The following is a 57,671-nucleotide window of genomic DNA, read 5'->3' as shown; positions in this document are numbered from 1 at the left end:
GGCGCTGACGGAATGCGGCCGGATACAGTGGACCCACAATTGATGCCGACATACGCCAAACTTATCGAAAAAGGAACTCTGTTCACTGAATTTTATGCTGCATATCCCCCACATACCCGCGTCAGTATGACCACTTTCACAACGGGAGTCTACCCTGGGCGGCACGGAGTCATAAACAACCTAATGTATATCCCTGGCTTTCATAAGGACGGGTTGCTGCAGACAGGAAACGATCAGCATCTTCTTGAATATGGCAGTCTTATGGGAGAGCCGTTTATTCTATGTCCTACTTTAGGCGACAGGCTGGATGCCAGGGGCAGCCGACTGTCGGTAGCCGGATCAGGGTCGCCGGGTGCTTCGCTTCTGTGGAATTTGAACCACCCAGCATTAGTGATTAATCCTTCTTCCGATTATGGCGAACCCGCGATTGCTGCTCTGCAACAGCTGCTTGGCGAAGTGCCAGCCGAATCCGGCGGTGTGAAAGAACAGCGTGCTCAGTGGGCCACTCGCGCCCTTATTGATGTACATCTGCCGAATCCGGATAACAAGGTGATGGTGCTGTGGCTGGCCGAGCCTGATACGGCCCTACATAATTATGGAATCGGCTCGCCGGAAGCCTGTGAAGCGCTGCAGGTAGTAGACCGCTGTGTTGCGGAGGTAATGGAAGCCATAGACCGTTTGGGGTTAGTAGAGCAGCTTGATATATTGCTGATGAGCGATCACGGACATTCGAGCATTAATGCTATTGGATCACTGGAAATGCATCTACAGCGGGCTGTTCACGAACTCGGACTAACTTCTGGGTTTATCGTAACGAGCAATAATATTTATGGGGACATGGATACAACTGTGCAACAAGCCGATGCGGCTCAGTTGGCGAAGTGGTTGATGCAGCAAGAGTGGTGCGACGCTATATTCACCAGCTCCTCAGAGCTTATGAACCTTCCCGGTGTCATGAGCATGGAGACTCTAACCGGCCCCATTCGGCACAAACGAGTCCCTTTGCTTACCATCAGCCCCAAATGGTCTGATGATGTCAACGAATTTGGGGTTCCTGGCATGGTTAGCACACTGACCAACAAGTCGTCCAGCAAGAAATCCACGCACGGATCGACCTCTCCGTTCGACCTGCACGCTTTCTGTCTCGGTTACGGTCCGAGCTTTAGAGAAGGCTGCATATCAGATATCCCCAGCGGGATTGTCGATATAGCGCCTACAATTTGCCATCTTGTCGGCATTCCGGAGGAAACGGGTTTTGATGGCAGGGTTCTTCTCGAGGGATTGAAGGGATCAAAGGATTTTCCGGTTGAAGGTAAGCGTTTGATTAACGAGCTTTCCCAGAGTCATTTGGACGGAAATTAATAAGGAGGGGTCACTATGTTCTTAAACCTAGCACACCGGGGAGCTTCACATTATGCTCCTGAAAATACGCTTGCAGCCTTCTATAAGGGTATTGAGATGGGGGCGAACGGGCTCGAAACGGACTTGAAAATATCGAAGGACGGCGTCGTCTTCCTTCATCACGATAAGGATCTCGCTCGGACGACGAACGGTACGGGGGCTCCAGCGGACTATACTTGGAGTGAATTGCAGGAGTTGGACGCTGGCAGCTGGTTTTCTCAGCTTTACAGGGGGGAGAGACTAATTTCGCTAGAACAATTTCTACATCTGTTCGGCCGCAAACCGCTTTTTCTTGTCTTAGAGCTTAAGGATCGCAACATTGAAGAACAAGTGCTGGAGCAGATTACAAGATTTAGGATCAAAGAGCGGGTAACGATCACCTCGTCCATCTATGACAATCTCCAAGCTGTCCGAGCCAAGGATGCTTCGATAAAACTAGGTCAAATTGTTAAAAAAATTGATGAAGAAGCCATCGCCTTGCTGAGGGAAATCGGCGCTCAGCAAATTTGTCCGAAAGTCCAGCAAATGACGGTGGAAAACGTGCAATTGGCCCAATCACATGGCTTAGAAGTAAGAGCTTGTGGAATTAAAGATTCTGAAGAGCTCATGCATTTCGCTTTGAACTGTGGCGTGATGGGGATGACGATTAATAATCCCGATGTTTTGTACGAGGCACTTTTGACTAGAACGGAAGGCTGACTACATGGAATGCGAAAGAATACGTAAGCGATTGCAAAAGGATATAAGGCTCGGTGATGGAGGCTATACGGCGAAATGAATCCCCAAATAATCGTTGGAACATGGAAATTAATGTCCTTTGTTTTTAGGACAGCAAATGAACGAAAGCTGTATCCTCTTGGGGAAAATCCAATAGGATACATTTTTTACACATTGGATGGCCATGTGTCTGTGGTACTATCTCAATCCGGACGGAAACCTTTTAAACAAGGCGATTTACACGGTACCCCAGATGAAATGAGTTATGCTTTTCAAACTTCGTTAGCCTATGCCGGATGGTATAATATTGATAGAGAAGCGGTTTACCATCATGTCGAGGTGTCCAATTTCCCCAACTGGACCGGAATAACCCAAACCAGATATTATCGGATTGAAGCAAACCGGCTCATGTTAACTTCTCCATCTATCTTTTATCAAGGGCACAACGGAATTCTAGATCTGGTTTTGGAGAGGGTATTATGATAAATGTAAGAGTTTAAAGGGGCGATTTGAATGACATGGCTCGGACTTGTTCGTCACGGGAGTACGGATTGGAATTTGGAGAAAAGAGTGCAGGGGCAGACCGATATTCCTCTTAACGCCGAGGGGAGAGCGCAAGGGCGGCTTTTGGCGGACCGTCTAAACAATGAGAAATGGGACGTAATTTATTCCAGCGATTTGTCACGTGCAGCGGAAACTGCCAATATCGTGGCTACTGCTTTAGGCGGTGTTCCTGTGATTCTCGACGAGCGGCTGCGCGAAGTGAATTACGGGCAAAAAGAGGGAACTACGGAAGAGGAACGATTGTCGAGATGGGGTCCTGACTGGAAGGACCGCGATCTCCTGGGTAGGGAGGATCCAATTGTGTTGCGAGCTCGTGGAATGTCATTTGTGCATGACATGATGCAGAGACATTCAAACGATCGTGTTTTGGTCTTCAGTCATAAGGGATGGATCAAATCACTGTTGCAGCACCTGGTACCGCACGAGCAGATGAATTGCTCATTGCATAACACATCCGTTACCAGTTTAAAGTTTGTAGGTGATCAATGGATTTGTGAATTATTTAACTGTGCTAAGCATCTTAATGAAAACGATTGAAACCAGGTTTTATCTATTGCTGCAGGGCGTTCTTTTGATTTTGCAATCGGGGACCGCTTGGAGTTTATTCCCAATCATTGGTACACGAACCTCGATGGTTGGTGCTCTGGAAGATATAAGCCTGCTTCGATGAGAAAGCCGCTCAAAAACAATTGACACCCATGCAGTCAGTGGATTATATTGGAAACATCTAGATGAAGTGTGATCACATATCACAGAAAGAGGGCAAATGAAGCAGGAAATAATCGAGATTTCGGCCGTGAACAAGGAAGTGTACGACCGACTTCGCAAACAAATCACGCAAGCTATGATCGTCCCCGGCGAGCGGATCTCACTTCGTCAGATCGCCACCGCCTTCGGCGTCAGTACGATGCCAGTCCGGGAGGCGTTGAGACAGCTGCAGGCTGAAGGATTTATTCGCTATGAGAATCGCAGCGTAGTGGTGAGGCAGCTGACATTGGCTGAAGTGGAGGAGGTATTCGAAATCCGGATATCACTAGAAACATTAGCTACCGAGAGGGCGCTTCCGAAGATCAACCAGAGCGATATTGAGCAATTAATGTCTATTCTGGTGCGGATGGATGCAGCAGACATCAATCACGCTGAATGGCTGCTGCTTAATCGGCAGTTCCATCTTCAGTTCTACACATGCTCCGACTCGCCCCATCTGATTCAACTGATCCGCAATGTTTGGGATACTGTCGAGCCTTATATGAACATTTATACCTCCTCCGTCAGCTCGCTGCACCAAGCTATGGCCGAGCACCATGAACTTCTCGGTTACATCCAAGAGCGAAAGCTGAAAGAGCTGTTACAGTTGACCCTCAAGCATCTGCAATACACTTTTAATGTCATTAAGAGTGGATTGGAGAAATAGCACCGGAACTTCTAGAAGAGCGGGGTGGCCAATTGGATGAAGAAAGAAATCGATATTAATTGCGATTTGGGTGAAAGTTATGGCGTTTACCGTTACGGGGCGGATAACGAACTGTTTCCGCACGTCAGCTCGGTCAATATCGCCTGCGGCTTCCATGCGGGCGATCCTCATATTATGAAGAAAACCGTCGAGATGGCAGCGATCTACGGTGTCCGTATCGGCGCGCATGTGGGCTTGCCTGACCGGATCGGCTTCGGCAGACGCATCATGCAGGTCTCGTCGGCGGAAATGTACGACTACATCATGTACCAGTTGGGTGCGCTGGATGCTTTCCTTCGGCCCGTCGGGTTAGCGATGTCACATCTCAAGCTGCATGGAGCGTTGTATATGATGGCTGCCGAACGTGCTGATTTGGCACAAGCAACGGTTGAAGCTGTAAACGCTTTCAATCCCGCATTGGACATTTACACGCTCCCTGGCACTAGCTTAGCCCGCTTGGCTCAGGAAGCAAAACTGAGCGTTGTTCAAGAGTTATTCGCCGACAGGCCGTACGGACCCGAGGGAGTAATAATGTTCGGGTGGTCGCTGAAGGACATTGGAACACCGGATGAAGCTGCGGAACGAGTGATGCGCATGCTTGGCAATCCCGATGACGGAAGCCTACCTACGACGCGGCCCGATACTGTCTGTGTGCACAGTGATACTCCCGGTGCAGTCTCCATCGTACAGAGTGTAAGAGACGCGCTACTGAACGGCGGATGGACGATTGGCCGATCCCGCCAACCGGCGGAGTGCGAGATAACGACGGCCTGTATAACGCGAGAAGGCGGTGAAGCATGAGGTTCAAGGACAAGATGATAGTCGTAACGGGAAGCGGCAGAGGCATCGGAGCGGAAATCGCGAAAGGCTTTGCGCGCGAGGGTGGACGGATGGTGCTGGTTAGCCGCACCGCCGAGCAGTTGGCGGAGCAGGCCCAGCACATACGCGACACATACGGTGTGCCAGCGTTGGAGGTTAAGGCTGACGTCGCGGACCTGGAGCAGGTAGAACGGATGACACAGCGGGTGATCGAGGAATTCGGTGCGGTCGATGTGCTGATCAACTGCGCGGGCATGGCTATGGTGGCCCCGTCGTTCGAGCTGACCGAGGAGCAGTGGCATACTTGCTTAAAGGTCAACCTCGATTCCGCGTTCTTTTGCTCTCAGCGCATCGGCAGACAGATGATGGAAAGTGGACGGGGCGGCAAGATTGTCAACATTACGTCCATTGCTGCTCATGCTGGCCTGCCTGAGCGTGCCGCCTATGGAGCAAGTAAGGGCGGAGTGATGCAGCTGACGCAGACGCTTGCGGTGGAGTGGGGCAAGCACAACATTCAAGTGAACGCGATAACGCCCGGATTCATTTGGACTGAAAGCCTGCAGACCTTAATCGATCGGGGCGTTCATAAGCCCGAGCGAATGACTGTCCGCATACCAGCTGGCAGACTTGGACGAGCGCAGGACATTGTCGGACCTGCTTTATTCTTATCGTCTGCGGATGCGGATTATGTGACAGGCACCGTGCTGAAGGTTGACGGAGGCTGGCTGGCAAACGGATATGTTTAATGAGGCTAAGGATTGCGATAACCGAATTAAATAGAGAAAGGATGAGGAAAACAATGACAACTAATGTTATTCCGAAGGAAATGTTTCAAGTGGATCGGCTGCAAGTGAATTTATACAATGATCGCCAGCTTCTAGGCCGAGCGGCCGGACTCGCAGTTGCCGCCAAGATGAGAGAGCTGCAGGAGCATCAGGACACGATCCGCATGCTGTTCGGCGCTGCGCCGTCGGCAAACGAATTTCTCGCCACTTTGCGTGGGGAAGAAGGCTTGCGCTGGGACAAGGTTGTCGCGTTCCATATGGACGAATACATCGGCTTGCCTGCGAATGCACCCGAAACGTTCGGGGAATTTCTTCGCGATGGGCTCTTCGACCATGTGAAGCCGGGAGTTGTCCACTTCATAGACTCGTCTAAGCCGCCGGAAGATGAGTGCAAGCGCTATGGAAGCCTCATCGCTGAGGCGGTGTTCGATATCGTATGTCTCGGAATGGGCGAGAACGGCCATATTGCCTTCAATGACCCACCGGTAGCCGATTTCAATGATCCGGAGGTCGTGAAGGTCGTGGAACTCGACTCGGTCTGTCGGCAGCAGCAAGTGAACGATAAATGCTTCCCAGACTTAACCTCCGTCCCTACACATGCGATTACGATTACGATTCCGCCGATGATGAGCGGAAAATATCTGTACAGCGTTGTTCCGGGACCCACCAAGACGAAGGCGGTCAAGCAGGCATTGAACGACCCGATCTCGACGGAATGTCCGGCATCGATTATCCGAACCCACGCCAATTGCACGCTGTATGTCGATGTCCTGTCCTGCCCGCCGGAGAATCGCCCATGACGACGAAACAGGTAGTGGATGGAATCTATACGATTACTCAACAACCCATTCGCGTCACCTTTCAAGGCGAGAGAATCGAATCAGTGGAGCCGCTAATGCTTGATGAAGTCGACTCGCAGCGGCAGCTGCCGTGGATCGGCGCCGGTCTGATCGATTTGCAGCTGAACGGCTACGCTGGAATCGATTTTAATGCCAATACGCTTCATGCGGCTGACACAGAAGCACTTACTAAACGAATGATTGAGCGGGGCATGACCTCCTTCTTCCCCACCGTCTATACGAATACGGTGGAATCCATCGAACAGTCGTTTCGAGCCATTGTCCAGGTATGTGAAGAAAGCCCATTATTCAACAGCTGTGTGCCGGGCTTCCATCTGGAGGGGCCATTCATTTCACCGCTAGAAGGCTACCGTGGAGCCCATCCGGAACGCAACGTGCGTCCGCCGGACTGGGATCTGTTCCAACGCTGGCAGGCGGCTGCCAAAGGGAAAATCGCCATTCTCACCCTATCTCCGGAGTGGGAAGAGGCGGCTGAGCTCACTCGCCGATGCGTCGCTAGCGGCGTGCAGGTGGCCATTGGCCATACCGCTGCGGATGCGGATCAAATCTGCCGAGTCGTGGATGCCGGCGCCAGTATGTCTACGCACTTGGGCAACGCGCTGCCGCAGCAGCTGCCCCGGCACCCCAATAGTCTCTGGGAGCAGATGGCAGAGGAACGGCTACCGGCGACTGTCATACCAGATGGCTTCCACCTCCCGCCGGCGGTGCTTCGCGTCATTATGAAGCTGAAGGGCAACAAGACGATCGCCGTCAGCGATGCGCTGCATATCGGAGGGCTTGCTCCCGGAACTTATGACACCTACTTCGGCCAGGTGCTGCTTACCGAGGACGGCCGGCTCTGCAACGCTGCCAATCCCCGTTACATGGCCGGAGCAGGCAAGCTGCTTGACGAATGCATTAAGTTTCTGCTTCGCGCCGATTTATGCGATCTGCCTACGGCCTGGAGCATGGGCTCCGATCGTCCCGCAGCGATGATGGGGATGGCCGAGAGGGCCGCGCTCTCTCCGGGAGCGCCTGCTGATCTGGTTGTGTTCGATCATTCGATCGATGGAGGCATTCACGTACGACAAGCTTACAAGCGTGGCCAGGCTTTTAAATAAAAGGGAGCGTGATGTGAAGATGACTACGGGAACAAAAGCTACGATAGAGCTAACGGACAAGCGCCAGCTTTTTATAGACGACTATTTGGTTGAGCGCATGTCGGGAGTCGAGCGGAAAATTCATGCCGTTAATAAAGATCCCAACAATCCCGTTATGAATCCAGAGCTTCCTTGGGAGGGACATCAGGTGCTGTTGTTCGGCACTGTGTTGAGAGACGATGAAGAAGGCATTTGGAAAATGTGGTACTTCACATACGATCACTTTCGTTACATGGCCGGCATAATCCCGGAAATCAGCCATATCTGCTACGCCGTCTCGTATGACGGAGTGAAATGGAAGAAGCCTCGTCTGGGCGTCGTCGATTATCGCGGTTCTATGGAGAACAATATCGTGCTTACCGGAGAAACGAACGAAGCGCTTCAATATGCGGCGCACCTCGACAACTGTACCGTGGTTAAGGACCCGCACGACCCCGATCCGTCTCGCCGATACAAGATGATGATCCGTCGCCAGACCTGGGACGTCTCCAAGAAGGTGGAGAAGCCATTGACCGCGAAGGGCGACGTTCTGTCCGGGAAGCTTCCTTACTCCGGCATTTATGAAGGAGAGCGGCCGATTGGCAATTATGTCCTGTTCTCAGCCGACGGCATCCGCTGGAGAGAGCACAAGGAGCCGGTCATGGTCAAGCCAATCGGTGATACGCTCGCTATTATGTACGATACGAACCGACGCAAGCATGTGGCGTATGTCAAGCAGATGGTGGATGGTAAGCGTGCCCGCTTCCTGTGCGAGAGCGACGATTTCATCCACTGGTCGGACCCGCAGCCGATGTTGGCCGCTGACGAGCACGATCCGGAGGATCTGGAGCTGTATCACAACTCGGGCTTCTTATATGAGGATATGTATCTTGGGTTCATGACTGTATGGCACCGGGAATTCGGCAATTATCTCGATGTGCAGCTGATCTCGAGCCGCGATGGCATTCACTGGAACCGGGTGGGCGACCGTTCCCCGATCGTCGAGGTCGGCCGGATGGAGATCGATTGGGACTGCACGAGCCAGAACGTCGGAAGCAATGCTCCAATCCGCGTAGGGGATGAGCTTCGTGTGTACTATTGCGGGCGCTCATCCAAGCATCTTCACGCCCAGCACGGACGCGAGCCGAACAAGGGCGCGATTGGGATCGGCCGGCTTCGTCTTGACGGCTTCGTCTCCCTCGATGCCGGCGAAGCCGGAGGGGAAGTGCTGACCCGTCCGCTAGCCTGCAGTGGCTCTGGAGAGGATCGGCGGCTTGTGATCAATGCCGACGCTTCTGGAGGCGGCTCCGTCACGGTTGAGCTAGTTGACGAAGCGGGGCAAGTAATGCCGGGGTATACCGCAGAGCTTTGCTTGCCGCTTACGAGCGATGCCATCCGTCATGAGGTGAGCTGGTCCGGGCGGACTGATCTGTCGGCAATTGCCGGTAAGCTGTTCCGGATCCGATTCCAACTTCGGAATGCTGTGTTGTACTCGTTCCAGATCGGCTGGCTATAGGCAGAGGCAGGAGCGATTGATTCTGCAGGTAAGGTGCTTGCCAAATTGGAGCACTCACTATAGGAGGGAAATGCAATGACTACGACCCAGCAGTGGTTGCAAGATGAAGTAGAATTCTATCAAGCTCACATCCTCGATACCATTCTACCCTACTGGAAAAAGCAGATCGACACCGAATACGGAGGTGTTCTGAACTGTATTGATAATACCGGAACCAAGCTGGTTTCGACGAATAAATACATTTGGTCGCAGGGGCGGTTCCTGTGGCTCTGGTCGAGAGTTGCCCGGCTCTGCGCACAAGGCATTTTACCGGAAAATCCCGAGCCTTATCTGGAGCATGCGCAGAAAACCAGAAAGTTCCTCGAAGCGAACGTGTTCTTGCCGGACGGGGAGTGCTGCTATGTGCTGTCCCGTACGGGGGAACCGTTGGAGGATAAGCCTGGACGTGGCTACGCATCAAGCATCTTCGCCGATTGCTTCGTGATTCTAGGGTTCACGGAGCTGGCCCGCGCTACGCGGGACAGTGCGCTTCTGGAGCGGGCGCTGCAGCTCACTTCGCATGTCGGACAGAGGCTGCAGCAGGTGTTTGTCCCTACTGTGCCAATTGATGTGCCGCTAGGCTACCGGCCGCAGACGTTCCCCATGATTATGCTGAACGTCAAACAGGAGCTGGCTGATGCGCTAGAGGAGTTGGGAGACCCGCGTTATGTGGCTGTTCGCGAGGAGGCCGTTAGGGAAATGCGCGAGTTGATGGACATGTTCCTGGATGAGGCATATGTCCTGCACGAGCTGTTGCCAGTCTCTGACAATGCTTCGCCCGACACGCTAATCGGCCGACATCGCTGTCCGGGCCACACGATCGAGGCTATGTGGTTCGTGATGACGGAGGCGGCCAAAATCGGAGACGGAGCGATAATTGAAAAGGCGGCAATCGCGATGAAGAAGGCGGTCGAGCTGGGCTGGGACCCCGAATACGGAGGTCTATACCGCTATGTTGACCGAGACGGTGGAGCTCCAGCGGGAAGCTTGGTCGGTGGTGCTTTGGAGGAAGTTATCTCACGCACTTGGGATACGAAGATTTGGTGGCCGCATTCGGAGTCGATATACGGTTTTCTGTTTGCATATACCCTGACAGGGGATGAGGAGCTGCGGGAGCTGTACGAGCAATTCAAGGCCTATACGTTCGCTACATTCCCGAATCCGGACCATCAGACGGGGGAATGGATTCAAATTCATGCACGCAATGGAGAGCAGCTGAACGCTTTCGTGGGGCTTCCGGTCAAGGATCCGTATCACATCATGCGGAATTTGTTGCTTATGCTGGAGCTGAAGCTGCCGACCGTTCGGCCGGGTGCTTAAGAATGGAGGAGTACCAATGGAGCAAGCAGCACCAAGTGTTACCATACGCGACGTTAAAACGATTCTAACTGCACCTGACGGCATCAATCTGGTTGTGGTCAAGGTGGAGACGTCAGAGCCCGGCTTGTACGGACTCGGCTGCGCCACCTTCACGCAGCGATATTTGGCCGTGGCGGAGGCGATTGAGCAGTACTTGAAGCCGTTCCTGATCGGCAAGGATGCCGAACGGATCGAGGATATCTGGCAGACGGCCTCGGTCAGCGCTTATTGGCGCAACGGCCCGGTGCTGAACAATGCGTTATCGGGCATCGACATGGCATTGTGGGACATTAAGGGCAAGCTGGCAAACATGCCGCTCTATCAGCTGCTTGGGGGCAAATGCCGAGAGGCTGCTGCGGCGTACCGGCATGCGGACGGTCGGGACGAGGCCGAGGTGGAAGAGAACGTGCAGCGCTTTCTCGAGGAGGGTTATCGTTATATCCGCTGCCAGATGGGGTTGTACGGGGGCACGGGGCATACGATCGTATCACCTAAGCACTCGCTGCCTGGGGCTTATTACGATCCTCAAGCCTACGCTCGCAGCATCCCTAGGCTGTTCGAACGCATTCGCAGCAAGTTCGGCGATACGCTGGAGCTGCTGCATGACGTTCACGAGCGGCTGGCACCGATCGATGCCGTCCGGCTGGCTAAGCAGCTTGAGCCGTACCGCCTGTTCTTCCTGGAGGACCCGTTGCCCCCAGAGCAGCTTGGTTGGATGAGCACGCTGCGCCAGCAATGCGCGACGCCGATTGCGATCGGGGAGCTGTTCGGGCATCCCGGTGAATGGACACCGCTCATTGCGAACCGGCTGATCGACTTTATTCGCGTGCATGTGAGCAATATCGGCGGCATTACGCCGGCGGTGAAGCTCGCCCGCCTGTGCGAGGCGTTCGGTGTTCGCACGGCATGGCATGGCCCGGGCGATGTCAGTCCGGTCGGCCACGCTGCCAATGTGCATCTGGACGTGGCCTGTCCGAACTTCGGCGTTCAGGAGTGGCATAATATTATTTCGCCGCGCCTGGAGGAAGTGTTCTCCGGTATTCCGCAAGTTGTGAACGGCTACATCTACCCGAGCGAACGGCCGGGTCTAGGCATCGACATCGACGAGCAGCTGGCGGCGCGCTTTCCCTGTCGCAACGATCTCCCAGAGTGGACGCTCGCACGGCTGCCGGATGGAACGCCAGCCAAACCATAGAAGGGAGCTTGTCTAAAACGATGAGAATGGAAACCTGCCTATTCAAGCAAGTGGAAGAAACGAAGCTATATGTGGATTTCTATATCCCGGAGACAGCCGGACCGTATCCCATGCTCGTCTGGATTCACGGCGGCGCCCTGATCATGGGCAGCCGGATGGGAGTCAGACCGGAACAGCTCGAGCGTTATACGAACGCTGGATATATGGTTGCATCAATTGATTATAGGCTCGGGCCGGAAGCGCAGCTGGATGCGATTATTCAGGACGTTAAGGATTCGTACGCCTGGCTGGTGCGCGAAGCGCCCGGTCTCTATGGCGCCGATCCTAAGCGGACAGCACTTGTTGGCCATTCAGCGGGCGGCTACTTGGCACTCAGCGTCGGTGACCAGCTCGATCCTGCACCGCGCGCGATCCTATCGTTTTATGGCTATGGCGACATCACGGGTGAATGGTATACGAAGCCCGATCCGTTTTATAGTACAACTAGACCTCTAGTCAGTAAGGAAGAAGCATTCGCTGGCATAGGTAGGGAAGTGCATACTGTCGTGACGGACGATCCAGGTCGACGCTCGTTCTACTTGTACTGCCGCCAACAGGGCCACTGGCCCCAAGCAATGACCGGCTTCGATCCTCAGTTGGAGGCGGAAAAGTTGAAGCCTTATTGCCCGATCGTTCGTCTTCGGGGAAATTATCCTCCAGTCTTGTTGTTGCATGGCGATGCGGATACCGATGTGCCTGTAGAGCAATCGCAGTTGTTCGCAGCGGCGCTGAAGCAAGCTGATGTAAGATACGAACTGATCGTGTTACCCGGAGCTCTGCATACATTTGACAAGAAAATGAGTCCGGAAGAGCTTGAGCCTATTTTTCAACGGGTCATGAGCTTCTTGGAGCAATCGCTATAGATTGGAGGTTGTCAGGATGATGGATTTAACGAAGGCCGTCGTGTTCTGTCCGAGCGCAAGTTCAGCATTGGAGAGCCGTGCGGTCGCCATATTGGTTGAAGAAATACAGAAGCGCACTGGCGTCGAGCTCGAACAATCAAGTGTATGGCCGGATGGAACCGGCCGCCCGGTGATTGCCGTAGGCAAGTTCACTGAGCTCGAACCTCACCTGTTGCGCAGCAACGAAACGCCTCCACAGGGGACACTTGGAGACGAAGGCTACAAGCTATGGAGCATCGCCGACTCCGAGGCAGCCATGCTGCAGGTGTGGATCGCCGGCGCGGATGAGCGTGGCGTTCTGTACGGCGTCGGCCGATTGCTGCGATTGCTGACGATGAATCTCGACAGCATCGTGTTGGATACTGCGCTCAGTCTGTCGGAGACGCCGAGATTCCCGCTGCGGGGCACGCAGCTTGCCTATCGGCCCAAGAACCATTCTTACGATGCGTGGACAGTGGCCCAATTCGATCAATACATCCGGGAGCTGGCGCTGTTCGGAGCGAACAGCATTGAGATCCTGCCTCCGCGGACCGATGATGATCTGCTCAGTCCGGTCATGCAGGAAGATCCTATGACCATGATGGTCCGGATAGGTGAAATCATAGATTCGTACGGCATGGATACATGGATTTGGTATCCGAATGTTGGCGAGGACTACTCCGATCCGGATACAGTAAGGGAAGAGTTGGCGGAGCGGGAAGACGTATTCGCCAGGCTACCTAATATCAAGGCTGTCCTGATTCCCGGCGGTGACCCAGGATATATGGAGGTCGATACGCTCTTTGTCTGGTGCAGTCGAGTAGCTGAAGTGCTGCGCAAGCATCACCCCGAAGCCACACTGTGGATTTCCCCGCAGGTTATGGACAGCGGTGTAGCCAAGCGTTGGCTGGATGAATTCTACGCCCAAGTACGGATGGAACCGGAGTGGCTGGGCGGAATCGTATTCGGCGCTTGGGTGCGCACGCCCCTGAATGAGCTGCGGCGCCTCGTGCCGGAACGCTACCCGATCCGCCGCTATGAGGACATCTGCCACAATTACCGCTGCCAATACCCGGTTCATTATTGGGATCAGGCATTCGCTTTGACCTACACGCGCGAGAGCATCAATCCGCGTCCGGCTGCGTTCAAGCATATTCATAACTTAAGATTGAGCGAATCGATAGGCAACATCACCTACTCCGAAGGGATCGGCGACGATGTGAACAAATTCGTCTTCCTAGACCAGGACTGGAATCCGGATATACCTGTGATTCACACACTCAGAGATTACGGGCGTCTGTTCGCCGGGCCGGACTACACGGAGCAGGTGGCGCAAGGCATGCTGGCACTGGAGCGAAATTGGGAAGGGCCGCTGCTGACGAACGGCCAAGTGGAGACGACATTCAAACAATGGCGCGCCATCGAAGAGAAGGCGGAGGGCGAAGGCTTGCTCGCCGGCAACTATCGGCTGCAGATGGGGCTGCTGCGGGCGTACTATGACGTCTATCAGCGCCGAAGACTGGTGTATGAGATGGAGCTGGAGCGGCAAGCGGTCGAATGTCTCGAGCAAGCGGGCCGGACAGGGTCAGGAGAGGCACTGGACGCAGCGGAGCGTATCCTTAAGCGGACAATCGAGCAACGCATTGCCGTGGACATCAGGCAGCGGTGCGAGGAATTGGCAGACTCGCTGTTCCACCTCATCGGAGCCCAGACTTCTTTGGAGAAGCATCACGCAATCCAGTGGGAGCGCGGGGCATTCATGAGCACGATCGACACCGCGTTGAACGATGCCGAATATTATCTGGAGCAGATCGGCTCCATTCGACGGCTGCCCGCAGAGGTGGAGCGGCTCCAGGCGATTTCCGCCTTGCTGAACCGCACCGATCCTGGTCCTGGGGGCTTCTACGATAGCTTTGTTTCGAATAGTCAATCGCTCAAACTAGTTAATTTCGGTACGGGATGGCTGGAGGATCCCGGTCATTTGGCAACGCCACGCACCCATTTCGAGCCGTCGCTGCTGCATATGGACGATAGTCGGAAGAAAGCGCTTGGCGGCATTCCAAGGGCATGGCTCGGGAGCATCTCCGCCTTGTATCAGGTTCCGTTGACGATCACATACGACGGCATCGATCCACAGGCGAGCTACTCCATTCGGGTAACGTATACGAGCCGCGCTATCGCTTCCTTCACCGTCAGGCTGCGAGTGAACGAACGCTTCGTCGTTCACGAAGGACTTGATGTGCAAGCCGTACGCACGGTAGAGGCTCCTATTCCGAAGGAGGCTGTACAAGAAGGTAGGTTCGTGTTCTCGTTCGATAATTTGGACGGAGATAGAGGTCAGGATATTGCGGAAATCTGGATCATCCGAAACAAATAGATGCACGCAAAAACCGGTTGACATGGGTGGGATGCGTGGTAGAATTAGGCTAACAAGTAATACTAGTATGACATGTATACAAGTATGATGAGGTGAGCGCTTGAAGCTGGAAATTCACGAACGGAACATAAAGATGTCATCCAGAGATTACGTATACGAAACCTTGCGGACTAACATCATCAGCTTGAAGCTGCCGCCCGGCTCGAGCATCGCAGAGAATGACGTGTCGGAGTTGCTACAGGTCAGCCGGACCCCGATTCGGGAGGCGTTCGTGAAGCTGTCGGAGGAAGAATTAATTGAGATCTATCCGCAGCGCGGTTCCTTCGTCTCGCGCATCGATCTGCAGCAAATCGCAGAAGCGAGGTTCGTCAGGGAGACGATGGAGGTCGAGATGGTTAAGCTGGCCTGCGACATTTTCACAGAAGACGATCTGGAAGACATACATGCCATTATAATCAAACAGACAACGTACAACAACCGGAAAAATTACGACAAGCTAATCGAGCTCGACGAAGAATTTCACCGAACTTTATTCGAGAAATGCGGCAAGCTTCGCACCTGGCTGCTCGTCCAACAGATGCAGACGCACTACAAACGGCTTCGCCAGCTCCTGCTATCGGTCAATCTGCGCTGGGATCTCATAATCGAGCAGCATCAAAGCATCTACGAGCTTATCCGGGCGAAGGATAAGGAACTGCTGGAGCAGGCAATCCGCAACCATTTGAAGTTGTTCGTGCTAGTTAGGAGCGAGGAATTGAAGGAGAAGTATCCCGGTTACTTAAAATGATGACCTAAGATAAGCGGAGGTGCCAGGTATGCAGCTTCAAGATAAATATGTTCGAATTCATAGACAAGGCTGGCTTCCGATCATGGTTGGCGACCGCTTAAACGCGCTGGATCTGGCGGATGCATGCGTCAAGGCTGGAGTAAGCGCAATTGAGATCACTTGTAGGCGGAGAGGGGTTCTGGAAGAGATTCGCTTAATCAAATTGCGATACCCCAAGCTGCTGGTATTGACGGGCAGTGTGGTGGAGGAGCCGAAGCTGCTCAAGTACCTCAGGCAGCAGCGCGACGACTATCCTACGATGGAGGAGCTTGCGGCTTGCGGCGTCGATGGATTCGTAGCCCAGTTCTGCTTCAGCAACGAAGCGCTGCTTCGCTACTCGAACACCCATATCATGATCCCGGGGGTAGAGTCGATTAAGGAGGCAACGGAGGCAATCCGATATGGAGCGCACTTCGTTAAATTTTGTGCGGTCAGCCCGGAACGGATCGGTCAGATCAACAGTGAAGCGACATTCAAGCTGCTTCCGGTGTTCTATACAGGAGGCGCGTCAACAGAGCGGATTCAGGCTTACGTTAAAGCCGGGGCTGCGCTGCTAGGCGGCGGATGGGATTTAATGCTGGGCGACCGATATGAGGCGCAGCAAGAGAAGGCGGAGCCGGAAGTGTTGCTCGCGAGTGTCAAAGCCTATCTGGATGCGTTTCAAGCCGCGCGAATGTCCACCGTTCCCGACTATGGGCAGCAACTGCTGGCGGATTCTGAAGTCTATTTGAAAGGTCTGCGGCATTATCATCCCTTTACAACTCTTGACTCGAAAATTTCAGTAGTGAAGACAAGGTGATCATTTATGCACAGAGGAGAGAACGCTATGACCAGCACGAAACGGTATCCTGCGACAATCATCGCTACAGCGTGCATCCCTTGGGATGAACAAAATCAGTTTGACGAACCGCGGTTTCGCCGCCAAGTCCGACACTTGATCGAGAACGGCATGACACATATTTACTTGTTCGGTACAGCTGGAGAAGGCTTCGCTGTCAACGAAGAGCAGTATGAAGCGATTGTCCGGGCCTTCGGTGAAGAGATGAGCGGGCCGGAGTTGTACCCTATGGTAGGTGTAATCAGCCTCTCTATGCAGCTGCTGCAAGCGCGTCTTGCAACCGCTTACGAGATGGGGATCCGCGATTTCCAATTCGCTCTGCCCAGCTGGAGCCCGCTCACCGACGATGAGACTTTATCCTTTGTACAAGAGCTGTGCGAGCCTTATCCGGATTGCAGGTTCATGCACTACAACACGCCAAAATCGAACAAAGTCGTAAGCCCGGCTTTGTACGTCAAACTAGCGGAGCTTGTGCCCAATCTAGTGGCTTCCAAATTTCCATCTCATGATTTGGCGACGATCCACGATATCGTCGAGACGCCGTCACCGATCCAGTTTTTCCTAGGCGAATTCGGTTATGCGTACGCGTCCATGTTGGGCGAGTGCGGGCTGCTCGTATCCTCCGGCGCAACGAACCTGGCCAATGTTCGACTTATTCATGAAGCCGGCCAAGCCCAAAATATACAAGCCGTGATGCCAATGATAAGTGAGCTTCGCGCTATGGATAAGAAGCTACACGCACTGGCGGGACCAGGATATATCAACGGAGCGTTTGACAAAGCCCGCTACTGCATCACCGATCCAGAGTTTCCTACGCGGATGCTGTCTCCCTATAAAGGATTATCCAGGGAAACGATTGAGAAATTCGGCAGCTTCGTGCGTCAGACTTATCCTCAATGGATGGAAGGCGGGATGCAATAATGGCCCATCCCGTTGTTCTGCCCAGTGAAGTGAAGACAAGCCGTAAGATGTCCTTACTTACCCGATTGAGACGGGAAAAGTCGCTCCTCCTGATGATTATGCCTGCTGTTATCGGATTCTTACTGTTTTCATACTTTCCCATCTACGGCGTCATTATTGCTTTCCAAGACTATGATCCGGTCTTTGGTTTCTTCGATAGCGATTGGGTGGGCTTCAAGCACTTTATCAACTTCTTCAATGATCCTTACTTTGGACGGATTATCCGCAATACCATTCTGCTCAGTTTCTACAAGCTGCTGTGGGCGTTCGCCTTTCCGATCGTCTTTGCCTTGTTCCTGAACGAGCTGCGATCCCGCATTGTGAAGCGGACGATCCAGAGCATCTCGTACTTGCCTCACTTCTTGTCGATGGTCGTGGTGGTCGGATTGATTCAAACGCTGTTCGGCTCGAACGGACCGATCAATGCCCTTATCCACTGGCTCGGCGGCACAAACATCAACTTCTTGGTCGATCCGTCCTGGTTCCGTCCGTTGTACATCTCTTCGGCCGTTTGGCAGCAGACGGGATGGGACTCGATCATCTACTTGGCGGCGATGTCCAGCATAAGCTCCGATCTGTATGAAGCAGTCGATATGGATGGGGCGAACCGGTTTCAGAAAATGTGGCACATAACGCTGCCGGGAATCCGGCCAACCATTATCATCTTGCTAATATTTGCCGTGGGTCATCTGGTCGGGGTGGAATTCGAGAAGGTGTACTTACTGTACAGTCCGGCGACGTACTCGACAGCTGACGTTCTGCAGACTTATGTATACCGGCGAGGCATTGTCGGGGGAGATTTCAGCTATGCGGCAGCTATTGGGTTATTCAATTCCGTGATTGCGCTCATTCTGATTGTGACGACTAACTACTTGAGTAAGCGTCTATCTAGCACCAGCTTGTGGTAAATTCATGCAGGGAGTGAACCTAGTGAAGCAGCAAGTAAGCAACGGCTCCAAATTGTTCAATGCGGTTAACGTGACCGTTATGGTTCTGTTCGCCTGTTCGATTCTATACCCGTTCCTTAATATGATCGCGATCTCATTCAGCATGCCCTCGCATGTTGCGCTTGGCGAGATTACGCTGTTCCCCAAGGATGCTCGCTTGAACGCCTATCAAGCGTTGTTGCATTCCAACGATGTGATTCGATCCTACGGCAACACGATTCTGTATTGTGCATTGACGGTCGTTATGACCTTGCTCATCTCATCTATGGCGGCTTACACGTTGTCAGTACATACCTTCTCCTTCAAGAAGCTGTTCGTCATTCTGTTCGTCATCCCTATGTTCGTAAGTGGCGGCCTTATCCCGATGTTCTTGGTGATCAAGTGGCTGAACCTGTACAACACATACTGGGCGTTCGTGCTGCCAGCCTGCTTCTCCGCCTGGTATATCATTCTGCTCCGCACGATGATGGAGACGCTGCCCGATGGATTACGCGAATCGGCTCATATTGACGGGGCTGGCGAGTTCCGAATCTATGCGCAGATTGTAATGCCGTTAATAAAACCTATGCTTGCTACGGTCGGCTTGTTCAGTATGGTTGGCATGTGGAACAGCTTCTTCGCTCCGTTAATTTTTTTGCAGGATCCTAAGCTTTACCCATTGCAAATTATTCTTAGACGCTTGTTGACAGGGGGAGAAGGAGGCAACGCGGTTATTAATGCCGGCGGCGCGATGGCGGAAGAGTTTAAAGAAGCCGGGTTTCTAGAGACGCTTAAAAATGCTGCCATGGTCATTACGATCGGACCTATCGTGCTGATTTACCCTTTTGTCCAGAAATACTTTATTCAAGGCATGCTCGTAGGTTCCGTCAAAGGCTAAACATGAATTTCAGGTTGCCCGAGATTACCGGATCCCGGCTCGCAGCAAGAATCTACAACCTAGATGGACATTCCTTGGGTCCGGCTACTCCTGCACATAGCAAAACAAAAAAATGGGAGGTTGGTTGAAAATGAAAGCTCGAAAGGTAGGCGTACTCATTACAGCACTCGCTATGTTCAGTGGTTTGCTGGCAGGCTGCAGCAGTGGTTCCGAAGAGCCGACGAAATTGCCCGAAGCCACGAAGGGAGCTACAACAGCTCCAAGTTCAAGCCCTTTAGGGCCTCCAGCTGAATTGAAGATGTTGTTTGCTGATACGGGAGTCAACAAGCTCGATGATCAGTTGCACGTCATCAAAGAGACGGCCGCAGCCGCCAATGTACATATTACGCCGATTCCAGTGCCGTCCGCACAGTTCGCCGAGAAAATCAACCTCACCATCGCAAGCGGCGACATGCCTGATATTCTTAGCATTCCGAATGTCGCCAACATCGTCTCGAAGCAATACGGCGCCAAATTGTTCGTAGCCTTGGATCAATATTTCGACAAATTACCTAATTTGAAAAAATATATCGATAAATATCCTGAAATTCGCAAAATCAGTTATGCGACTGACGGCCATCTGTATCATTTTCCAAGCATTAATCAGGAAGTGCTGCTTGGCAACGTACCGCAAGGGCGGACGGACTTGCTGCTCAAGAACGGGATCGATCCTATGGGGTTGAAAACAGTAGATGATTATTACCGCGCGATGGAAGCGCTTAAGAAAGAGCTTGGCGTGCCTCCGATTGTTTTCCGTGGCGGCGTTAAGAACATGAACAGCGTCATGCCTCCAGTGTTCGGAACGTCAGGCGGCATGTGGTACAACTACAACGACAAGAAGTGGAGCTTTGGACCGCTTGAGGAGAACTACAAGTCCATGGTGGAATTCATGGCGAAGGCTTACAAGGGCGGTCTCGTTCATCCGGATTTTGCCACCCAGGACGGCGAAGTAGCTTACAACCTGATCGCAAGCGGCAAGGCTGGTTTCTTCCCGTCAACCATGACACTTGGCCTGACGAACATCGAAGTCGACTTCGCTAAGCTGAAGGTGGCCGATACCGCGCGCTGGAGACCTTGGTCTTTGCCTGTGGTGAACGGCAAACAGTCAAAGGTTGTGCTGAAGAGCGCGATCGACAGCAACTCAACGGTTAAGGTCATAAACAAGAATAGCAAAAATTTGGACGCTGCACTCCGTTATATCGACTACTTGTACACCGACGAAGGCGCTAGCGTAATAAACAACGGTAAGGAAGGCGTTACTTGGGAGAAGTTTAACGGTGAGTTCCGCTGGAAAGTCAAGCTGTACGGCAACAACGATCAGCTTCCGGACGAAGAGAAGAACAAGTACACCACTTACGGGATTCAGAACAACCGATACCCGTCCTTGTTCCCGCCGACGAACACGAAGCCTGAATTCGACAAGCAGATTAAGGCCGATGAGAAGAAGTACTACGACGCCGGGTTCGTAGAGAAGGCTGCCCCTGTGCTTGTGTTCACGCCAGATGAGAACAAGACACTGGCAGCAGTCTTGACACCACTGCAGACGTTCGTCGACGAGAATGTGATCTCTTTCATTTTGGGCCGCAAGCCGATGACCGAATGGAACGCCTTTGCTGATCAAGCGAAGAAGATGGGCATAGAGCAAATCAACAGCATCTATGACGCAGCCATGAAGCGTTACGATGAGGCCAAATAATACGGACGAAAGGAAGAGACACCACATTGGACTTACTGCATCCTGTTCCAGATGGCGTATGGCCTACAATGGTCACCCCCTTTACTACCGATAATGAAATCGATTATAACGGACTTGCAAGTATGATTGATTGGTATATTGCGAACGGCGTTAACGGTTTGTTCGCCGTGTGCCAATCGAGCGAGATGTTCGCGCTGTCGCTGGAGGAGAGGGTGGAGCTGGCACGCTTTGTGAAGGCGTATGCGGCTGGCCGGGTCCCCGTCATTGCCTCGGGGCATATATCGGACAGCATGGAGGAGCAAATAGAGGAGATCCAGCGGATCTCCTCCACCGGGGTTCATGCGTTCGTGTTGGTCAGCAATCGGCTGGCAGCCGAGCATGAAGACGACGAGGTGTGGCGCAGGAATGCGGAAGTGCTGCTCAGCCGTGTTCCGGATGTGGCCTTCGGCGTGTACGAGTGTCCCTATCCGTACAAGCGGCTGCTGTCGCCAGAGCTGTTGAAGTGGTGCGCTGACACTGGGCGCTTCTACTTCCTGAAGGACACGTGCTGCAATGTCGATCAGCTGCGCGTGAAGATCGAAGTCGTCCGTGGAACACGGCTGAAGGTCTTCAATGCGAACGCGACGACGCTGCTCGAATCGCTGCAACTTGGAGCAGCCGGATTCAGCGGCGTCATGGCTAACTTTCATCCCGATCTGTACGCCAAGCTGTTCGGCATCTATGAGAAGGACCCGGGGCAGGCAAATGCGTTGCAAAGCTTCCTTGGCTCAGCCTCGCTGATTGAGTTGCAGTATTATCCTGTGAACGCTAAGTATCATCTCAGCCTGGAGGGCATTCCGCTTTCGATTCACAGCAGGGTGAAGGAGGCAGGCCTACTCAAGCCCAATCACCGGTTGGAGGTTCAGCAACTGGAGGAGATGGCGGGCATGGTTAGAAAGTGGATTGTGTAATGGATTTTAGGCACTTACCGACTTGATATCGGTGAGTGCTTTTTTTTCTATGGAACAATTTCGCTCTTAGAGACGATGCCAACAGTTTCCGTTAAAGACGAATAGCGGAATAAATGAAAAAAGAAGCTGATCGGGCAACCGGACACACCCGTAGATCAGCTTCTTTTTTATTACTGATAGAAATCGATTTTGGTTTGCTGCATGCTGCCGACAGCTTCCTTCTCTGCACGAATACTTCTCGCTGTTCCGGAAGGAACGTCAATTTCAATCACAATAAGCGAATCGGCATCTACACCATAGGCTCCCTCAGCCAGGATCCCATCAGGACCTACCGCCAAGGAACAGCCGATACATTTCCAACCGTCCCAGTCGCCTCCCCGAACCCAACCGACATTACTCACTCCGACTACAGTCATGTTATGCGACTCGGCAAGCGTGGTGTAGGAGCTTCTCCATGAATCCCCGTAAGGCTCCTTGGCGTTGTCATGCTCAGGAGGGACCGCCCATGAGGAAGGCGATAGCAGCAGCTGCGCCCCCATTCGCGCCAAAGCGTTACCGAGCTCGAGCGAGTTCGGGTAATTGTCCGCACAAATGTTAATGCCCACTCGACCAAACGGCGTTTCCGTAACCGACAGCGAATTCCCGAGCGAATACAAATGATGCGCCATCGAAAGTTCGTTGATTTTCCGATGCTTCGCCAGAAGCGTTCCATCCGGACCGATAAATACGGCCGCATTGTACTGCCGATCGCCCGATTTCTCCGTCAGCCCCGCGACTACATAAATGTTGAATTGCTTTGCCGCATGAGCGAGCTCGTCGCTGGGCTTGCCTGGTATAGGCTGCGCAAATTGAGGAACGCCAGGATATGTCCAGCCCAAATCCAGACATTCGGGAAGTACAATGACGGTGCAGCCTTGCTCGGCCGCCTGCTGAATCATCTTCTTCGCCCTCGACAAATTGCTGTCCGGCTGCCCGAAGTCTACATGCATCTGTCCCATCGCCAACTTGAGTGTCTTGCCGTTCATCTAGTACCTCCTGTACCCGTTGTGGACTCGCCAGGGCTCTACTTACTATGTTTTAGTTCTATGCGGCGTGTCCTTCTTCCTGCTCTAGGGCTTCTTTTGACGAACCTCCCAAGTTGTACAAATCGATAAGACGGCTCCTGCTACATCGGATGATACGCCTGTTGGTTGGGTGAATCAGGATCTTACTGTTAACCTTTCTGCTGCCATTGGCACAGACAAAGATGGGAATGGTAGTTATAACGATTTTCCAATTTTTAAATATAAAATTATTACAAAAACAATTTATAAAATTACATTTTAATAAAAATTGATGAGCGTATAATTCTGTACATGAGATCGCTTTACAAGGTTTTTGCTCACATTATTTCGTAGGAGGTTATTTTGTTAAATTATGTAGGAGAGGGACGATACAAATGAAAGCGGTTGTAGAAAACTATAGAGAGAATATCAAAATAAAGAAAAAGAAAAGTATCCTATATAGCTTAAAAAGAGATGCGCTCTTATATCTACTCTTACTGTTGCCAATAGCCCACCAGGTTCTGTCATATACGCGTTCAAGCAATCTATTGCGCGCCCTGCATCCAAATCGGAGAACCCGAGTGCGATAAATCCTGAATCCCATGTATAGAGGGAATCCCACCAGCGCCCTGGCGTACTGTGGCGAATATACCTGCGTTTGGTGTAGACAGGGTAGACTGTATTGGTTAGCAGCGTAGCTCGCATAAGCTGCTGGCTAAACGCATAGGTGTCACCGGTCGCATAGGAGGGAGGCGGATTTATCTTCGCACGTTCAGCTTCATAAATTGCTTCGCATTTGTCGTAGTCTAGCGAAACCGCTGCGAGGGAGGCAAGAACTTCTTCGTACGTCCCCGAGCAGACCATGCCATGAAGGATCTTCGATGAAGCGGGTAGGACATGAATGGGACGCATGAACACGTTAGTAAAGTGACCCTTTCCATTACCCTGCAAGACGGCACCAACGTGATTATGCACCGTATGACGGGCATATCGATCCAGTTCGTCGTTTTTGTATTGTCGTATCTCTACATCGGGGTAATTCCACAAAAGGCCGTAATGATACGGGCAATCTTTATATCGGAGGATCAGGCTGCCAGGAACAGGCCCCTCCAGTAATTCAGGTTCGATGTGCCAGCGCCGGTCGACAAAGACAACCTCCTCGCAAGCGTCGTGCTCGAGCAGGGTAAAGCCGTCCAGCACCAAGGGGCCGGAGCCGCAAGCATATAAGGAGAGCGTGAAGTCTCCTGCTGCAAGCGTCCCGATCGGTAGACGGACAACGCTCAGAGAGTTGGAAGTCTCTACATCGAATCGGTATGTCTGATGTCCAATGTGAAGCTCTAGCTCCCCGCTTTTCTCCGTTTGATAGCGCAGCATAAATACGCCGTTCTTCAAAGGCTTCTCGACGTTTATCTCATAACGCAGCAAGTCCCCTTGGTCGGCACCGAAGTTGCATCCTATTGCAGACCCCCCCGTAAAATGCTGGCCTCGAATTTCACCCCTAAGAAAACCGTCATAGACCAAGCCGTCCGACGGTCGTGGGCGTGCGAAATTCAATTCGCTATAATCTAGCGCATCAAACCACACAGCGCCCTCGGGCAGCTGCGCATCCGCACATACCTGTACGTCGCCGTGCCCGAGAAGGCGAGGCGGCTGAAGCGAAGCCATCCAGTGCAGGACCAAGTTTTGCGGATGCTCGGATTGGTTCACGAAGGATACTCGAATCAGACGGCACTGATCGGCGATACGGCTGAAGGAAATATCGGTATAGACGCGATCTTTCCATTCAAGCTCATGGCGGTGGGAGAAGAAGCTGTAATCCGCCGTTGCCTCCCATGGAAGATAGCCAGATTCCCACCGCACGCTGGGAATATCCATTTTTCCCCTGTAGAAGCCAGGCATTAAACTAAGATCAAAACGCAATCCTCGCGCTTGATCGCTGATATGGGAGATACCCATGTATTGTTTGGTATAAGGTCCCCAAGCGGGCAGTCTAAGATCATGGTCACCCCGGAGTGTCTCGATCTCAAGCATGTTGCATCGCTCCTTCGAAATGTAGTCTCTCTTCTCTTTATTTTAAAAGACTACCTACCGAAATACCTCTTGATATAAGGTTTATTTATCTTGAAAACGGACATTCATGATATGATGGGAATAACAATGACGTGCAGGAGGATCCCCCGTGCCAGTGAATCTGACCGCTTACGATAAAGAACATGTAGATTATGCAGATCCCAATTTCCGGATGAAAATATGGACCCTCCATCATCCAAGCCAACCATCCGTTCAATATGGTCCCTGGCACTATCATGAAGAGGTGGAGTTGATCGCTGTGCTGCAAGGTACCCTGACGATGGAAACAACACATCTCAGCTATCATCTGCAAGCTGGTCATGTGGTGATGTTGGGCGCAAGTGAACTGCACAGATCCCATAAACATGGGCATGACGATCTGCTGTATATCGTCTGCCATGTGGATATGGCAGCTTTTATGGATCCATCCTTGCTTCCGTATCTCGCCGCATTTACCGGCCGCTCGGCCAATTTAACACAGTTCAATGAAACGCTGCGCAAATATCCGGCAAGCATACAGGTCATTCACCAACTTATCCATGAGATGCTGCTCGATATGACGAGACAACAGCGGGGCTACGAACTCTCTATAAATGCTAGCTTGAAAAAGCTCATGTACACGTTAATTCAGATTGATGATGCCCACATCATCAAACCGATGGATCCACAGCTAGCGGAGAAATTGCGTCCTGCACTTGTCTATATCGAACAACAGTTGGACATTTCTTTCCAAATTGCGGATATAAGCAACAAGCTGAACTATAATAGCAGCTATTTTGCCAAGCTGTTCAAAAAAGGAATGGGTATGACGTTTACGTCCTACGTCCAGATGCGCCGAATGAAACGAGCAGAGCAGCTCTTGCTAACAGAGGCGTGGTCTGTAACTGAAATTAGCGGCAAAGTAGGGTTTACCAGTCCAGCCCAGTTTTATCAATTATTCAAAAGGCATTTCGGCTGCTCGCCGAGGGAGTTTGTTGAGAAACGGACCCTCCCTAAACGTTAAAGGGCGTCAAGTAACTTAATTCAAAATAAAATATGAAACCGTCCAGAACATTGTCTGGACGGTTTTTGACGCTGCCATCGATGAACTTTACCGAAAATCAATTTTATGATCTAAATCTTTATTATGTCACCCTATTTATTCAATTCCCAGATAGGTAGAATTAAACTAAATGGTACTCTAAGCCTTGACCGCACCGAGCGTGAGCCCTTTAACGAAATACTTTTGCAACAGGGGATATAACAAAATAATCGGGCCGATGGAAAGAATACACGTAGCCATTCTGGCGCTTTCTCCCGGCAGCATGCCGATCGCGTTTGCAAGCGATTTGGATGCGGATTCGTTGCCCATCAAATAAGCGAGGTTGGACATGAGCGCTTGCAGTAAATATTGAAGATTGTATAGCTTGCTGTTCTCGACGAACAACGCGCAGGTGAACCAGTCGTTCCAATAGCTGACGGAGGAGAATAAGCCGATCGTCGCAAGCACGGGAGTGGAAAGCGGAAGCACGATCTGGAAAAACGTTCTGAATTCGCCTGAGCCGTCGATTCTTGCCGATTCGATAACGGAGCTAGGCACCTCTTTGAAAAAATTACGCATAATGAGAATGTTCACCGGATTGACGAGCAGCACGAGAATCATGATCAGCAGCGTATCCTTTAAGTGAAGATATCGGGTAACCAAGATGTAATATGGAGACAGGCCTCCATTGAACAATATAGTAAAGAACACGATGAATGAAATTTTATTTCGGTATCTCAGTTCTGGTCTCGATAGGGCATAAGCCATTAAGGAGGTTATTAGTAAATGAGAGAACGCTCCAACAAGGGTGACGAATATCGTTACCTTATAAGATTCAGAATCGTAGAGGTGCCGGAGATGACATACTCGTAAGCGAATGTGCTGAATACTTTTGGGATTAAGTGATAGCCGTCCGCTATAAGCGATTTTTCGTCCGTCAAAGACATAGAAAGGACTAACAGGACAGGAATGATACACATGATGAGAACATGTATCAGTTTGTATCCTGTTATCGAAAGGAGCTTGTGATTCCAAAGCAATACAGGGGCAGCAGGGTATGGATTGATTTCGAAGGGGTTATGTGCTACGCGAAGGTGTACTTGAATTCACAACTACTTGGCGAGCATAAAGGAGGATATACGCCATTTTCCTTTGACTTAACGGATTTGGTAAACTTCGAGAGGTCTAATACGCTAGTCGTTATGGTGGATTCAACGGAAAGAAAAGATATTCCCCCGTTCGGAAATGTTGTAGATTATCTGACCTATGGAGGCATATACCGGGAAGTCAGCTTGCGAATCGTGGACAACGTTTTTATTGACAATGTCAGATTAGAAGCTATTCATGTATTATCTGCAGAAAAGAAGCTAACAGCTGACGTCTTTTTAATGAATACCACAGGAATATGTACATCTGCATCCATATCGATGAAACTGAAGGATAACGGCTTGGTTATCCGTGAATTGATAGAAAATATTATCTTAAGTGATTCCGTGGAAAATTCCGCACAATTGGTGCTGGAGATAGATGAACTTATTGAATTATGGGATTTAGAAATTCCTAAGCTTTATCAAGTCGAAATCGAATTGCAGTGCGGCGAGCTTCATGATGTGTATGAACAGAGCTTTGGCTTCAGAGAGGCAATTTTCAAAATTGATGGATTTTATCTGAACGGGAAGAAACTGAAATTAAGAGGATTAAACAGGCATCAATCGTATCCGTACGTCGGTTATGCCATGCCCAAGAGAGTTCAGATGAAAGATGCCGACATCCTGAAGCATGAGCTGGGGCTAAATATTGTCAGAACTTCGCATTATCCGCAGTCCAAACATTTTCTTAATCGATGTGATGAAATCGGATTGTTGGTTATGGAAGAGATACCGGGATGGCAATATATTGGAGATGAAGAGTGGAAGGAAGTTTCCAAAAACAATGTCACGGAAATGATCAAAAGGGATTGGAATCATCCCTCCATTATTTTGTGGGGGGTGCGAATCAATGAATCGCAGGATGACCATGACTTTTATCAGGCAACTAATAGGTTGGCTCGGCGCACCGATCCGTCAAGGCAGACTGGCGGTGTCAGGTGTTTGAATAACAGCGAGCTGCTTGAAGATGTGTATACGATGAACGATTTTATTCATGAAGGCGGTGAAGTTGTATTACGAGATCAGAGAGAGATCACAGGTCGTGCAGAATATGTTCCCTACTTGGTTGCCGAATACAATGGGCATATGTATCCGACCAAACGATTCGACAGTGAAGAAAGACAGATGGAGCATAGCTTAAGGCATTTACGAGTCATAAATGCAGCAGCAATGGATAATTATAACAGCGGCGCGATAGGATGGTGTGCCTTCGACTATAATACGCACAAAGATTTTGGCTCGGGAGACCATATTTGTCACCATGGCGTTATGGACATGTTCAGAATACCAAAATTCGCAGCCTACGCTTACAAGAGTCAAATCGAGCCGCAAAAGGAAGTTGTACTGGAGCCTGTGACTGTTTTTGCTAGGGGGGAAAGGTGTATCGGAGGGGTAACGCCGCTCGTAGTTATGACAAATTGTGACTATGTTGATTTCCTATACGGCGGTGATATCGTAGGGAGGTACTATCCTGCGAAAGACCTTTATCCAGGCTTAGATCACCCTCCGGTGATGATTCATGAGATGCAAGGAGAATGGGGGATGGCGTGGATGAGCGGAGAGCTCATCGGTTATCTCGATGGAAAGGAAGCAGCGCGCAGGACGTTTAGCGAAGCGCCAGTAGCTTCCAAGCTTTTCGCCTTGGCGGACGATACGGCTCTTTCTGCCGGAGATATGGATGCAACAAGAATCGTATTCAAGATGGTCGATCAGGAAAATAATTTGATTCCGTATATCAATGAAACTGTAAAAGTACGATTAACCGGGGACGGGGAGATTATTGGCCCGGATGAAGTCAGCCTGATCGGCGGTTGTATAGCGATATGGGTAAAAACCAAGGGCATTCAAGGTGAAATTACAATTGCTGCATCTTGCTCCCGATTTTGTTCGGATGAGATTGTAATTAAAGTAGAATAAAGATCTGCGTAAATCGTAGCCTATACGGTCAGTAAATGCCGGATAACCGAAAGCCGTTTGCTTATATCGGCTCGCTTCAGCTAGTTAACAGGAGTTTGATTGATGCGCAGCCGCTTGTAATCCAAGCCCAGGAAGGGCAGATATGGAAAAGAGTAGGTTTCACTGGTATTGTCATCGAGTATCCCTAATTTTCACTTGCAAACAAAACATACAATAAAAAAACAGCAAAGGTTCTGCTTGGAGGCAGAACCTTTGCTGTTTTTTGGGGCTAAATAGAAGAAGGGATTTACGTTGTTTCGTGTTTACAACCTCAAAAAATCCGACAATACGGGCGAAGATTTGGAAGATTTGATCTCCATCGGGACGATCGGATTGATCAAAGCCATCGAATCCTTCTCGCCGAAAATAATTCCATTATGTAAATAATAGAACCTAGGTAATTGCATTTTCTTTCTTTATGGATCGCAGCAGAATTACGGATCATTGGTAGTTTATGTGGGAGCGCGTTATTAAGTAGTAAATGTACTATAAATGTGAGCGAAATTTTGTGGAGTGGGGGGGATTCTGCAAAGTGGTTTAGTTAGTCTAGTAAAAGTATAGTAAATCCAGTGGAAGCGCTTTATTTTTTGTTTGATAATAAGAGTATTACGAATCTGCACATTCTTCAATTATTTTTATAAATATGGGGGGAGGCCATCGGGAGATTGGTTTGACTGGAGTGCTGTAATCTGAATAACAGCTAATCAAATTGTTAAGAAAGCTGGATGGGCATCGAACGAATAGGACAGAAGATTAAATTAAATCGTGAAACAAGTAAGAATGACAATGTATGATATTGATGAACTTTGGAATTCAAAATGTCGTACCTAAGTAGTTGCGAATTTGCAAATAAATAATTTGAGGAGTGTTGGAATGTTAATAAAATGTAGAGCCTTTCTGGCAAGATTTCTAGTTTTTTCATTCATATTTTCTTTGGTCTTTCAATCCAACGTAATTCCGAGTTCATTAACAGCATCTGCAGCAGAACCTGCAGCAGGCCAATATACAATTAATGCAGGTCAGTTGATCATTACATTGGACAATACAGGACTTATTACCAGCTTAAAAAGTAAAATCGACAACAAGGAATATGTAGATAACTCTAAGCCGTCTCCACTTATTAAAATAGCGGTCGATGGTAAAAGCAGAACAGGCTTGAAACCGACTTCGTTATCCTACAATCCAGCAACTTCTACATATACTTTCGGTTTTGATCGGGGTATATCTATTGATATCAAGGTGGTTGTTAAAAACGCTTACGCGACATTTGAGGTTACGAAAGTACTACCTTCTACAGATAGTGTAGATTTGATCATGTGGGGACCAATTGCTAACACCATTTCCAAAACTGTTGGAGAGCTTGCTGGCGTGGCTTATGATGACAATTATGCAATTGGTCTTAAGATGCTAAATGTCAAAACAGTAGGCGGTTGGCCAAATGGATATGAAAGCATGGGTTATCCTGGCGGACCTGGCCCTGAAACAAGAGACTACCATGTAATTTCTGCAACACACTCATATACAGGAAGTATTTTCCAAGCGTACACTTGGAATTATGCAAAGGATAGCTATAGAGATACGGGATATCCCGGAGTCAACTTAATGACTAATCAATTCACACCTGCAACAACGGATCCGATTGGCTCATTGATTGGCTCGAAAATAGCCTTGTATGGGTGCAGTACTCCTAATATTCTGGATACCATCGAAAAGGTTGTACTAGGAGAGGGGCTTCCACATAGGACCATGAATGGCGTGTGGGATAAGAAAGCACAAGAGACTTCTCAAAGTTGGTTTGTTTTTACCGATATGAGTACCTCAACTACTGCGAGTGTTGCAACTAGGGCGCAGTATGCTCAACGCGCCGGATTCAATTATATTTACGCTTTGGTTGGCGCGGGAGGTCCATGGGCTACCAATGGACATTATAATTTCAGATCGTCATTTGGCGGGGGTACGATTGCAGGAGTAAAAGCCCTGGCAGATACTGCTGCAACCTACGGGATTAAATTAGGAGTGCACACCTTATCTAACTTTGTTGATACAAGTGATGCCTATTTTACCCAACGTGACCCGCGATTGGCTTCAACGGGAAACGCACAGCTTACAAGAAATATTGCCGCAACCGATACAACTATTTATGTTAATGACAAATCTCCGTTTATACCAAATAGCTGGGGCGGTGGTGCAACCAGAATTGCCTTAATAAATAATGAATACATTACTTTTAGTTCTGCCAATATTTCGACTGTTACTGAAAATGTGGAGTATAGGATTACTGGTGTTTCACGCGGTCAATACTCAACAACCGCTTCTGCGTACAACACAGGCGCATCGGCACGCAGAATTCTTATTAATTCATATGGTGGAGCAATTGCCGGTGAGGGTCTGCTACAGGAAATCGCAGCTAAATTAGCAGATAACTATAACCAGACAGGGATTAGAGCAATGTCGTTCGATGGCTCTGAAAACCTCGTAGAGGCAGAGTATGGTGATATGAGTCTTACAAACATGATTTATGCCATGTATAATCACCTAGACAATCCAAATGACTTTATTAACGAAATAGCCCACATTAATTCCAACTTGTGGGATATTAATTCCAGAGTAAGTTGGGGCGAATCAAATACAAACCCTAACCTTATAGATGAATATTTGGCCTTTCAGAAACGAAACTTTATGCCGGGAATGATGGGATGGGTTTACCTAGGCAGTGTAGTTAATACCAAGCTAAGGCTTGAACAAACCCTCGGATATATGGCAGGTTGGAATGCTGGAGCAGGTTTTCAAACAACACAATCCTTTTTATCAAGCAACCCGACATTTATGGATGTAATCAAAGAGTGGGAAGCTGCGAGAAATAAAGGAGCATTCACAGAAGCTCAAAAGACATTATTGCGTGATCGATCTGCATATTGGACATTAAATGTTGTTACTCCAGGCTCCAAATGGTCCTTGCAGAAACTTAGCTCCACAGGAACTCCGGTTGGTTCGCCAATGGATGTATACGTAGGAAGTGAAGGCGCGGTTACACCCGCCGTTGTAAGTATTACACCAGCAGACAATTCAATCAATCTGCCCATCAGTACAAGCCAAATTGTTGTTAACTTCAATACCTCAATGGATCCAACTAAAGGAACATTGTCGCTTAATGGTACTTCTGTTCATTCAACGCCAACGTGGTCTAATTCTAATAAAACGGCAACATTTGATATTAGTTCCGTCCAGCTTATTAACGATATGGGGTATGACGTTCAGCTTCAAAATTTCACCAATTTCGCCGGTCTATCCTTGCCAACCACTAGTAGCAAGTTTTTCACAATTCCGCTTTCCGATTTAGGCGTGTTCCTGAATGTTAGTGCAGCAACGCTTCTTTACGGATCATCTCCTTTATTTGCAGCACCGCCTGCAAGTGCAAGTTCAATTCAACTCAGGGCTAATATTTTACCTGCAAGTATAACCGACCAGACTGTAACATGGACGTCTACCAACACAGCAGTTGCAACTGTAACTGCAGACGGACTTGTAACTGCAACAGGTGTGGGTACGGCTACTATTCGTGCAGTTTCAAATGCACGACCTAGTTTTACTAGAAATTGTATAATAACCGTTATTGGGAACAATCTTGCAAAAAACTCTACACCAACTGTTATGCAAAACACAAGTTACATATCTGACACAAATATGACCGCGACTCCCTCACATCCTGATTGGTTATTCACGAATGCTGTTGAAGATTCTAAGGTCAGTGGTAAGTTTCATGCAGCCTGGACAACGGCCTCATATAATGGTCCTGCCTATATGCAGCTTGACCTTGGTAGTTCCAAAGCTATTGGCTCTGTTGGTTTTAACGTACGTTCCGATGGTACTCCTGGAAGAGCAACTGGGCTTGTCATCATGGTATCTAACGACCCTACATTCCAGAGTGTAAATACAACAGTCGTCTATAATGGTTTGCATAATTCTAATTCGAATGGCGAGTTATATGAACAAGCTGCAATTAATGCAAACCAAGGTTACACCAATTTTCCAATACCATTCGTTTCAACGGATCCCTATACGCAGAGCCCGGCTGATGGCTCACTACTCATGTATCCTCTCACAACTCCTACGAATGCACGTTACGTAAGAGTCTGGAGTACTGGTTATGTTGGTTTGTGGCCAAGTAGTGGCGTGTTTTGGCAGGAAATTGGCGTATCTCCTGCGTCGTATTCGGTAACATTTGACCCGAAAAATGGCAATGCGCTGACTACTCAGCCTGTATCTGGTAACCCTACTGTCGCTAAACCTGCGAACCCGACAAAGCAAGGTTTTGCTTTTAAAGGTTGGGAGGATGCTTCAGGCAATTTATTTGATTTCAACTCTCCAATTACTGCAAATATTACACTGAATGCTAGGTGGGGAACTATAAATGCTACCGGAATAACGCCGCCGACAGCAATTGTTGGATTAGCTAATGGAGTACCCAAGACATCCGTTGGACTCGGCCTACCAACATCTGTCGTTTTGAAAACAGATGATCAAGATATGCTGGCTGACGTAGTCTGGGATGTAGCTGGTTCAAGCTATGATCCCACGAGCAAGAATGCCCAGAATGTTACAGTTAACGGAACGGTAACATTGCCTGTAGGTGTTAGTGCAAACGGTGTATCGCTTACAACATCTATTCAGGTAAACATAAATAAAGAACTTACACTTGTGAGTATACCAGTAGCGACACCTGTTTTAGGTTTGACAAACGGTTTAAATAATGCAATGGTAGCATCATTCTTGCCAGGCAATGTAACGCTGAAAACAAATGATGTTGACTTTTATGGAGATGTAACATGGGATGTAGATCATTTATCCTATAGCCCGTCTAATAAAGATGAACAAACGTTTACGGTAAATGGAACGGTTACATTACCAAATATAGTGAAAAACAGCAACAGCGTGCCGCTCACAGCAAGCGTACAAGTAACTGTAAATGGAGAACCAAAGGTTATTACAGGAATCATAAACCCTGCAACAATAGAAGGGTTAACAAACGGTATATCCGCGCAAAATGTATCACAACTCTTGCCAGCAACTGTAACGATAGTTACAGAAAGCGGAAATATACCTGCCAACGTAACATGGAGTGTAATACCAGCAAGCTATGATCTGACAGTAAAGACAGCACAGACCTTTACAGTAAACGGAACAGTAACATTGCCTAACGGAGTTGTAAATCCGAACAACGTGGCACTGACAACAAGTATTAATGTAACTGTTTTGGCGGCAATTCCAGCAGAACCAAGTGTTGTGGGAATAACAGCACCAGCCTCCATCACTGGGGTTGCAAACGGAACTGCAAAGACAGCAGCAGATCTTAGCTTGCCAGCAACCGTCCAACTAGTAACTGATACGGCGGGAAGCCTGAATGCCAGTGTGACTTGGGATGTGTATGCATCATCCTATGATCCGTCCTCACCAGCAGGGCAGACGTTCACAGTGAACGGAACAGTAACTTTGCCTGACGGAGTTGCAAATCCGAACAACGTAGCACTGATAACAAGCATCGGCGTGACGGTATTACCAGCACCAGTATCAGTATCGCCTCAGGTTACCCTAACGAATCCACAGCAGGTAATCGCTGGAGAAGAAATGGATTTGACGATGGGACTGAGTAACCTGACTCAAACTGAATTCCAGCTTATTAATGCGCAAGAGTTGACGCTTCATTATGATGCGGTGAATATGCAGTTGGGTTCGGTGACCTCACTTGTTTACGGGTTGAAAGTCATCGACCAAAAAGAGACAGTGCCCGGACATGTTCAGATTGTTCTGGCAAGCGAAATCGCTGAAGGCGTTGCTCTCCAAGGAAATGTACTGAAGTTTAGCTTTACAGCCAAAGCTGTAACGCAAGTGACGAATGCAGCCTTTGGTGTAAGCAGTTTTGCAATCGCCAACGGTCAAGGCAACGAATTACACATTAACGGAGCCACTTCCAACACACAAATCATTTTACCAGTAGTAGCGGTGGATAAGACATCGCTGAATGCCTTAATTACAAGTACGCAAACTAAGCATAATGCTGCAGGAGAAGGAAATATGGACGGTCTGTATGTATCAGGATCCAAAGCCATTCTTCAGGCGGCCATCAGTGCAGCGAGTATGATAGCTAATAATCCGACTGCAACTCAGGTTCAGGTGGATCAGGCAGCAGTTGCACTTGCGGCGGCGGTTCAGGCATTTGACAACAAAAAAATAATAGCAGATGTCAATGGAAAAGACGGTGTAACCATTGGGGACTTGGCTATGGTTTCGGCAAGCTATGGCAAGCAACCAGGTCAAAGCGCTTGGAATGCCAAAGCGGATGTCAATCATGACGGTAAGGTTGATATTATCGACTTAGCCATCGTAGCCAAAGCTATGTTGCAGTAAAACGATCCATGATAACGAGGGGAGAACTCAGGTTCTCCCCCTTATCCAATTATGCTCGTCTGGCAAGGTAATGAGAAAGGATGACTTATCCGATGAAGAAAACACTGCTCGCATTTATGCTGGCATTCCTTTTAATTGTGACTACATTCCCCCAAAATGTCATTCATGCAGACGCAGGCCCGCAGTTTCTATTGACCATCTCTAACGCAAGCCTTGCGGCAGGTGACAGCTTTCAAGTAACGGTGAATGGGAAGCAGTTAAGAGATATGTATGCGTATGAGGTTAATCTGACATACGATGCTAGCAAGATCAGGTTTATAAGCGGTGACAGCCAAAGCAACGGCTATGCTATAAAACCTATTGTTGACGGGAACAACATTCAAATTGCACATACGCAATTTGGAAATACGCCTGGTCAAAACGGCAACGCGAAATTGGCCGAATTAACCTTTAGTGCATTGGTTGAAGGAACTTCCGATATTGTGCTGAAAAGCGTGAAATTGGTGAATTCACAGCTAGATGCTGACCATATTTCAGTCAATGGGAAAGTATCAGCCCATATACAGCCTACAAGCTCTACGGGAGGCGGCAAAGGCGAAACGAAATCAGAGTCGATCATCCTCAAACCTGAAGTGAAGGTTCACGCTGCTTCTAAAGTTGCAATGTCCACCGTTGATACTGCTGCATGGGAACAAGCTCAAAAACAAGCCGAATCTGATCCAAGTGGTAAAGGAACAATCAGCCTTGAAATTCCGCAAACAGCTGATGCAACGACTTATATGCAACAGATACCTTCAAATTTAATGTCAAGCGATAAGAAACAATATCAAATTGAAATCAAGACACCTATCGCCACTATTGTTATTCCCAGCAATATGTTCCGAGAAGGTGATTTGACTAACAGCCAAACTGAGCTTCTTATCGCTCGAGCAGATACTAGCAAGCTAGATCCAAGCGTACAGAATAAAGTCGGATCTCATCCGGTCATTGAGCTCACCGTTCAATCCGGCGGTCAAACCATTGCCTTCAATAACCCGAAAGCCCCTATCATCGTGAGCATACCTTATTCTCCTACTATGGAGGAACAGAAACATCCAGAGCATATCGTCATCTGGTATATTGATGGACAAGGCAACATTCATACGGTACCGAACGGCAAGTATGATGCAGCCACAGGTCAAGTTACGTTCTCGACTACACACTTCAGCACATATGCGGTATCGTTCGTTCAAAAGTCATTTGGTGATATCACTTCCGTGGACTGGGCCAAACATGCTATTGAAGTTTTGGCATCCAAAGGAATTATTAATGGTACAACAGACAGCGAATTTAGTCCGTTGCAACAAGTGACCCGAGCCGATTTCCTATTGCTGTTATTGCGTACGCTTCATTTGCAAGGGCCTTTTGGCGATCGATTTGCAGATGTTAACGAGGGCGAGTATTATGACGAAGCAGTAAGAACTGCCAGAGGCTTAGGAATTGCGGATGGAAGTGGAAATAACCTGTTCCAACCTGAGGCTTCCATTACAAGAGAGGATATGATGGTGCTGACGGAAAAGGCGCTTAGAATAAGCGGTAAGCTGGCAAGCGGCGCTTCCGCTGCCGAACTTGGCGCATTTACAGATACTCCGGAAATTTCAAATTACGCTGCAATTAGTATCGCTACCCTTGTCAAGTCAGGGTTAATCCACGGCTACGATAACAAACTTTACCCGCAAGGTACAACGACTCGTGCGGAAGCGGCGCAATTCATGTATAACATTTATAACTATTAAAACCAAATGAATAATACGGAAGAACGGAAATAGGGATCCTATCTGAACATTAATGTTTTGAAAATGTGAAATAGTCGACCTGCTGAAACATCGTCAAGCACACATAAAGGAACTAGAATCCATTTTCTCTTTCTTGGACGAAGTCCACATTCACGGAAAGGTAAAATGGAGACTCAGGGCCTTTTTTTGCTTCGTGGAACAATGGCAAAAAACGGCTCGAAAAAAGTTTAGAATCGGCGTATGAGCTGTTGTGTGAGTAGATCTCATCCCTGCTGCCTATATCCATTCCTATGTCATCGGTCGTACCAATTCCTAGCATTTTATTTCTATCGGCTGATTTTATATTGACTTTAAGTGTATTTTTCTATTGAAACGCAATTTTACTATCTAAATCTTTATTTTGTCACCCTATTTATATAACTTCCAGCTAGTTAGAATTAAATTTAATGGCACCTCTTTAATAATGTAAATTCTTTCCTACCCCCAGTCTAGGTTATGAGCATTTTAAAGTTAGAAACCTAGCCATTTGTTTGATTAGGACAACATGGTAATCCTCGGCGCACACGTCAGCAAGTCAGGTGTAAATAAACTACATTCGCAGAAAAGGAGGCACATTGTGATCAAGCGATTATACAGTCGTTATTTAGGCCGTTTTATTTTCCGTAGGTTGAACTTGGGTATCGGGATTTCTCTTCTAGTTGTGTTTATGATGCTAGGTTATTTGACCGATAACAGTTTTTATCGGCTTCTTGAACAAAGAGAGCAGGAACTCCTGGATATACGCACCGAAAATCTGAATCTTCATCTAACTGACATGATTGACCGGTTTAAAAGGGAAACGGTGTCCATTTACAAAGATCCGACTACTTCTCAATCTATTGCAACAAACGAATACTTCCTATCGGGCAAGGCCCATGCAACCGATGACGAACGCGAGCAGCTCTTGGAAAAAAATTATTTTAGCTTAATCATATCCTTGATGCTCAATCGTAATCCAGAAGCGATCTCCTTTCTTTTTTATCGAAATGAAGATCAGAAAGTATTTGGACAAACTCATCAGCAGCAATTGCAGATCAATACTTCATTCGATTTTCCCTCATTTTTCAATGCTCTTCCGAGAGATTACAATTTTCCTTATATAGGAAACGTTAATGGATTGCTAAATTCTTCTACACCCATGATTTATTTCGCCAATCCTGTCTATGACCTGCTAAGCATCCATCCGAATAAAGTTCACGGTTTCTTTCTGATGATCATCGACCCCAGGGTTCTATTGGACGTGTTTAACTCGCAGGAAAATTCAGAAAGCCAGCTGATTATCAATCAAGATGGAAAACCTTTGCTCGAAGCCTCTTCAAAAGGCTCCGCCTCCTCCATCAATATAAGAGACGATTTATGGAGCCGGATTTCTTTAGAGCAATACAATCTTGAAATTATTGGGGTTAAAAGTAAAACAACCATTCAATCCAAACTGAATAGCATTACCCTAATTATCAGTTTGATTCTCGTCATAACCTGGTCCATTTGTTTAGTATTAATCTTCAGCATTCAAGCTATTGTTGTAAAGCGTCTCAAGCTTATGACGCAGCACTTTAAAAAAGTGCAAACTAATCCTTTTAGCGAGCCCATGCCAGTTCAGGGTGAAGATGAAATTAGTGAGTTAATCGTAAGATTTAACGGTATGACAGAGAATCTTAAGCAATATATCAATCGCGTGTATATAACCGACATTCAGAAACGAAACGCCGAATATGTTGCGTTGAAAATGCAGATCAATCCGCACTTTTTGTTTAATACATTGGAATCTTTGCGTATGCAGGCGGTGGCGGGCGGACAACGAATTCTTGCAGAAAAACTGTATTTCTTGGGGAAGTTGTTTCGTTGGATGTTGAAGCAAAACGATGATATCATACCCATACAAGAAGAGCTGCAGTATATGGAATACTATCTGGATCTGTTCAATATGGGGAAATCTAATGTGATCCGGTTAGAGATCCACTCAGAGCTCGATCTTAATGAATATTATATGCTCAAATTCAGCTTACAACCGATCATAGAAAACGCCATTTTGCACGGCGAACTGGAGAATCAGGATGATCCAACGATCTCAGTCCATATAACACTAGAGTACGAAATTTTGTCGATTGAAATCCATGACAACGGGATTGGAATTTCACCGGACAGAATGGCTAAGCTCATCCATACGTTAGAATCTCCTAATTATTTGCCGGAGAAGCATCTCGGTTTGAAAAATATTCACGAGCGTATTAAAAACTATTTCGGAGATGAATACGGGCTTTATATCTTCATGAATGGTTCTGATCAAACAGAAGGTTTTTGCTTGCATATGAAAATTCCTATTAACTACAACAAGGTTGGGGTGAGTGAGCATGAGCAAACTACTTATCGTAGATGACGATAGATTTATACGCGAAGGTTTATTGCATTTGATTGATTGGGATGACTTAGGGATCGAAATTGTCGGTATTGCGGAAGGAGGATACCAGGCTCTGAAGCTTGTTGAGGAGTTCCATCCACAAATCGTTTTAACCGATATTCGAATGCCTAAGGGAGACGGATTGGAGTTAATCGAACAGATCCGCCAAAAAGGATGGGATACGCAAATTATTGTCTTAAGTGGTTATAATGATTACTCTTATGTCCGTCAAGCCATGAAATTCCATGTAGAGGATTATTTACTGAAGCCCGTAGATGCAAATGAATTAACTAGCATTATCAAAAATTGCTGTGACCGGAAGCGCGAGCAATGGAGAATCGAACAATTGAAACGGGAGTCATTCCAACTCTTGCGTGAAAACATCCTTCTGCGTTGGATGGAAAATCGTATCGATTCGGATCAACTCAGGGAGAAGCTCTCTTTTCTCGACATGGACATGCGGAAATATGATCTGTTTCAAGTTTCTGTTATTACTTGGATTGATTGGAATGAAAAAGAATTATCGCAAGGCGAGCAGCAATTTCGTTCATTTGCCATCATTAACAGCGTAAACGAGGCGCTTCAAGAGGAAGGCAAGGGAATCGCTTTTCCAAATCAAAATAGGGAGATCATTTGTCTTCTAACTGGAAAAAGTCAAGCTTACCTTGATGCCGAAACATTCGCCAAGGAAAATTTGCAATGGATGCAGATGATTGCGAACCGCTACGCGATCGTACTGAAAACACCATGGTTCTGCACGTTTGGGAGTGTATCTTCCCAAATGCAATCGGTACATGCTTCTTACCGTGATGCATTGCACCTCCAAAATTATATCCATTTAACTAACGGACCGATATGCGTCGACAGCACATACATCATGAAACAACATCAAATTGCTTCATTTAGTTTGGATAACCGCGAACTCCTCGTCGCTGCTTTAGTTTCCGGTGAACGTAATCTATGGGTCGAGGCTGTTGGCCGGGACTTTCAATGGGCCATCAATCAAACCGATTCATTGTCAGCTGCCAAATATGCTGCTGCTGAATGGATTGTGATGATCAAGATGGCCATAAACCAGAAGAAGTTACCTCTACACGAATTTTTTGCTGAGAGCCAGACCCTGAAGAACCTCTACGGCAGGAATGACATTGGCGAAATTCGCAGCGATTTATTGCATTTATTGAATGAACTTGAAAATATTATAATCAGAAACGAGTCCAAGAAAAAAAATCCTATTATTGAGCAAGTCAAGAATTACCTTCAATTGCATTATGCGGAGGAGCAGTCTTTGCAAACTCTTGGTACACGCTTTAATGTAAATAATATTTACTTGGGTCGCTTGTTCAAAGAAGAAACAGGTGAATACTTTAGTGATCATATAACACAAATCCGCTTTGACAAAGCAAAGGAACTACTAGTATCGACAACACTCAACGCATCGGAAATCTCGTTGCGGGTCGGTTATCTAGATTCCAATTACTTTTTCCGGAAATTCAAGCAGGCAACCGGCCTTTCCCCTACCGAGTACCGTAATCTACATGCAAAGGTTGGAGAAATTGCCAATTGAAGAATGGATTCGTTTTCCGACACGGGAACGCCATTAGCTGCAAGCAGCATAGATTGGCTGAGATAATAAACCTCCTCTGAGCGAATAAGTACATTCGGTTCAGGGAGGTTCTTTGCTATTCATTCTCTTTCGACAATACTCGCAGCATTCCCTATTCTGAAAAAAGTGGTTTAATTAGTCTAGTAAAAGTATGGTTATTCCTGTGGAAGCGTTTTAGTATTTGTTTAATAATAAAAGAGTAGAATAAATTTGAAAGATGAATGAAGGGGGAAGTTAAATTTGAAAAAGATGTTAGTTGTAATCTCATCAGTTGCCATTGCTGCCAGTCTCTCTGCATGTGGTAGCGGCCAAAAGACTGTCGAAAGCCCGAGTGGAAGCAGTACGGAAAAACCTGCAGCTACAGTTAAGAATGCGGAAATTGTGTTTCAATCATGGATTACTCCAAATTTGACTGCTGATTATTATGATGGTTTGATCAAAAAGTTTGAATCGGCAAATCCAAACATAAAAGTAAAGCGCATTCAACCTCCTGGAAATGAAGGTAGTGCGGATAATTACTTGAAGACACTGCTTGCTTCAGGCGATTTTCCGGACGTTGTTCAGAATGCGACGTTCAAGCTCTTCGTCGATGCCGACGCATTGGCGGAAATTCCAATTGATGACGATATCAAACAAGTCAAAAACTACGAAGCTGATTTCATTAATGGTAAATTATACCAAATTACTTCGGCAGGGAGCCAGCCGCAATCGCTTATTTTCTACAACAAAAAGCTGTTTGCCAATGCGGGTATAACAGCACTGCCTAAAACTTGGGCTGATCTTGAAGATGTATCCGCTAAGCTGAAGGATAAGGGCATTACTCCGCTCTTAACGGCAGGAGATTGGACATCCGGGTATACATTCACGTCCCTGACTTCACCGACCATGTTCCTGCAAAAAAAGGCTTGGTATACGGATCGCTTCGCGGACAAAGCGAAGTTTACGGATACGGACTGGTTGGAAGCAGCTAACTATTTTAATGGCCTTGTTCAAAAAGGTTACTTCAACAAAGGCGCATTAAGCATCGATTATGCTGCTGTGGAACAGGAATTCTTAAAGGGCAATGGCGCCATGTATCCGATGGGTATCTGGTTCACTGCTTCGGAATCGAAAGCAAAGAAGGACTTTGAAGTAGGCGTATTCCCGGCACCGACGAAGGACGGAACACAAAATATCCTCGGTTATGAAAACGGAGGTGGCGTGGGGATCTCGAAGAAAAGCAAAAATCCGGAGGCCGCTCTTAAATTTGCTAAATTCTTGATGCTCGATCGGGAATCCAACAAAATATTATTGCAAACCGATGGACTGTTCTCTACGATGAAAAATCCTGTTATGTGGGATATGAGTCCGCTTCAGAAAGAAGTATCTGATCTACTGCAAAAAAATCCTACAATGAATGGGTATTATGCCGGAAAAGTTGGAAGTGTGCCTGTATCTGGAATTCAGGATCAATATAACAAAGTAGCGCAAAACATCCTGTTAGGAAAAGCCGAAGTGAAGAAAGAAATGCAATCGCTCGATGATTACTGGGATAAAAACAAAAAATAAACGAATTAAAATGATGAACAATGAATAACAAAGGCAAACTTGTGTCTTTGTTATTCACCTAAAGGTGGTAAGATCGATGGAAAAGCGGGACTTTTGGGTAAGTACGGTTATGTTCTCTCCTGGTTTTATTATTTACTGTTGTTTCTTACTGGTTCCGATCATTTTATGTTTCTACTATTCCTTATTCGATTGGAACGGGATCAACCCGACGTATCATTTTGTGGGGATGAAAAATTTTCTTGAGGCGTTCCAAGATAAAACATTTCTCCGGGCGATCGGAGTAACACTGTTTATGACGGTTGTCACGACGTTTTTCGTCAATGTATTAGGGATATTTTTCGCTGTACTGCTGAATAAGAAGGGGAAAATGACGAACTTTTACCGTTCGGTCTTTTTTTTCCCGCTCTTGATGAGCTCGGTTGCAGTAGGCTTTATTTGGAAGAGTATTCTGAGCTATAACGGACTTCTGAATAATTTGTTTGTACACTTTGGGTGGGGGAAAATTGAGTTTTTAGGTGATCCCAATCTAGCTGTGCTGTCAGTTACGTTCCTGGCCATTTGGCAATCTACCGGCTTTGTCATCGTGATCTATTTGGCAGGTCTGCAGACGATACCTGGGGAGCTCTTTGATGCGGCGAATATGGACGGTGCATCAAGGTGGCAACAATTTCGCAATGTAACATTTCCGCTGCTGGCGCCCGCGATTACAACTAGTATCGTATTTAATTTTACTGGGATGATGCGCGAATATGACCGGGTTGCGGTAATGACATATGGCGGACCGGCTGGTGCAACGGAAACGATCGCGTATCAGGTCGTCAGGGTCGGTTTTAGTGCCAATCGATTGAGCTATGCTTCCAGTTTAGCCGTATATATGTTGATTATTGTTGGCGTGTTGGCTGTTACGTTGACGATTCAACTAAGGAAAAGAGAGGAACAGATTATATGACGAGTCGTAGATTTGAAATGACCCGCCACTCGCTGTTGTTATTTCTATCCATTTTTCTATTGGTGCCGTTTTATATTGCGGTGGTCAATGCATTTAAAACTAGAGAGGATATTCTTAGTAACCCGTTGGCATTTCCCGTTTACAGGCTTACATTCGATAACTTTGTCCGTTCGGCGGTAACGCCTTCATTTAATATATTTAAAGCGTACGGGACGTCTATCTTAATAACATCGGTTTCCGTATTTATGATTATTCTATTCTGCTCCATGATGTCTTTTGTTATTGCCAGAAACAATCACCCATTTTTTTCATTGACTTATTTGGTATTGTTATCAGGGCTAATGGTTCCTGCGCAGGTTATTTTAATCCCTACTGTCAAGGTACTGAGCGCGTTTGGGCTAATGTTCACTCCGCAGGGGCTGATTCTCTACAATATCGGGTTTTATGTGCCATTTACCGTGTTCACCTATGTCGGCTATATACGTACCATCTCAACAGAGCTTGACGAATCGGCGAAGATGGATGGAGCAGGTAAAATAACGATCTTTTGGCGCATTATCTTTCCGCTCATTCGTCCATCAACGGCTACTATAGTCATTTTCCTTTACTTATGGATTTGGAATGACTTTGTTAATCCGACAATAATATTAGGTTCCACCAAAGGTTACACCGTGACTACGGGCATATTCCGTGCGGTTGGTCAGTACAGTACGAATTGGGAAGATATTTTTGCACTCGTTGTCATGGCGTCTCTTCCTGTATTTCTTTTGTATTTGTTCTTGCAAAGACAATTTATTTCCGGGCTGACGGAAGGGTCGCTCAAGGGTTAATGGAGTCATCAACGCCACAGTACATTTGAAACTTATTGATTGGGGCGCTTACGAAGAAAAAATGAAAGTCACCATGGCCTCTGGCGAACCCTATGATCTCGTATGGACAGCGGCGGGCTTCAACAATTACTTTCAAAATGTGGCGAATGGCGCTTATGCACCGTTGGATGATTTGATTGCCAAATATCCTGACATGAAGAAAGGTATTCCGGACCAGGCATGGAAGCTACAGGCAGAATGTCCGGCTTCAATCCTGAAACGCAGTCTTACGATTTCCAATTCGTAAAGCCGCTGCTTACAACCGATAAAGCTGCAGCGACAATGACAAAATTATTGCTGAAAAGCAAAAGCAACTAGATGCTTGGAAAGCGACAAATAAATAAGCTGGTTAAAATAACTGAGAGCTCCCTAATGTTCTATTCATAGGACATACTTTGGGAGTTCTCTTCTTGGAGCGAAGTTATATATCAAAGATCAATGACGTATTGCCAAGAGCCGTTAGAGACGCGGCTTGAAGGCGAGTGGTGGGCAAGTATGGAGGAAGTTTTTCACGTGGACTCCTAGCAAATATTCTAATACCGGAAAGTGATATAGTATGACACATATATATCTTATATATGTGTCATACTATATTTTTTTTATTTAAATCAAGTAAATGTGTCGTTTTAATTACAATTTAATATTATATATTGTGTATTATTTAATTTATTGATAATATTATGACACAATAAATATGAAATAAGAAAATATGTGTCGTTAAACTAAGGAGGCAAATAAGTGATGACAGAGAAACTAGTAGTATCATTTCAAGACGGAAATGCTTCAATGAAGAATTTACTGGGTGGAAAGGGCGCCAATCTCGCTGAGATGACACGTACCGGTCTGCCCGTGCCTCCTGGTTTCACGATTACGACGGAAGCATGTTTAGCTTTTTTTAAAATTGGCAATCGGATGTCAGAAGAACTTCTTGAACAAGTTACAGATGCTCTTAAGCAACTAGAGAAACAGAAAGGACAGACGTTCGGTGATCCCAATCATCCGCTTCTCGTTTCGGTACGATCAGGCTCCGTAACTTCGATGCCAGGTATGATGGATACGATTTTGAATCTTGGGCTCAATGATGAAACTGTTCAGGGCTTGGCAAAGCACACGAACAATGCAAAGTTTGCTTACGATTGCTACCGCCGTCTGATGCAAATGTTTGCGAATGTCGTCCTAGGCATTGAATCCTTCCATTTCGAGCAGCTGTTGCACCATATGAAAGTGAAAGAAGGTGTGCTGCAAGATCAAGAAGTTAGCGCTGAAGGCTGGAAGGCACTTATCGAAGACTATAAGCGATGTATTATGGCTAAGACAGGTCATGCTTTTCCGCAGCATGTCTACGAGCAGTTGAGAATGGCCGTTGAGGCCGTATTCAAATCATGGAACAACCCTAGAGCTCAAATTTACCGCAAGATTAATCGTATTCCTGATGATCAAGGAACAGCGGTTAATATACAGAGTATGGTATTTGGGAACATGGGCAGCAGCTGCGGCACTGGTGTTGTTTTCACACGAAACCCATCCACAGGTGAAAATGCTTTTTTTGGTGAATACCTCATCAATGCACAAGGGGAAGACGTGGTAGCAGGTGTAAGAACACCACTTGCTATTGCTGCACTGAAAAACGAAATGCCCGATATTTATGAGCAGTTATTCCAAGCCTCCAAGCAGTTGGAGATGCATTATAAGGATATGCAAGACATCGAGTTTACGGTGGAAAATACGAGGCTGTACCTGCTTCAGACTCGAAACGGAAAGCGCAACGCCCAGGCCGCGATGAAGATCGCAGTTGATTTGGTTCAAGAAGGCTTATTGACTAAGCAGGAAGCCGTGGGACGCATTGAAGTGTCACATCTAGATCAGTTGCTTCACAGAGGAATTGAAGAAACAGCAGTGAAAGATGTGTTGGCAAAAGGTCTTCCTGCATCACCGGGCGCAGCAGTCGGTCAACTTGTTTTCGACGCGGATACGGCTGCAGAATGGAGCCGTACAGGTAAGACGGTCATCCTAGCAAGATCGGAAACGACGCCGGAAGATATTCATGGCGTAATCGCTTCGGAAGGTGTGCTCACGAGCCGTGGTGGAATGACAAGCCATGCTGCTGTTGTAGCGAGGGGTATGGGAAAACCATGCGTTTGCGGATGCGAAGAAATTCGAATTGTGCATGATGAGAAACGAATGACAGTAGGCAACAGAGCTGTTGAAGAAGGTGATTGGATTACGTTGGACGGTGCAACCGGGCGCGTTATTATCGGCGCAGTGCCTTTACAGGAAGCTCGGATGACGGAGGAGCTTCTTGAGATACTGAAGTGGGCAGATGAGATCCGTTCGCTGAAAGTGTTCGCGAATGCAGACAACCCACATGATGCGAGAGTCGCCAGACAGCTAGGTGCAGAGGGGATCGGGCTTTGCCGTACGGAGCACATGTTTTTCTCGCAAACTCGGTTGCCTGTCGTCCAACGAATGATCCTGGCAGATGACAAGGCACAACGATTGCAAGCCCTTGCGCAGCTGATCCCGATGCAGCAGTCCGATTTTGAAGGGATGTTCGAAGAAATGGACGGTCTACCAGTGACGATTCGGTTACTAGATCCGCCTTTACATGAGTTTCTGCCTAACCTAGATGAGCTTCAGAAGATGCATGCACGACTCATTTATGAGGAGGGCAGCTCTGACTCGGAGAGAGAAGAGGTGGAGCACCTTCTTCGCAAAGTGCAAGCTCTTCACGAAGCAAACCCAATGCTTGGTCAGCGGGGCTGCCGATTAGGCATTGTATTCCCGGAGATTTATGACATGCAGATCGAGGCCATATTTCGTGCAGCATCCCGCTGTATTGAAAGAAACATCTGCGTAATTCCAGAAATCATGATTCCACTTGTCAGTCATGTTAGTGAGCTGAAATTATTAAGAGAGCTGGTTGATTCCGTAGCAGAGCAGGTGCTGGGTAAAGATAAGCTTCAAGATTGTCCATATAAGGTCGGGACCATGATTGAAGTGCCTCGCGCTGCACTTACTGCACACCAAATTGCTGCTTATGCGGATTTCTTCTCATTTGGAACGAATGATTTGACGCAAATGACTTTCGGGTACAGCCGTGATGATGCTGAAGGCAAATTTCTAACCCATTATGTCGATCAGAAGCTGCTTCCTCATAATCCGTTTCAGGTACTCGACACGGAAGGCGTCGGACAACTGATTGAATTGGCAGTGAATAAAGGGCGGCTTGTTAAACCGTCACTCAAAACGGGTATATGCGGAGAGCATGGTGGAGACAAGGAGTCGATTTTCTTTTGCCATCTTACTGGTTTGGATTATGTGAGTTGTTCCCCTTACCGAATTCCGCTTGCGCGAATAGCAGCTGCACAAGCCTTCATTCACCATGGATCTCCTGAGGAACGCATGGAATCTTTGGCTGTTCGAAACAGTTAATCGGGAGGTATTCACAGTGGAGAACAAGGTTCATACCATTTTTGTCTGTTCGGATTCGGTTGGGGAAACAGCTAACAATGTTGTTCAAGCTACAATACGTCAGTTTAATGTCAGTCAAGTTAGTATTAGACGCTATGCTTCCATGCGATCAGAGGAAGATATTCACAATATGATGGAGGAAGCATCTCGGCAAGGCGGATTTGTAGTCTACACGCTGGTGCTTCCGGAATTAAGAGAAATGATACGTCAAGAAGCCTTTCGCTTGAATGTGACAAGTATAGACATCCTTGGCCCTGTCATGCAAGCTTTTATGGATACCTTTAACGACTCTCCCAAGAGGAAAGCCGGCTTGCTGCATCAAATGGACGAGGATTACTATAAACGGGTTGAAGCGATCGAGTTTGCTGTTAAATGTGATGATGGGAAAGACACGAGTGCCTTCAAACAAGCACATATAGTTCTTCTAGGGGTTTCTAGGACTTCGAAAACACCGTTAAGTATTTATTTGGCGCATAAAGGTTATAAAGTAGCCAACTATCCATTAGTGCCGGAAGTAAAGCTGCCGCAAGACTTGTTTACGCTTGAAAAACACAAAATGATCGGCTTGACGATGAGCGCTGAGCAGCTTGTTAAGATTCGTACTGAACGGCTGAAAGCAGTAGGACTGCCATTTGGCGCTAAATATTCGGCGTTGGAACGAGTGGCGGAAGAGCTGGAGTATGCATATGGGCTATATAAGCAGCTCGGATGCATGGTGATCGATGTCACTGAAAAAGCAATAGAGGAAACGGCTGGTATCATACTGGACGCCCGAATTTGAAACGCTGCCTTCCTCCTTGAGAGGAGGGCGTTTTTTTTATGTTAAAACAAGTGAAAGAGCAATCCATGTGGATTTATGGAGCCTACATTATTTTCCCAAAAAATTCTTAAAAAAAGTAAATAATGGATATATAAATGTCATGAATGGAGACTAGTTTGACCAATCGTACGGATTTTATAATAAAGTGGAGGAGGACAAGATGACGGCAGCGAGACTTATTACGCATTCTGGGGAATCATTTTAACCTCGATAAAAGCGTTTATCGTTTTTATTAATATTCATATTCATATTCATATTAAAGAGGAGAGTGTGATCATGAAAGCAAAGCAAAAGAAACGTGTAGCAGTCATTTTGGCCTCATTACTTTCCATGGGGGCGATAGTACCAACAGGTATCGTATATGCCGGTGGCGATACGCTACCCCCACGTGTCGGTGAACAAGGCTACAAGGGTAAAAACCAGCCGGTTTATCATGGTCACCGAAAACAAAATATCTTGGATTGGACTCCTGAAACAGACGAATTTTCTGAATTTATGAGAGCAAAAATACCGCTTCAGAATCGTAATGAAGCGTTTAAGCCCACGCAGGCAAACCCCCTATTGGATCAAGAAGTTCAATTCCTAAACTTGGCAGGCGACTACGGTATTGAATTTATGAATCCGACAGTGTCTAATGATCAATTTGCAAAATATCTATTCAACTTTTGGCAGTATGTGGATGTTCAAGCATCTTGGCATGGTGTAGTTACAAATCCGACGCCGGATTCGTTGTTCAATCCTGAGGCAGAGTGGTGGGAACATCAATTTGAGTTTGGCGTGTTAAATATTCCAAACCCGGCTTACACCAATGCCGCTCACAAGAACGGCGTTAAATCTATAGGTTGTATTTTCTTCCCGAGATCGGAGCATACGGAAGATTATATTTATAAAGATAGTAATGGAAGATTCCCTATGGTTGATAAATTAGTTGAAATGGCTAAATATTACGGCTTTGACGGGTACTTTGTGAATGCCGAAGAAGCACTGAATCCCAGCTTTATGCCCGTTTATCAAGAGTTCATTCGCGCACTGACATCTCAAGGTCTATATGTAAATGTGTACGCTTCCAATCGGTATGGTCAAACAAATCAAAGTACGTGGGGGCGAATTGACTACGCTAATAAAGATGCAACACAGTTTAGCAACTGGCTTAAAACGCCGGCAGATACGACTATTGCCGCCAATTCCTTGTATATGAATCCGGACCCGAGTAAAGCAATGGTAGACGGTTCGGTTGCAACCATGAAGGCATTAGGTTTAGACCCAAGAAAAACTGTATTTAATACACTTGAAGCAGGTCAAACTGGATTCAGCGGAACACGCGGGACAACATACAACACGTATGATGAAAATTTAGTCCCAAGAACAGGCATAGCTACTCTGGGCAATACAGGGGCCTATTATCATTTGGACGAACAACTCTTTGGTCATTCGGGTGCCAATAGGTATACTGAGAATAGACGCGCAGACCCTGATTATTACAAATATGTTGCCGCAAGAGAAAGAACATGGTGGTCAGGTGCTGCAGACGCTCCTACATATGAAGCGGGACATGGGACGCTTGCTTCAGCTGGCATGACACAGGATCAATTAAAGGCAGCTGTTCTAAACGCTACTCCGGACCCTGTCAAAACAGCCAATGATCCTAATCGTGGAAAACCAAACGAAGGTAAAAACTATAAGACATGGCCGGGTCTGGCAGCATTCATTTCTGAAAGATCCGTCATTGATGGTTCAAATTTCTATACGAATTTTAATACCGGACATGGCATGCAGTATTTTGTAGACGGTGAAGTTTCGAATGATCACCAATGGGCTAACATCAATATCCAGGATATTCTCCCAACATGGCAGTGGCGGATTGACACAGAAGGTACTCGATTAAAAGTGGATTTCGACTATGGCAAGAAATTTAGCGCGGCAGATGATTATACGCAGCTTGGCGGATATGATGGCGGCAGCTCGCTGGCAATCTTTGGTGATTTGGATGCAACGAACTTTATTTCTTTGTACAAAACAAAATTAGACATCAAAGCGGAATCAAAATTAAACATTACATTCAACAAACCATCCGTTACCGATGCAAGCAACGTTAAAGTCGGATTGATTTTTGAAGATGATCCAGCAAAAATCGAGTACGTTAATATTCCAAGCGGAGCAAATAAAACGACAAAAGGATGGGTTCAAAAAAATCTGGACTTGTCCCAATTTGAAGGTAAAACATTGGCAGCCTTCGGACTGTCTTTCACCCCAGAACAAGGAACGATTGAGGATTATCAATTTAACGTTGGTGAAATTAACATTACCGATGGTACAGTAGTTAAACCAGCCGCGCCGACAGACTTAAAAATCGATAAATCGTTTGATACGTCCGAAACGTATATTTCCTGGAATTTGGAAGATTACAGCAAAGTACAACAATACAATGTATATGCGGAATATGAGCATGGCAAAGAAATATTCTTAGGCGGAACCTATGATGACAGATTTTATATTAAGTCTTTATATGATCCGAAAGGTACTGTGAAAATCAAAGTTAAAGCTGTTGGGGCTGATGGAAGAGAAGGCAAAGCAGCAGTTGTAGAAAAAGATTTCTCGAATACTGTGAAAAATATTCAGACAGTGGAAAATGTCGGTTCTGTTGATGTAACTTGGGAAGCTCCGGCAGTTAAATACGTACAAGCAAAAGTAGACGTAACATTGAACTACTCCGTAACAAAAGATGTATATTCAACGACTGTGGCAAAAGGAACCAATGCAGTGAAAGTTGAAGTTCCAATTGTAGATGGAAGTGCATATACAGTTAGAATTTCATTGCTGGACGCCAAGGGTAACGTAGTTACTTATGCAGATGATACAGGCGTATTAAAAGATGATCATTCCGACGTTTATGTGGGAACAGCAGCATTATTTAAAGCAACTTTGACCAGCCCTACAAAACTTAAACTAACAGGACCGACTTCCAATGACTGGTGGCATTTGTATGCATGGCAGAACGGAAAACCGATCTCATTCGGTGGAAAACCATATGCTATTAGAGGCGTTGATGATCTAAGATCACTCCCCTTTGTAGGAAACACTGGTGTGATTGAGGTCGTATTGGAAGATTTCAACGGCAATAAGTCCGCACCTGTACAAGTTCCATATGGAAGTTTGGGCCAATAAGTTTTTAAGCTCGTCATCGATGCAATAAAGAAGGATTCAGATATAAGCCTTGGTTCTGGAAGACTATTTTCCAAAACCAAGGCTGTTCTGCTTCGCCTCGTTGAAAATAGTGAGCAGGAAGTAAAAAGAAGTGAATAGAAAGATGGGGCCTTTTCTTCTATACTAGCATCATATCATGCAAATTTATCCAGAAAAGGGTCGTTGTACAGGAAATCCTATCCATTTGTCGAATACAGAGACAAATCTATCTCATCGACATCAGGGAGGAATACAAGATTGAACTTGCAGAAGTGGGTAAAGCCAAACATTTTTTCGAAACTAATTCTTTCGTTTCTGGTTGTCCTCATTCCGATTTACGGCCTCAGTATCTATGCCATTCAATCTGCAGAAGAGAATGTTCGCGATCAGCTATCGCAATCTGTCGTTTCGAATGTGAACTTCTATATGAGTTCTTTTGAAAATGAGATGCAACGGATCATGCAATTAAATAAGGAACTAATATTCGATGACGATTTTCAAAAAATCCGTACGATAGCTGACGCAATGGATGATTATACACGAGCACAGACGATTTTAAGCGTAAAAAAGAAGCTGCAGTTGCTAAAAACATCTAGCTTATACGTGGAAAACGTAAAGGTGTATATTCCTTCACTTGATAGAGGCATCTTCGCCAATAATTATGAAAATGAATTCCCACAGGACGAACTGGAGGCGCTAATGGAGTCTGGCCGAGCAGGTTCGCCGCTCACCAATTGGAAAAATGGACTGTTTCTAAGTGATATGTATCCGAAGCCTTATCAGCAGAAGCTGCATCCGACGATTGCTCTCGGTGTTGATTTATCTACACCAAAACTGCAAAGCTCACTTCATCGAATTATTGATATGAATGGGGCCGGTGCTGCCTTGATTAATATCGGGCAAAATTGGTCGTTTTCGGATGGGAAAAGCGACTTTATCTTATCAAAACTGCGAGTCTTCCTCTCCGCTCAAGTACAGAAGGATAGCGTGAGCGATCAAGGCAGCTTAACGGTCAACGGAAAAAAGTACTCAATCACTTTCACATATTCGAAGCTATTGCAAACGTATTTAGCTGTTTATATTCCTGAAAGCCAACTGCTCGGCCCATTAGACAAGTATCGTAAAATTTTGTGGTTGCTGTCCATTCTTTCTTCCATTGTCGTTGTGATTTTCTCCTATTGGATTTATCGACTTATTCATCAACCTCTCAAGAGGCTCATCAGTTCGTTTCGGCAGGTAGAGCGAGGTAATTTGCAAGTCGAGATTCATCACAATTTTAACGATGAGTTTAAATATTTGTATGGCCAGTTCAACCAGATGGTTGCACAATTGAATCGGTTGATCGGAGAAGTGTATGAAGAGCGGATTTATTCGCAGCAAGCGGAGCTGAAGCAACTGCAGTCTCAAATCAATCCTCATTTTTTATATAATAGCTTTTTCATTTTGCAAGGGCTTATTCGGATGCGCGATTCTGAAACATCAGAAAAACTTATTCAGCATCTCGGAGAGTATTTCAAGTTCATTACACGAACAGGAGCGGACACAGTTACGCTAGAGCAGGAAGTAGGCCATTCGAAAGCGTACACCGAAATTCAAACGTTGCGATTTTGCAATTTAATAGAGGTGAAATGGGGAGAACTGCCGCGCTCGCACTGTCATATGCAAGTTCCTCGCCTCATTTTGCAACCCATCATTGAAAACGCCTATGTGCATGGATTAGAAGACAAAATAGCAGATGGCAAGCTGACGATACAGTTCCAGGTGGAGCAGGATTATTTGCGAGTAATTGTGGAGGACAACGGAGAGAACCTCTCAAATGAGCGGTTTATAGAGTTGAAGGAAATGCTGCAGTCACCCAAAATCTGCAAGGAGTCGACAGGACTGTTTAATGTTCATCGTCGCTTGCAATTAAGATATGGTGAAGCATCTGGTCTAATTGTTACAAGAGGAGCGTTAGGGGGCCTTCATGTTGAAATGAGGCTTCCATGCAAGGAGGATAACCGAGATGTATAGATTGTTAATCGTGGATAATGAACCGTTGATTGTCGAGAGCATTGTTGATTTATTCGAACGAACTGCCTTACCCGAATTGGAAGTACATTGCGCATATTCCTCTGTTGAGGCGCTGAAATGTCTGGAAAAGCTCAAGTTCGATATCGTGCTCTCGGATATACGGATGCCTGGCATGAGTGGAATTGAGCTCCATCACGAAATTATTAAATATTGGCCTTGGTGTAAAGTGATCTTTTTAACTGGATATAACGACTTCGAGTACATCCACATGGCGATACGTAATGGCAGTGTTGATTATTTATTGAAAACTGAAGGAAGCGATGCAATCGTTGAGGCGGTTCGGAAGGCGATGTCATCGTTGTCCGATGCTTTGGCCGTTGAGCAATTCATCTCAAAATCGAAACAGCAAATGCAAATGGTCACGCCGTTTTTGCAAAAGGAGTTGCTATGGGAGCTGTTGCAAGGGGATGCTCATGCCTATCGTTCCATGCAGCGAAGCTTCGAGGAAGTATATATGGAGCTGCGTCCGTCTGAGCCTGTAGTTGCCATGATCGGAAGAGTGGATAGCTGGAACGAGAGTGTGAGTTCCTTCGACAAGTCTCTATATTTATTTGCTATTCAAAATATCGCGAAAGAATATTTGTCATCAACGGTGCAGCTTTTTTCTTTTGACTTTGAGAAAAAGACGAAAATCATCTGGTTGATACAACCTAGCGTCAGCGAAACAAGTCTGTCCTCTGATGAGCTGTCCATGGTGCGCCAACGCACACTTGTGTTTAGCAAAGGCGCAGCGGAAATGATTCAAGGGGCCTGCAAAAACCTGTTGAAGCTGAGCCTTTCTTTGGCGGTCGGTACTGCTTTCAAAGAGTGGAGCCATATATCCGAACAATTCGAGCATTTGCAGATGCTGCTCAATCGAGGTCTAGGTCTTGGTCAGGAACTGATGCTGCTGGAACAAAATATGGGGGCATTGCCGGAAGCGTATGTCGAGCACGAACGAAGAAAGCAACTGAAAAAATTGAACGTACTGCACAGTGTGCTGGATAACGGACAGAAAGACCAGTTTATGGATGAATTCACCAGTGTAGTGAAAGCAGTAAGTGATGCTGCGCCGCAATTGAATTCGATTAGAGCCGAAATTTATTTCACGCTTGTTTCGATTTTTTTATCCTATATAAATCGGTTGGAAATTCAGAGTGAAATCGGGCTAGAAATCAATTTGGGCAAGTTGACGACGCTCGATTATCAGAACAATTGGAAAGAGCTCGTTGACTATTTTTACAAATTAGCCGAAGTGTTGTTCGAGCATAAGTTGACTGGGCAGGATAGCCAAGAACACGACGTGATTCGTAAGATACAGCGGTATGTTCAGCATAATTTATCGGGCGATTTGACGCTTAACCGAATTGGTGAAATAGTCGGGCACAATCCTTCATATTTGTCCCGATTGTATAAGCAGATCACAAATGAAGGGTTGTCAGAGTATATTATGTCGGCACGGCTTCAAAAAGCGAAAGAGCTTCTCGAAGAAAATAGGCTGAAAATTCACGAAGTATCGATCGCCGTCGGCTTTTTATCGGATCAGTCATTTTACCGTTTTTTTCGCAAAGCGACGAACAAGACGCCTCAAGAATATCGGGAAAGTGTTGCGATGTTAAGAAATGCGACTATAAAGTAAAGAAAGGACAATAGAAACATACATAAATTAATATTATTATAAATATATAACCAGTTATTCAATATATATCCAATAGGAGGGTTATAAAATGACAGTTAAAAAATTGTTCTCTCTATCAACCGTATGTTTAGTAAGCCTTTCACTGCTGGCAACCGCATGTTCAGAAGATGGAAAAAGCAATGATGCTTCGCAGCAATCGACAGACAGTAAAGTGTCAAGTACACCTGCAAGTGCGGCTGTAAATTATGATCCTCTGGGCAAATACGATCCACCGATTGAGGTACACTCCGTACGTATGGCACTGCCAAATGATCGCTTCGAGAATGGCGACACGAACCAAGCCAACGTGTGGACAAGAGAATATGAAAGCGCTCTCGGCGTCAAGCTCGTTTACGATTGGCTCGGTGATCCGAACGGTGATACCAATAAACTGGATATATCGATCGCTTCCAACCAAATACCGGATGTATTCGCTGCAACCGCGAAACAAATGAATCAATTGGTCGATGGGGGACAAATTCAGGATTTGACGGAGGTGTGGAACAAATACGCCTCGCCGGCACTGAAGGAATTGGCCAATCAAGATGGAGGATTGGCTCTGAAATCTGCTACATTCGACGGTAAATTAATGGCTATTCCTAAATTCGGAGGCAACATTACAAGTGCTGATATTTTATGGTTACGTACTGACTGGTTGGATAAGCTGAATCTGCAGCCGCCGAAAACGATGGATGATTTGTTGAAAATTGCTGAGGCGTTCGTGACGCAAGATCCGGACGGAAACAAGAAGAATGATACGTTCGGGTTAGCGGTCAGTAAGGAACTTAGCGGTTTGGCGGGATTTTTCAACGGATTCCACGCTTATCCGGGCATTTGGATTAAAGATGCTTCTGGAAAATTGACTAACGGAATCGTTGCTCCAGAAATGAAAACAGCACTATCCAAGATGCAAGAACTATACAAAAAAGGATTTATTGATCGGGAATTCGCTGTAAAAGACGGAGGCAAAGTTGTTGAGTCTATTTCGCAAAATAAAGTAGGCATTTATTATGGTCAGAATTGGTACTCCTATTGGCCATTTAACGATGCTAGAAAGCAGAATCCAGGCATGGAGTGGAAGCCGTACCCGATTGTGTCCGCGGACGCTAAAGCTGCGACTCCAGGAGTCGGATTCCCAATAGTTGAGTATGAAGTAGCGAAAAAAGGTTACAAAAATCCGGAAGTCATTGTAAAAATGCTGAATTTGTGGATGGAGCGCGCCTATGGAAAAACGGCCGACTGGAATAAATTCTCAGTTTCAGCGAAAGGAACAGAAATATTCCAATATCCGTTATTCCAAGCATTTGCGCCGAATAAAGACGTGCCAGACAACTATCTTGCCGTGAAAAACGCAACGTCTTCCGGGGATACCTCCAAGCTGAAT

Annotated in this window: 40 protein-coding genes and 1 pseudogene (2 of these 41 running past the window's edge); 38 read left to right on the top strand and 3 right to left on the bottom strand. The window is 47.0% G+C overall.

The window, feature by feature from the left end; genetic code table 11:
• The 21 genes from AC58PQ_RS08325 to AC58PQ_RS08225 form a co-directional block, all read left to right on the top strand.
• On the top strand, positions 1-1,362 hold the 3' portion of the coding sequence (locus AC58PQ_RS08325) for an alkaline phosphatase family protein (RefSeq protein WP_497241499.1). 51 nt of this gene lie to the left of the window's left edge; the window shows 1,362 of its 1,413 coding nt (coding positions 52-1,413); its start codon lies off the left edge, out of view; the stop codon is at positions 1,360-1,362.
• A gap of 15 nt (positions 1,363-1,377) precedes the next feature.
• A complete protein-coding gene (locus tag AC58PQ_RS08320; RefSeq protein WP_497241498.1) occupies positions 1,378-2,100 on the top strand; it encodes a glycerophosphodiester phosphodiesterase in 723 nt (240 codons plus the stop codon).
• 75 nt (positions 2,101-2,175) lie between these two features.
• Positions 2,176-2,601, top strand: coding sequence for a lipocalin-like domain-containing protein (locus tag AC58PQ_RS08315; RefSeq protein ID WP_497241497.1), 426 nt, complete (start codon positions 2,176-2,178; stop codon positions 2,599-2,601).
• Positions 2,602-2,631: 30 nt separating this feature from the next.
• A complete protein-coding gene (locus AC58PQ_RS08310; RefSeq protein ID WP_497241496.1) occupies positions 2,632-3,219 on the top strand; it encodes a histidine phosphatase family protein in 588 nt (195 codons plus the stop codon).
• Positions 3,220-3,448: 229 nt separating this feature from the next.
• A complete protein-coding gene (locus AC58PQ_RS08305; protein ID WP_497241495.1) occupies positions 3,449-4,096 on the top strand; it encodes a GntR family transcriptional regulator in 648 nt (215 codons plus the stop codon).
• 36 nt (positions 4,097-4,132) lie between these two features.
• Entirely contained in the window at positions 4,133-4,936 is an 804-nt protein-coding gene (locus tag AC58PQ_RS08300; protein WP_497241494.1) for a LamB/YcsF family protein, read from the top strand.
• On the top strand, positions 4,933-5,700 hold the full coding sequence (locus tag AC58PQ_RS08295) for an SDR family NAD(P)-dependent oxidoreductase (RefSeq protein ID WP_497241493.1): 768 nt from the start codon (positions 4,933-4,935) through the stop codon (positions 5,698-5,700). The genes AC58PQ_RS08300 and AC58PQ_RS08295 overlap by 4 nt, the downstream gene beginning before the upstream one ends.
• A 53-nt stretch (positions 5,701-5,753) precedes the next feature.
• Positions 5,754-6,539 carry a 6-phosphogluconolactonase gene (locus AC58PQ_RS08290; protein WP_497241492.1) on the top strand — a complete coding sequence of 262 codons (786 nt, stop codon included), beginning with the start codon at positions 5,754-5,756 and terminating at the stop codon, positions 6,537-6,539.
• Positions 6,536-7,699: an N-acetylglucosamine-6-phosphate deacetylase gene (locus AC58PQ_RS08285; protein ID WP_497241491.1), complete on the top strand. Its 1,164-nt coding sequence runs from the start codon at positions 6,536-6,538 to the stop codon at positions 7,697-7,699. The genes AC58PQ_RS08290 and AC58PQ_RS08285 overlap by 4 nt, the downstream gene beginning before the upstream one ends.
• 19 nt (positions 7,700-7,718) lie before the next feature.
• Positions 7,719-9,233: a hypothetical protein gene (locus tag AC58PQ_RS08280; RefSeq protein ID WP_497241490.1), complete on the top strand. Its 1,515-nt coding sequence runs from the start codon at positions 7,719-7,721 to the stop codon at positions 9,231-9,233.
• 75 nt (positions 9,234-9,308) lie between these two features.
• Entirely contained in the window at positions 9,309-10,592 is a 1,284-nt protein-coding gene (locus tag AC58PQ_RS08275) for an AGE family epimerase/isomerase (protein ID WP_497241489.1), read from the top strand.
• 16 nt (positions 10,593-10,608) lie between these two features.
• On the top strand, positions 10,609-11,826 hold the full coding sequence (locus AC58PQ_RS08270) for an enolase C-terminal domain-like protein (protein WP_497241488.1): 1,218 nt from the start codon (positions 10,609-10,611) through the stop codon (positions 11,824-11,826).
• Between the two features lie 20 nt (positions 11,827-11,846).
• Positions 11,847-12,728 carry an alpha/beta hydrolase gene (locus AC58PQ_RS08265; RefSeq protein WP_497241487.1) on the top strand — a complete coding sequence of 294 codons (882 nt, stop codon included), beginning with the start codon at positions 11,847-11,849 and terminating at the stop codon, positions 12,726-12,728.
• 16 nt (positions 12,729-12,744) lie between these two features.
• Positions 12,745-15,123: a hypothetical protein gene (locus tag AC58PQ_RS08260; RefSeq protein WP_497241486.1), complete on the top strand. Its 2,379-nt coding sequence runs from the start codon at positions 12,745-12,747 to the stop codon at positions 15,121-15,123.
• A gap of 133 nt (positions 15,124-15,256) precedes the next feature.
• Entirely contained in the window at positions 15,257-15,910 is a 654-nt protein-coding gene (locus tag AC58PQ_RS08255; RefSeq protein WP_497241485.1) for a GntR family transcriptional regulator, read from the top strand.
• A 28-nt stretch (positions 15,911-15,938) separates the two neighbouring features.
• Entirely contained in the window at positions 15,939-16,748 is an 810-nt protein-coding gene (locus AC58PQ_RS08250; protein WP_497241484.1) for a hypothetical protein, read from the top strand.
• Positions 16,749-16,775: 27 nt separating this feature from the next.
• Positions 16,776-17,708: a dihydrodipicolinate synthase family protein gene (locus AC58PQ_RS08245; protein WP_497241483.1), complete on the top strand. Its 933-nt coding sequence runs from the start codon at positions 16,776-16,778 to the stop codon at positions 17,706-17,708.
• Positions 17,708-18,655 (top strand): ABC transporter permease, encoded by a 948-nt coding sequence (locus tag AC58PQ_RS08240; protein WP_497241482.1) that lies wholly within the window; start codon positions 17,708-17,710, stop codon positions 18,653-18,655. The genes AC58PQ_RS08245 and AC58PQ_RS08240 overlap by 1 nt, the downstream gene beginning before the upstream one ends.
• A 22-nt stretch (positions 18,656-18,677) precedes the next feature.
• On the top strand, positions 18,678-19,571 hold the full coding sequence (locus AC58PQ_RS08235; protein WP_497241481.1) for a carbohydrate ABC transporter permease: 894 nt from the start codon (positions 18,678-18,680) through the stop codon (positions 19,569-19,571).
• Between the two features lie 130 nt (positions 19,572-19,701).
• Entirely contained in the window at positions 19,702-21,306 is a 1,605-nt protein-coding gene (locus AC58PQ_RS08230) for an extracellular solute-binding protein (RefSeq protein ID WP_497241480.1), read from the top strand.
• A 26-nt stretch (positions 21,307-21,332) separates the two neighbouring features.
• Positions 21,333-22,256 carry a dihydrodipicolinate synthase family protein gene (locus AC58PQ_RS08225; protein ID WP_497241479.1) on the top strand — a complete coding sequence of 308 codons (924 nt, stop codon included), beginning with the start codon at positions 21,333-21,335 and terminating at the stop codon, positions 22,254-22,256.
• Between the two features lie 170 nt (positions 22,257-22,426).
• Here AC58PQ_RS08225 and AC58PQ_RS08220 read toward each other — a convergent pair whose 3' ends face one another.
• Both AC58PQ_RS08220 and AC58PQ_RS08215 read right to left on the bottom strand, forming a co-directional pair.
• Positions 22,427-23,281 (bottom strand): carbon-nitrogen hydrolase family protein, encoded by an 855-nt coding sequence (locus AC58PQ_RS08220; RefSeq protein WP_497241478.1) that lies wholly within the window; start codon positions 23,279-23,281, stop codon positions 22,427-22,429.
• 447 nt (positions 23,282-23,728) lie between these two features.
• Positions 23,729-25,330, bottom strand: a complete 1,602-nt coding sequence (locus AC58PQ_RS08215) for a hypothetical protein (RefSeq protein ID WP_497241477.1) — start codon at positions 25,328-25,330, stop codon at positions 23,729-23,731.
• Between the two features lie 148 nt (positions 25,331-25,478).
• On the opposite strand from AC58PQ_RS08215, the gene AC58PQ_RS08210 reads away from it, so the two are divergent.
• A complete protein-coding gene (locus AC58PQ_RS08210; protein WP_497241476.1) occupies positions 25,479-26,372 on the top strand; it encodes an AraC family transcriptional regulator in 894 nt (297 codons plus the stop codon).
• A gap of 177 nt (positions 26,373-26,549) precedes the next feature.
• Here AC58PQ_RS08210 and AC58PQ_RS08205 read toward each other — a convergent pair whose 3' ends face one another.
• On the bottom strand, positions 26,550-27,158 hold the full coding sequence (locus AC58PQ_RS08205) for a carbohydrate ABC transporter permease (protein WP_497241475.1): 609 nt from the start codon (positions 27,156-27,158) through the stop codon (positions 26,550-26,552).
• Positions 27,159-27,379: 221 nt separating this feature from the next.
• Here AC58PQ_RS08205 and AC58PQ_RS08200 point away from each other — a divergent pair, with 221 nt between their 5' ends.
• From AC58PQ_RS08200 to AC58PQ_RS08125, 16 genes and pseudogenes are all read left to right on the top strand, one after another.
• A complete protein-coding gene (locus tag AC58PQ_RS08200; RefSeq protein ID WP_497241474.1) occupies positions 27,380-29,455 on the top strand; it encodes a glycoside hydrolase family 2 protein in 2,076 nt (691 codons plus the stop codon).
• A 291-nt stretch (positions 29,456-29,746) separates the two neighbouring features.
• A pseudogene (locus AC58PQ_RS08195) lies at positions 29,747-29,857 on the top strand (flagellar biosynthesis protein FliA); the annotation flags it as partial.
• Between the two features lie 510 nt (positions 29,858-30,367).
• On the top strand, positions 30,368-35,899 hold the full coding sequence (locus tag AC58PQ_RS08190; protein WP_497241473.1) for an Ig-like domain-containing protein: 5,532 nt from the start codon (positions 30,368-30,370) through the stop codon (positions 35,897-35,899).
• 92 nt (positions 35,900-35,991) lie between these two features.
• Complete coding sequence (locus tag AC58PQ_RS08185) at positions 35,992-37,674, top strand: S-layer homology domain-containing protein (RefSeq protein WP_497241472.1); 1,683 nt, start codon at positions 35,992-35,994, stop codon at positions 37,672-37,674.
• Between the two features lie 616 nt (positions 37,675-38,290).
• Positions 38,291-40,090, top strand: coding sequence for a sensor histidine kinase (locus AC58PQ_RS08180; RefSeq protein ID WP_497241471.1), 1,800 nt, complete (start codon positions 38,291-38,293; stop codon positions 40,088-40,090).
• The gene (locus tag AC58PQ_RS08175; RefSeq protein WP_497241470.1) at positions 40,065-41,678 is read left to right on the top strand and encodes a response regulator transcription factor; all 1,614 of its coding nucleotides are present in this window, start codon (positions 40,065-40,067) and stop codon (positions 41,676-41,678) included. Before AC58PQ_RS08180 ends, AC58PQ_RS08175 begins: the two co-directional genes overlap by 26 nt.
• Positions 41,679-41,966: 288 nt before the next feature.
• Positions 41,967-43,265: an ABC transporter substrate-binding protein gene (locus AC58PQ_RS08170; RefSeq protein ID WP_497241642.1), complete on the top strand. Its 1,299-nt coding sequence runs from the start codon at positions 41,967-41,969 to the stop codon at positions 43,263-43,265.
• Positions 43,266-43,341: 76 nt separating this feature from the next.
• Complete coding sequence (locus AC58PQ_RS08165; protein WP_497241469.1) at positions 43,342-44,214, top strand: carbohydrate ABC transporter permease; 873 nt, start codon at positions 43,342-43,344, stop codon at positions 44,212-44,214.
• Positions 44,211-45,044 (top strand): carbohydrate ABC transporter permease, encoded by an 834-nt coding sequence (locus AC58PQ_RS08160; RefSeq protein ID WP_497241468.1) that lies wholly within the window; start codon positions 44,211-44,213, stop codon positions 45,042-45,044. The genes AC58PQ_RS08165 and AC58PQ_RS08160 overlap by 4 nt, the downstream gene beginning before the upstream one ends.
• A gap of 61 nt (positions 45,045-45,105) precedes the next feature.
• Entirely contained in the window at positions 45,106-45,330 is a 225-nt protein-coding gene (locus AC58PQ_RS08155; protein WP_497241467.1) for a hypothetical protein, read from the top strand.
• Between the two features lie 494 nt (positions 45,331-45,824).
• Complete coding sequence (gene ppdK, locus AC58PQ_RS08150; protein WP_497241466.1) at positions 45,825-48,515, top strand: pyruvate, phosphate dikinase; 2,691 nt, start codon at positions 45,825-45,827, stop codon at positions 48,513-48,515.
• A 16-nt stretch (positions 48,516-48,531) separates the two neighbouring features.
• Complete coding sequence (locus tag AC58PQ_RS08145; RefSeq protein WP_497241465.1) at positions 48,532-49,335, top strand: pyruvate, water dikinase regulatory protein; 804 nt, start codon at positions 48,532-48,534, stop codon at positions 49,333-49,335.
• A gap of 315 nt (positions 49,336-49,650) precedes the next feature.
• Positions 49,651-52,539: an endo-beta-N-acetylglucosaminidase gene (locus AC58PQ_RS08140; protein WP_497241464.1), complete on the top strand. Its 2,889-nt coding sequence runs from the start codon at positions 49,651-49,653 to the stop codon at positions 52,537-52,539.
• Positions 52,540-52,815: 276 nt separating this feature from the next.
• Positions 52,816-54,570: a sensor histidine kinase gene (locus AC58PQ_RS08135; protein ID WP_497241463.1), complete on the top strand. Its 1,755-nt coding sequence runs from the start codon at positions 52,816-52,818 to the stop codon at positions 54,568-54,570.
• Complete coding sequence (locus tag AC58PQ_RS08130) at positions 54,563-56,248, top strand: response regulator transcription factor (protein WP_497241462.1); 1,686 nt, start codon at positions 54,563-54,565, stop codon at positions 56,246-56,248. Before AC58PQ_RS08135 ends, AC58PQ_RS08130 begins: the two co-directional genes overlap by 8 nt.
• Before the next feature lie 88 nt (positions 56,249-56,336).
• Positions 56,337-57,671, top strand: partial view of an extracellular solute-binding protein gene (locus AC58PQ_RS08125; protein WP_497241461.1) — the 5' portion only. Its footprint extends 339 nt past the window's final position; only the first 1,335 of its 1,674 coding nucleotides appear in the window; the start codon lies at positions 56,337-56,339; its stop codon lies off the right edge, out of view.

The sequence above is a fragment of the Paenibacillus sp. J22P143 genome, from assembly GCF_059692035.1.
Note: the sequence above shows the minus strand (reverse complement) of the source record. Positions and strands in the feature narration are given on the sequence as shown.

Excerpts from the sequence above, each read along its gene's own strand:
- AC58PQ_RS08320 (WP_497241498.1), top strand. The coding sequence starts at position 1,378 with ATGTTCTTAAACCTAGCACACCGGGGAGCTTCACATTATGCTCCTGAA.
- AC58PQ_RS08315 (WP_497241497.1), top strand. The coding sequence starts at position 2,176 with ATGAATCCCCAAATAATCGTTGGAACATGGAAATTAATGTCCTTTGTT.
- AC58PQ_RS08310 (WP_497241496.1), top strand. The coding sequence starts at position 2,632 with ATGACATGGCTCGGACTTGTTCGTCACGGGAGTACGGATTGGAATTTG.
- AC58PQ_RS08305 (WP_497241495.1), top strand. The coding sequence starts at position 3,449 with ATGAAGCAGGAAATAATCGAGATTTCGGCCGTGAACAAGGAAGTGTAC.
- AC58PQ_RS08300 (WP_497241494.1), top strand. The coding sequence starts at position 4,133 with ATGAAGAAAGAAATCGATATTAATTGCGATTTGGGTGAAAGTTATGGC.
- AC58PQ_RS08295 (WP_497241493.1), top strand. The coding sequence starts at position 4,933 with ATGAGGTTCAAGGACAAGATGATAGTCGTAACGGGAAGCGGCAGAGGC.
- AC58PQ_RS08290 (WP_497241492.1), top strand. The coding sequence starts at position 5,754 with ATGACAACTAATGTTATTCCGAAGGAAATGTTTCAAGTGGATCGGCTG.
- AC58PQ_RS08285 (WP_497241491.1), top strand. The coding sequence starts at position 6,536 with ATGACGACGAAACAGGTAGTGGATGGAATCTATACGATTACTCAACAA.
- AC58PQ_RS08280 (WP_497241490.1), top strand. The coding sequence starts at position 7,719 with ATGACTACGGGAACAAAAGCTACGATAGAGCTAACGGACAAGCGCCAG.
- AC58PQ_RS08275 (WP_497241489.1), top strand. The coding sequence starts at position 9,309 with ATGACTACGACCCAGCAGTGGTTGCAAGATGAAGTAGAATTCTATCAA.
- AC58PQ_RS08270 (WP_497241488.1), top strand. The coding sequence starts at position 10,609 with ATGGAGCAAGCAGCACCAAGTGTTACCATACGCGACGTTAAAACGATT.
- AC58PQ_RS08265 (WP_497241487.1), top strand. The coding sequence starts at position 11,847 with ATGAGAATGGAAACCTGCCTATTCAAGCAAGTGGAAGAAACGAAGCTA.
- AC58PQ_RS08260 (WP_497241486.1), top strand. The coding sequence starts at position 12,745 with ATGATGGATTTAACGAAGGCCGTCGTGTTCTGTCCGAGCGCAAGTTCA.
- AC58PQ_RS08255 (WP_497241485.1), top strand. The coding sequence starts at position 15,257 with ATGTCATCCAGAGATTACGTATACGAAACCTTGCGGACTAACATCATC.
- AC58PQ_RS08250 (WP_497241484.1), top strand. The coding sequence starts at position 15,939 with ATGCAGCTTCAAGATAAATATGTTCGAATTCATAGACAAGGCTGGCTT.
- AC58PQ_RS08245 (WP_497241483.1), top strand. The coding sequence starts at position 16,776 with ATGACCAGCACGAAACGGTATCCTGCGACAATCATCGCTACAGCGTGC.
- AC58PQ_RS08240 (WP_497241482.1), top strand. The coding sequence starts at position 17,708 with ATGGCCCATCCCGTTGTTCTGCCCAGTGAAGTGAAGACAAGCCGTAAG.
- AC58PQ_RS08230 (WP_497241480.1), top strand. The coding sequence starts at position 19,702 with ATGAAAGCTCGAAAGGTAGGCGTACTCATTACAGCACTCGCTATGTTC.
- AC58PQ_RS08220 (WP_497241478.1), bottom strand. The coding sequence starts at position 23,281 with ATGAACGGCAAGACACTCAAGTTGGCGATGGGACAGATGCATGTAGAC.
- AC58PQ_RS08215 (WP_497241477.1), bottom strand. The coding sequence starts at position 25,330 with ATGCTTGAGATCGAGACACTCCGGGGTGACCATGATCTTAGACTGCCC.
- AC58PQ_RS08205 (WP_497241475.1), bottom strand. The coding sequence starts at position 27,158 with ATGGCTTATGCCCTATCGAGACCAGAACTGAGATACCGAAATAAAATT.
- AC58PQ_RS08200 (WP_497241474.1), top strand. The coding sequence starts at position 27,380 with ATGTATCAGTTTGTATCCTGTTATCGAAAGGAGCTTGTGATTCCAAAG.
- AC58PQ_RS08190 (WP_497241473.1), top strand. The coding sequence starts at position 30,368 with ATGTTAATAAAATGTAGAGCCTTTCTGGCAAGATTTCTAGTTTTTTCA.
- AC58PQ_RS08185 (WP_497241472.1), top strand. The coding sequence starts at position 35,992 with ATGAAGAAAACACTGCTCGCATTTATGCTGGCATTCCTTTTAATTGTG.
- AC58PQ_RS08175 (WP_497241470.1), top strand. The coding sequence starts at position 40,065 with ATGAGCAAACTACTTATCGTAGATGACGATAGATTTATACGCGAAGGT.
- AC58PQ_RS08170 (WP_497241642.1), top strand. The coding sequence starts at position 41,967 with ATGTTAGTTGTAATCTCATCAGTTGCCATTGCTGCCAGTCTCTCTGCA.
- AC58PQ_RS08165 (WP_497241469.1), top strand. The coding sequence starts at position 43,342 with ATGGAAAAGCGGGACTTTTGGGTAAGTACGGTTATGTTCTCTCCTGGT.
- AC58PQ_RS08160 (WP_497241468.1), top strand. The coding sequence starts at position 44,211 with ATGACGAGTCGTAGATTTGAAATGACCCGCCACTCGCTGTTGTTATTT.
- AC58PQ_RS08155 (WP_497241467.1), top strand. The coding sequence starts at position 45,106 with ATGAAAGTCACCATGGCCTCTGGCGAACCCTATGATCTCGTATGGACA.
- ppdK (WP_497241466.1), top strand. The coding sequence starts at position 45,825 with ATGACAGAGAAACTAGTAGTATCATTTCAAGACGGAAATGCTTCAATG.
- AC58PQ_RS08140 (WP_497241464.1), top strand. The coding sequence starts at position 49,651 with ATGAAAGCAAAGCAAAAGAAACGTGTAGCAGTCATTTTGGCCTCATTA.
- AC58PQ_RS08130 (WP_497241462.1), top strand. The coding sequence starts at position 54,563 with ATGTATAGATTGTTAATCGTGGATAATGAACCGTTGATTGTCGAGAGC.